A 57,671-nucleotide genomic window follows, 5' to 3' on the forward strand; every position below is an offset into this window, starting at 1 on the left:
GTGAGGCGTTGAGCTAACCAATACTAATTGCCCGTGAGGCTTGACCATATAACACCCAAGCAATTTGACTACTCGAAAGAGCATCAGATTGCGGTGTGTGAAGACGCAATGAACCGAAAGTTCGAGAGCAACACACAAACTATCGCATACCCAATTCGCTGGAACGTCGTAAGACGCGTCAGCTCAAGAATTTCTTGACGACCATAGAGCATTGGAACCACCTGATCCCATCCCGAACTCAGCAGTGAAACGATGCATCGCCGATGGTAGTGTGGGGTTTCCCCATGTGAGAGTAGGTCATCGTCAAGATTAAATTCCGAAACCCCAATTGCGAAAGCAGTTGGGGTTTTGTTTTAGTAGAAGTCACCAATTTTGCTGGCACGTTACAACGTAACGGGCTGGTCACAGAATTTCTTGACGACCATAGAGCATTGGAACCACCTGATCCCATCCCGAACTCAGCAGTGAAACGATGCATCGCCGATGGTAGTGTGGGGTTTCCCCATGTGAGAGTAGGTCATCGTCAAGATTGAATTCCGAAACCCCTGTCTGTTAACGCAGACAGGGGTTTTGTCGTTTCGGGCTCGCTAATATCCCGATAGGCCGCCTTCAAGAAACAAAAAAGCCAGCCCCTGAATATCAAGGGCTGGCTTTTTTGTATGCCGAGTATTTAGAATTGATAGCTCACTGTGGCGGTTTTCGATCAGTTGCCCACCTGGCGCACAAATTGATTGAGCACATCGCTCAAACGTCCGGCGGCAACGTTGTAGCGGTGGCTGCTGACTGCCGCTCCAACGTCACCCACCATCGGGTGCGGTAGCGCAGTTGCACGGGCAAGGTCTGCGGAAGGATGGCCAGCAGTTTGTCGGTGTCCTCCAACCGGAAGACACCGGACAGCCGCAAGTCGGCGATATCTGTTGCGCACGTCAGATAACCAAGGCGGTAGCGCCCGACCTCCTGCAGGAAATCGCCAAGACGCATGTTGCGGGTAACGATCAGACCGTCGACCCAGGCGCCGACATCCATGGCCTGCGGTGGTGCCAAACGTGCCCGCTGATGATCAATCACATAGTTCTGACCGGCCTGCACCTGAATCGGCATGCCATCGGCAGGCAGTGGTGAATGGATCGCGACCATGCCGCTGGTCACGCTGAGCCGCGTGCAGTCCGCTTCCTGGCGAAGGATGAAACGTGCGGCGACGCCCTCATACACACCGTGGTGACTGTGCACGCGTAGCGGTCGATCCAGTGAAGATCCTTCATCGGCCCCGCCGCACGTCACGATGATTTCGCCACGGGTCAGTTTGATCCGACGCTGGTGCGCGGTGTAGTCCAGATCCACTGAGCTGGCGGTGTTCAGTTCCAGTCGCGTGCCATCCGGCAGCTGGAAACCACGGCGTTCGCCTGTAGCGGTGGCGAAATCCGCGGTCCACTGTTGCCAGCCCGTCAGATCCCTGCCCAGCCATGCTGCCGATCCCATCAACAACGCACCCGACAACAGTTTCAAGGCCTGGCGCCTGCCCAGTCCTTGAGCGCTGTTTTCCAGCGTGTTGAAGGCGACGTGGGCACCGGGTACCGCATGCAGATTGTTGCTGAGTTCGGCGTGCAGCGACTGCACCCGTTGCCAGGCCAATTCGTGTTCCTGATGTTCTGCCCGCCAGACATCGCATTGCTGGCGCAGCCTGGAATTGCTCGCGTTGTTTCGCAAGCGCAGCAGCCAGTGGATGGCTTGTTTGACCACCTGTTGATGAGGTTCGCCACGCCGACCCAGTGCAGGATTATCCACAGGCATCATGTTGGGTACCGCAGCAGGTAGCAGTGATAGAGCGAATCAGCGACATAGCGCTCCACCGAACGTTGAGAGTGAGCCCTTCGGCTGCATTAGCCCGAACGTCACAAATGATAATTACTCGCATTGTTGTCAAGGGACGGGGAATTTGCAACTGCCGCTCGAACAACCGTCATCACACCAATGCTACTCAAGCGCTCTAGCACGCCGTTCGGCGGGTATCTGACGGAAATACCGGTCATTTCGTACATGCCCCTAAGATTTATCCCGCCTGTGCCGACAGACTGGTGAGACATGCGTGCACCAAAGTAGAGCGGCCATAGAGCCGCTTGAGCTGTACATGGAATGTTGCAACCCGGAACGCATCCCCACTTTCTGCATAGAAGCCCTATGAAATGAATCTCAAGTTCAGCCATAAAATCCTGTTGGCCGCCTCCGGCGTCGTGGTGCTGGCTTTTGCGTTGTTCACTTTGTACAACGACTATCTGCAGCGAAATACCATTCGGCAAAACCTCGAATCCTCTGTTCAACAAGCCGGCGACCTGACCGCCAGCAGCGTGCAGAACTGGATGAGCGGCCGCGTGCTGGTGCTGGAAAACCTCGCGCAAAACGTCGCTCATCAAGGCGCCAATGCCGATCTGCCGGGGCTGGTTGATCAGCCGGCCTTCACCTCCAACTTCCAGTTCACGTACGTCGGCCAGACTAATGGCGTGTTCACTCAGCGCCCAGACGCGAAGATGCCGGATGGCTACGATCCGCGTCAGCGTCCCTGGTACAAGCAAGCGGTTGTCGCTGACAAAACCATGCTGACCCCGCCTTACATGGCGGCCGTCGGTGGGTTGGTCGTGACCATCGCCATGCCGGTGAAAAAGAATGGCGAGTTGCTTGGCGTGGTCGGCGGTGACCTGAGCCTGGAAACCCTGGTGAAGATCATCAACTCGGTGGACTTCGGCGGCATTGGCCATGCGTTTCTGGTCAGTGCCGACGGCCAGGTGATCGTCAGCCCTGACAAAGACCAGGTCATGAAGAACCTGAAGGACATCTACCCCAACGCCGGCCTGCGCATCGAGAAGGGCAATCAGCAAGTCACCCTGAACAATCAGGAACGCATCCTCTCGTTCACCCCGGTCAACGGTTTGCCGAATGCTGCGTGGTACATCGGTCTGTCGATCGATAAGGACAAGGCCTACGCACCATTGAGCCAATTCCGCACCTCGGCGTTGATCGCGATGTTTATCGCTGTCACCGTCATTGCGGTGCTGCTGACCCTGCTGATCAACGTGCTGATGCGCCCGTTGACCACCATGGGTCGTGCGATGCAGGACATCGCCCAGGGCGAAGGCGACCTGACCCGTCGACTGTCCGTGGAAAGCAAAGATGAATTCGGCGAACTGGGCGGCTCCTTCAACCAGTTCGTGGAGCGAATTCACGCGTCGATTTCCGAAGTGTCCTCGGCAACCCGGCAGGTCCATGACCTGTCGCAACGGGTGATGGCTTCGTCCAACGCGTCGATCGTCGGTTCCGACGAACAAAGTGCGCGCACCAACAGCGTGGCGGCGGCGATTAACCAGTTGGGCGCCGCCACCCAGGAAATCGCCCGCAACGCCGCCGACGCTTCGCAGCATGCAAGCGGCGCGAGCGAGCAGGCCGATGATGGTCGTCAGGTGGTGGAAAAAACCATTCTGGCCATGACCGAGCTGTCACAGAAAATCAGCCTGTCGTGCACGCAGATCGAAACCCTGAACGCGAGCACCGACAACATCGGGCACATTCTCGATGTGATCAAAGGCATCTCCCAGCAGACCAACTTGTTGGCGCTCAACGCCGCCATCGAAGCGGCACGCGCCGGTGAAGCCGGACGTGGTTTTGCGGTGGTGGCGGACGAGGTACGCAACCTGGCGCATCGCACGCAGGAATCAGCCGAGGAGATTCACAAGATGATCACGTCGCTGCAGGTCGGCTCGCGTGAAGCGGTGACCACCATGAACGCCAGTCAGGTCTCCAGCGAAGAGAGCGTTGAAGTGGCGAACCAGGCGGGTCTGCGTCTGGTCAGCGTGACGAAGCGCATTGGCGAAATCGACGGGATGAACCAGTCGGTGGCGGCAGCGACCGAGGAGCAGACGGCGGTGGTGGAAACCCTCAACGTCGACGTTAACCAGATCAATCTGCTGAATCAGCAGAGTGTGGCCAACCTCAATGAAACGTTGAAGGATTGCGATGCATTGTCGTTGCAGGCGAATCGGTTGAAGCAGTTGGTTGATAGCTTCAAGATCTGATTCAGGTCAGATCTACCGCGTTATCGTTCTTCGCGGGCAAGCCTCGCTCCTACAGGTTACTCGATACCTTGTAGGAGCGAGGCTTGCCCGCGAAGAGGACTGGCGCATCACCGAAAAAAGTGTGTCCTACGCAAACAACTTCAACACATTATTCATCGCATCATCGGCAAACCCCTGCACAAAATCCTTGAACCCCGGCAGTGCCTCGGCGCCACCCTGAGCTGGCTCGGCGATGATGGTCCATGTCGCTCGGGACTTGCCTTCGCCCAGCACCTCAACCGTCATCGCCGCCCACAAATTGGCCACGCCCAAGGTGTTGTAGATCGTGGTCCAGGTCATGCTCCGCGCCTGGTCATCCCGCGAATTGAGTTGCTCGACCACCAGGTTGCCGTCCTTGAAGAATTTCTTGCGCAGCGATGACACGCCTTCGCCGGTCGTCTCGATGTGCGACAACGCCGGGATGAATTGATCGAAGCCGGCAAAGTTGCCGACCACCGCCCAGACTTTTTCGGCCTGCGCCGGCACGTCCACCGAAGACACGACGTGGCAGCCTTGCGGGTTTTTGATCAGGGTATCGGGTTGCAGGTTTTTCATGGTTTTGCTCCGCTTGAGTGATTCAGATGAAGTTGATTTCTTTGAGGTAGTCGCAGCCGCGACGCAGCAGCGCCGGGGATTTTTCCGGGTAGTGCGCGCCCATCTGCCGCACGCCGGCCTGAGCGTTGTCATGGCCGATCATCGAGATGTCGCCGATGTCTTCTTCGAAGCCGTTGAGGTAAAAACCGAGCACGCCGAACAGCGCGTTGTCGCTGTCGACCCGGCCCAATTGCTGCTGCCAGTCGGAGACGCTGACCATGGAGAATTCCCGACCCGCCTCACGGAAGGACGCGACGTAATCGTCCCAACTCAGCGGCTCGGGGTTGTGCAGGTTGAACACCGCTTTTTCCGCTGAATATCGGCTGGCGTGGAAGGCGATGAAACGGGCGAGAAAGTCCACCGGCATCAGGTCGAAATTCAACGCGAACTCCGGCACCTGGCCGAGCTGGATCGAGCCTTTGAGCATCAGCATCAAGCGGTTTTTGTGCGGCTGGCAGACGCCGCTCAAGCTGTTGAAGCTGATGTTGCCGGGCCGGTACAGATTGACCCGCACCCCGCGCTCCCGAGCCCTTTCCAGGATCCGTTCGCCGACCCACTTGGACAGGTTGTAGCCATTCTTGATGTAGATCGGCGGAGTCTGCGCGGCGGGCAGTTCGAGCACCCGGCCATCAGCGGAAATCGTGCTCGAAGCCGACAGCGTCGAGACGAAATTGAAGATTTTTTTACTGCGTCCTTCGCACAGGCGCAGGCACTCGAAGATTGGCTCGACGTTGTCCCGCGCCAGCGACTCGTAATCCAGCACGTGATTGACGTTGGCGGCGTTGTGCACCAGCGCGCCGTACTCGCGATCCAGGCGCTCATAAACATCCACCGCAAGCCCCAGCGAGGGCTGTGTGATGTCCGCCGCGTAAACCCGCACCCGGCTCAAATCCAGATGCTCCAGACGGTTTTCCCGCAACGCGTGGGCGAAGCGTTCCGCCGCCGATTGCCCGCTGCCATCGCGCACCAGACACGCCACTTCGCTGGCGCCCCACGCCAACAACGCCTCGACAATATGCACACCGACAAAACTGTTGGCGCCGGTGACGATCACCTTGTGTACATCACCCATGCGACTGACGGGCAGCGGCTCGATATCCAGCTCGCGGAAGGCATCCGACATGGCCTGTTCGCTCAGCACTTCTTCGGTGCCGGAGCCGCGCACCAGTGTCGCCAGTTTCGCGATGGTCGGCAGTTCGATGAAGCGGTTGATCGAGATGCTGCGACCGAACTCTTCACGCAGGCGCAACAGCATGCGCGACAGCAGGATCGAGTGGCCGCCCAAATTGAAGAAACTTTCGTCGGTGGAAATGTCGCTTGCTGGCAGCTCCAGCAGCTCGGCCCAGATCTCCAGCAGCAGCGCTTCATCGGCACTGGCCGGCAAGCGTCGCTCGGTGTTTTCGGCGATGCTGACGGGCAGCTCCAGCAGGGCCTTACGATCGACCTTGCCGTTGCTGGCAAACGGCATACTCGCCAGTTCGGTCCAGGCGGTGGGCTGCATGTAGTCCGGCAGAAACTGGGTGGCGTGTGCTTTCAGCGCTTCACGCGCCGCGCCGGGTAGCGCTTCCTGAGGCTGGGCGAGGAACGCCAGAATCCGCCGTTGGCTGTCGATGACCACGACCACCTGGCGGTACAGCTGACTGTCGCGCAGGCAACGTTCGATCTCCTCCGGCTCGACCCGAAAGCCGCGAATCTTTACCTGATTGTCCCGGCGTCCGCACAGCTCGATACCGGCGTCGGTCCACTTCGCCATGTCGCCGGTGCGGTAGGCCCGCAGGTGCTCACCGCTCGGCAGGCTCACGTTCAAATAGCGCTCGGCGGTCTGTTGCGGATTGTTCAGATAGCCCAGGCACACACCGGGCCCGACGATGTACAACTCGCCGACGGTCTGTTCGCCCACCGGCTGAAAATCCTCGTCGAGAATCAGCACCTGACTGTTGGCAATGGGCGCGCCGAGGGTGCGATTGCTGTCGCCGGCGCGCAGTTGCCGCGCGGTGATCAGCACCGTCGCTTCGGTCGGGCCATAGAGGTTGTAGAGGTTGCCCTGGCGGGTGAGCTGCTCGATGACATAGGGCTCGCACACATCACCACCGGTCATCACATGATCCAGCACCTGCAACTGCTCCAGCGGCAGAATGCTCAACAAGGCTGGTGGCAGAAACGCGTGGCTCAAGCGTTGGTGGCGGATCAGTTCCACCAGTTGCAGCGGATCACGGCGTTGATCGTCGCTGGGCACGATCAGCTCGGCGCCCTGCAACAGGGTCGGGAAAATATCGATCAGCGACGAGTCGAAACTCAACGACGAAAACTGCAGCGCCCGGCTCTGCTCCGTCAGTTGCACATAGTCGGCGTACCACGCGGTGAAGTGCGCTAGGTTGGCCTGGCTGAGCAACACGCCTTTGGGATGGCCGGTGGTGCCGGAGGTGTAGAGCGCCATGCACGGCGCGTCGAGGTCCGGGCGCTGGCGCATCAACGGTTGGTCGAGATCCACGCTGTCGATGTCGATCGCGCTGATGTCCAGGCTGAGCATCTCGGATGCAAGAGGATGCTCCCCGTCGTGCAACAGCAACACGGCACCGGCATTCGACAGAATGTAGTGCTGACGTTGCAGCGGATGGCTCGGCTCCAGCGGCAGATACACCGCGCCGCTGCCGAGAATCGCCAGAATCCCCGCATACAACGCGCTGCATTTCGGCAGGCAAATGCCGATCACCCAAGGCCCGTCGAGTTGTTCGAGCATTGGCTGCAAACGCTGCTGGATGGCGCGGCTGTGAGTATGCAGTTGGCGATAGCTGAGGGACGTGCCGGCAAGGTTCAGCGCCGGTCTTTCGGCGGACTGCATGAAGCGCTGCTCAAGCCGCTCGATCATCGGCACTTGCGCGAGTTGCAGCAACCGAGGATCAGCGGTGGAATTGAGCCGATGGACGAAGGCCAGGTGCTCCAGGAACCGCAGGCTTTCCAGCCGCTCGAAATGCACCGGGGTCGCTGGCTCGGCCAGTAGAAAATAGTCGGCGTCCCGCGAGAAACGACTGACCAACAGCGCTACATGATCTACCAGTTCCGCTACCGCCCGCACACGCAATGCCTGGCCGTTGCCCGAAGGTTCGTCGGCAATCGGCACGCGCGTGAGCAGCGTCGAACTGTGCAGGCATAGCAAGTCCAACGTCACAAGACCTGAAGTCGTCGGCTCGCCGATGCCCAGTTGCAGCGTCAGTCGCGATGTCGCGCCGAAGTCCTCATACGGCAGGCTTGTGTCGTCGATCAGCAAATCGAACGGTCCCGCCGCAGGCTGATCAACTGCCTCAAGCCGCATCAGTAAATGACCGTGTTGTTCGAGCTCCAGCGCCAGGTCGGTCAGGGCCTGGCTCTGCCCGATGAGCAGAATGTCGAGACGTCTCATGATGTGCTCCTCGTTAAACCAGGTAGTCGCTCAGGGCTTCTTGAACGCACGGCGAATCGAGCAGCGAACTGCTGCGGAAAAACCGCACGATGTTGGCGACCAACGGGTGATGGCGGTTGATCGGGAAGGCCAGTCCCGACACTTCGCGCTTGAGTGCGGCGCGCGCGGCTTCGCTGATCTGCAAGGAATCGATCAGGCGGAAGTCGAACGACTTCTGAATGTCGTTGGTCAGGTAATGGCCGATAAACACCGGCAGAATCTGCGCGATGCATTGGCGGTCTTCTTCACTTGCGGTGTGCCAGTAGATGCGCACCATTCGCGCCCAGAAGCCGGAGTGACGACCCTCGTCGAGCAGGTGGTCAGCCATCAAACCCTTGATCGATTGCTTGACCGTGTCGTCCTTGGCAAACGCCGCCACATCGCCGGTGACGGTGTTCTCGGCGATGGCTACGCAGATCAACTCCACGGCACTGCGCAGGTGTTCCGGTGCGAGTGCCACGGCGGCCGGAATCGCCCGGCTCAGTTCGATTTCATCCGGCAGGCTGATGGGCGTGATGCCCGTCATGGCGACGGTTTGCTGCATGAAATCCATCGCCACCAGTGCGTGATAATCCTCGTCCACCACCACGGTCATGGCGTCGTACCGGCAGGCGAACGGGAAGGCCACGGCAAAGCGGTTCTTGGCGATGCTGCGCGCGGTTTTGTCGACGATCTCGGTTTCGAAAATCACCACGTCGTTGATGAATTTGTAGAGCGTCTGCACCAGGGCGAAATCCCGTTGCTCCGGGCATTCGCGCAGAAAGGTTTCACTCAATACCAGCGGTTGGCGGCTGAGCGGGTAGATCAGCTTTTCGTCGTTCTCCAGCACGCGGCGCGGTCGGGTGCGGATGGTCGCGCGGCTTTCCCAGGCGTCGGCGAAGGATTGGTAGTCGGCGGCGTTCATGCGTTCACCTCCGCCAACGGCTCGCTCATGCTCAGGCGCAGGCCGTCCCACAGGGCAATGCGGCTTTCCACGGCGGCGAGGGCGCTGGCGTAGACGTCTTCTTCGCGTTGCGGATCGCCATTGACCAATCGCGCGAGGAGCTTTTCCGCTGCCGGGCCGTGGTCTTCGGAATCGACTTCGATGTGCCGTTCCAGGTAGTAACGGAAGGTCGGCGCTTGCTCGATACCGATGCCCCAATCGTCGAGAATCCGCTGGAACATCTGCGGAATCACGCTCTCGCGACCGTGCAAAAATGCCGCTGCAACACTGTGACCGGGTGCATGCAGCGCGGTGTGCAAGGTGTGGCGCACGAACTGCGCAGCGGCCGGGTCAACGTCCACGCTCTGCAATGCCACGTCATAACTCACGCCTTCTTGCTGCAGCGCCACGAAGCGTTCGATGACGGTCGTGCTGGCCCCCACTTCGCGCATCGCATCGAGGTACAACTCGAAATGGCTGTAATGGCCGTGGGCTGGACGATCATCGGACTCTTCACCAAGCACGATCTCGTTGATCAGGCGCGCCGCCTGCGGATCGCTCGGCGGCAGCCAGGGCAACTGAACGCAGGTCAGTTCCTGTTGCAGGCGCTTGGTCAGCGACATGAAATCCCATACCGCAAACACATGGGATTCCATGAAGCGTTGAAGTACCGAAAGCGAATGTATTTCAGAGAAAATCGGGTGCGCGCTAAGTTCTGCTTTCTTCTGATTAAGACGGTCTTTAGTCGATTTCATGGCGAGCCTATAAGTGGTCCGGAGTGAGGTGCGATCAATAAGTAACGAGTGCTTTAAGTAGTCTGATGGCGAGCAGATGCCTCAAATGAATTGATCGGTATTAGTTGCATATAAGTCTTATGGCTAAAGGGTTGCAGCCAGTAGCCAGTAGTGGCGGAGAAAAACTAATACACGAATAAAGTGCTGGGCAAGTTATTTTTATACTATTTTAAAGTTTAACTTTTTCGAGCGTGACAAGTTCCAATAAGACTTTTTGAGTAAGTTTTATTTGGGCGTAGTTGCTCCTTTCGGCTTATATAAGTCGAAATCGAAATAAAGAGTGAATGCCTCACTCGAAGCAACTTTCTAAGGGTGATCGTTAGTGTGATTTGAGGGGTGGAAGTTGGCCGGGACGCCGATGCTTCCTTTCCCGTGGCAAGACTCCTTCCTTAGGTTCTTGATGCGGGGACTGCGCCGCTCATGCGGTGCGTCGCCCGTTTGTTATTCGTTGGCAGCCCAAGAGTGAGCGTAAATCAAGGCAGCCGCTATCACCGACGCGTCATAGGGTCAGTGCAAGGGGCGGGTTTGGCAGAAAGGATGTGCAGGCGCGGCAAGCGCGGGCGAGCAGGTCGACCTGCTCGCGCCGTTGCCGGGGTGATTTATTTCGAGGTTTTTCTGCTTTGCGCTTCAGGGCTTTCGAGATAGCGGGTGATGACCTCGACACCTCGGTTGAGGTGATGTTCGAGCAGCTTCACCGAACGCTCGATGTCGCGGTCTTCCACCGCCCGCAGCAGCGCACGGTGATCTTCCTGGGACAGTTTGCCCAGGCCCATGGCTTCCAGGTTGAAGCGCAGGAAGCGTTCCTCTTCGTTCAGTCCGTCTTCGACCAGCCTCAAGAGCCGACGGTTAGGCGCCTTGCAATACATCGACATGTGGAACAGGCGGTTAAGCCGGCCGATTTCGGTGTAATCGTGTTCCGTTTCCAGTTCGTCGATGTAACGGGCGGCCTGCTCGAAGTCTTCGTTGGTGAGCAAAGGGATCGACAGGCGCAGGGCTTCGGACTCCAGAAGGATGCGCAATGCGTAAGTCTCGACGGCGTCGCCCTGAACCAGTGGCGCGACCACCGCACCTTTGTGGGCGACCACGTTAAGCAGTGCATGGGCTTCGAGCTGGCGCAAGGCTTCACGGACCGGCATGCGGCTGACACCGAACAGGTCGGCCAGGTCTTGTTGGCGAAGGGCCGTGCCGCAAGGAATGCGACCATCGAGAATGGCGGCACGCAGGGTCTCTTCGATGACCGAGCGGGCCAAATGCGCGGGAATCGGCCCGTTGACCTTGATACTGCTGAGAGGGTTGGGCTTCTGTGTCACTACAACGCACCCTGAATGACTGAGATAATTTGGATCCAAGAGGACACTAGTGACTGCCTGACAGGTTGTCAAACGCACACAGGGTCACACTTCAAGTTTAGTCGGCCCGCAGTGATCTCACCGTGCCATTGTCATTTAACAGGCTAACCTTCAACATCAATCGATTCCACCTGCCCACCCTGGATGCCTCGCATTGGCGGCACGTTTCGCGATCCCTCGGACCTTGCGCTGGTTGTGCTGCGCGTTGCTGCTGGCCGGTGTCATTTCGGGCGGCTTGCACGCCGACTGGGATTTTTCCCTGATCAGCCGTCGGGCGCAGGCGTTGTACGGGCCATTGGGCGAGGGTCAGCAGCGCATCGATGCCTGGCAGCAATTGTTGGCGACGCAGAAGCAACTCAGTGAGCTGGACCAGCTCAATGTGGTCAACCAATTCTTCAACAAACAGATGCGCTATGAAGAGGACATCGACCTGTGGCACGAGGTCGATTATTGGGAAACCCCGATCGAAGCCTTGTGGAAAGGCGCCGGTGATTGCGAAGACTTCGCCATCGCCAAGTATTTCAGCCTGCGCCGCCTCGGCGTTTCCAGTGACAAGTTGCGCATTACTTACGTTAAGGCCCTGAGCCTCAATCGCGCGCACATGGTGCTGACCTACTACGCCAGCCCCGACGCCATGCCGCTGGTGCTCGACAGCCTGATCGACGCGATCAAGCCCGCCAGCCAACGTACCGATCTGTTGCCCGTCTACGCTTTCAATGCCGAAGGCTTGTGGTTGCCGGGTGCCAAGGGCAACAAGAAAGTGGGCGATACCAAGCGGTTGTCCCGTTGGCAGGATGTGTTGAAGAAAATGCAGGCGGAAGGATTCCCGGTCGAAACGATTAACTAGGAGCACGCGCTCAGATGTCTTTGTTCAAACAGCTATTGATCGCTATTTGTCTGTTCCTGGTGGTCGCCTTCACCGGCAGCTTCATGGTCAGCCTCGAGAGCTCGCGCGCCCAATACGTCAACCAGTTGCGCTCCCACGCCCAGGACGCCGCGACGGCGTTGGCGCTGTCGTTGACGCCGAACATCGATGACCCGGCGATGGTCGAGCTGCTGGTCAGCTCGATCTTCGACAGCGGTTACTACGCGAGCATCCGCGTGGTCGATCTGTCGAACGACAAGACGCTGGTCGAACGCAACGGCATCCCGGCGGTCACCAATGTGCCGGACTGGTTCATCAAACTGATCGGCCTGGAACCTGCGGGTGGCGATGCGATTGTCAGCCGTGGCTGGGAGCAGGCCGCGCGGGTCGAAGTGGTCAGCCATCCGATGTTCGCGCTGGCCAAGCTTTGGCAGAGCGCACTGGGCAGTCTCGGCTGGTTGCTGCTTTGCGGCGCGGTGAGTGCGGCGCTCGGTGCGTTGCTGTTGCGCCGGCAATTGAAACCGCTGGACTACATGGTCCAGCAATCCCACGCCATTGCCCGCCGCGAATTCCTCAGCCTGCCGGACCTGCCGCGCACACCTGAATTGCGCCGGGTGGTGCAGGCCATGAACCAGATGGTCGAGAAGCTCAAGGCGTTGTTCCAGGAGCAGGCCGAACGCAGTGAAAAACTGCGCGCCGAGTCCTATCAGGACAACCTGACCGGGTTGGCCAACCGGCGCTATTTCGAGATGCAATTGAACGCGCGGGTGAGCAATCCGGAGCAGGCGAGTTCGGGTTATTTGCTGCTGTTACGGGTCAAGGACCTCGCCGGGCTGAATCAGCGCCTGGGCGGTCAACACACCGATGATTTGTTGATAGCGGTCGGCGAGCAACTGTCCCGCGAGTGCGCCAAATACCCCGAAACGCTGAACCTTGTCACACGGATCCGCGGTGGTGAATTTGCCGTGCTGGCGCCGGGACTGCTGCGCGCAGAAGCGCTGCAACTGGCGCAAAACCTCGACAGCGCCTTGGTCACCCTGCATGCGACCGGCGCCACCGACGTGGCCGCAGTGGCCTTCATCGGGCTGGCGCCGTTTGTGTATGGCGACGCCCCGCAAGCGGTGCTCGGGCTGGCGGATCAGGCACTGGCGCAGGCCGAAGGCCAGGGCGATTCCCGGTGGGTGTGCCTGGACCGCGCAACGTCGGCCCCTGTCGGCGATGATCATCATGCCTGGCACAGCTTGCTCGATCTGGCGCTGAGTCAGCAGCGCTTCGAGCTGTATTTCCAGCCGGTGGTGGCCAGCCAGGACACGACGCTGGTGCTGCATTACAAAGTGCTTTCACGCCTGATCGACGAGCAGGGCCAGGCGATCCCCGCCGGCCGGTTCTTGCCGTGGCTTGAGCGTTTCGGCTGGGCCGCGCGCCTGGACCGCCTGATGCTGGAGCGGGTGCTCGAGCAGATGGCCGACCATGAAGCGTCGTTGGCGCTGAACCTGTCCTCGGCGACGCTGGCCAATCCGCAGGCGCTGGGTCAACTCTTCGATATTTTGCGGGCTCATTCCAGTTTGGGGTCGCGGCTGACGCTGGAGATCGGCGAGGAACAACTGCCGGAGCAGACTGAGCTGGAAGAGCTGACACGGCGACTACGTGAACTCGGATTCTCGTTGAGCCTGCAACACTTTGGCGGGCGCTTCAGCATGATCGGCAACCTGGCACGGCTCGGGTTGGCGTATTTGAAGATCGACGGCGTTTACATCCGCGCGATTGATCAGGAGAGCGACAAGCGTTTGTTCATCGAGGCGATTCAGCGGGCGGCGCACAGCATCGACTTGCCGTTGATTGCCGAGCGGGTCGAGACGGACGGGGAGCTGGCGGTGATCCGCGAGATGGGGATTTACGGTGTGCAGGGGCAGTTGTTTGGTGAGCCCAAGCCTTGGGGTTAGAACCTTGGCCTGAGATGTCAGTCAGACCGCTTTCGCGAGCAAGCCCGCTCCCACAGGGTTTTGTGGTTGATTGCAACTTTGTGATCAGCCCTGATCCTTGTGGGAGCGGGCTTGCTCGCGATGGCGTCAGCACAGACAACGACAAAGGTTGGATCAGATCAACCCCGAATCATCCTCATCCACCAGATTACTCAACCCACCCAACGCTTCCCGGGCCTGTGACCGGTCCATCAGTTTGGCCTGTGCGGCGGCCGGCAGGTCGGTGACGCGAATCACGCCCTTATCGGTCAGCACCTGAATCAGGTCGTCGAGTACCCGGATCATGTCCAGGTCACTTTGCCTCAATTGCTTGAGTTGTTTGATTTGCTGAAGTTGTTTGTGGCTGGTCGCCATGACTTCGCTGGCAAACCAGGCTTGAAGATCGGGGTGGTCGGCCGGGAGTATTTCGGTCGACCCGGCATAGGCCTCGGTTTCCACGCGCATCAGTTGGCCGTCTGCATTGCGTTGCACGTAGAACATTGAGCATCCCTCATGAATGACCCGCATAGGTCTGTCAGCAGCATAGCCAACGGAGCGGTGCCTTGATGTCAGGCCGTGGCAAAACATGCTTATGAACTAAGTAACTAATTGATTTAAAAGATATATACGAAACAACTAAACGTCTGTTCGTTAATTGCCTGGGTAAATGGTCCGCTTATTGCTCCGTTGTTACTCGTGTTCGTGATGTTGTCAGCGACTGAATGAGCCTGCCATTCGGCGCCAAAATGAGCGGCCGTTCAGGCTTGAGTGGATAATCGCGCGCCGTCCGGTCGAGCCGTTTTTTCGGTGAATGCATGCATAGATCTGCAGCCAAAAAAACAGCGCCAAGTCAAAAAAATGGCGATTAAAAAATAATTTTGATCGCGATTAAGTATTACGCTAGTGTAGTTCAAAATATTGACGATATCATTTTAGTGGCTCACCTCGACGGACCGTCACGAGCTTCGTGTTCTATCTCAGTAAGCGCCTCGGGCAGTCTATGAATCGTACAGACGATATATCGAACCTGTTCAACAGGTTCGGGGCAAGTGCGGACAGCTATCTCGAATTCGATAGCCATTTTGACTACAAAGAAAAGCCGTTGGCGCTGGTGCCGACTACGCCTGCGTCCGTGGTGATTGAAGCCCCTCAGGCCGCTATTGAGGTGGTTGAAGCCGCACCGGTCGAGCGCGCGCTCCATGACGAGGCTGAACTGCCGCCCGTCAAAATCCCCCAGGTTGCTGCGCCGCTTCGCCATTTACTGGCCGAGGTCGCGCTGGCGCGTCAGGCAGAAGCGCAGGCACGCAACGAAGAGGCGCTGCGCCAGGTGCTGCCTCATGGCCGTCCGAGCAAAACCAAGGCGCATGTCATCGCGTTGATATCGGGCAAGGGCGGTGTTGGCAAAAGCACCCTGGCCTCGGCGCTGGCCACCCTGTTGCGGGTTGAGCACGGTCAGACGCTGGCCATCGACCTCGATCCGCAAAATGCCTTGCAGCATCACCTGGGTGCCGAGCCGGATGTAGCGGGCATGGCCAACGCCAGCCTGCAGGGTGAAAACTGGAATTCACTGCTGTTGGCCGGGCCGGCCGGCTCATTGTTGCTGCCTTATGGTGCGGTCACTGAAGATGAGCGCCGGACACTGGAACGCTATCTGGAAAACGATCGATTCTGGCTGGCCCGTCAGCTGGCGAACATGGCGCTGGGCGAAAACGACGTGGTGATTCTCGACACGCCACCGGGTCGTACGGCTTACCTGGACCAGGCCTTGATGGTGGCTGATCAGGTGCTGGTGGTGGTGACCGCCGACGCCGCGTGCTTCCTGACACTGGACCCGATGCAGCGCTTGCTCGACGAACGCAAGGCCCGGGGGCAGGCTCCGCAGTGCAATTACTTGATCAATCAGTTCGACGCCTCCCGAGCGTTTTGCCGGGATATGCAAGAGGTGCTCAAGCGCCGTCTCGGTAACGATCTGCTGGGGGCCGTGGCGCTGGATCACAGCATCGGTGAGGCGTTGGCGTACGGTCAAAACCCGTTGCTGGAACCGGGCTTTTCCCCAGCCTGCCGAGACATGCGAGTCCTGAGTGACACGCTCAAGGCGCAACTGAAATCGATGGATATCGCGGAGTCGTACGCTTCGTGATTACAGCCTCAGCTCCCGATACCGAAGCCCTGACGCGATCGCAGCGTTGGGCGCAGGCGCTGTCCGAACGCGTAGACAGTTTGCCCAAGGCATTGCGTCGAGCGTTGATCCTCGGCGTCACGCTGATGTGCGCGCTGATGGCTGTTTTTATCATCACGGTGCCGTTCGATCTGTATTCGCAGTGCCTCTTTGCGGCGGGTTGCTTCGCCACCGCGTTGGTGCTGCGCAAGATTCCGGGGCGCCTGACGGTGATGGTGCTGATCGGTTTGTCACTGACGGCATCCCTGCGCTACCTGTACTGGCGGCTGACGTCCACCCTCGGTTTCGAAGGCTGGCTGGACATGCTTTTTGGCTACGGCCTGGTCATGGCCGAGCTGTACGCGATGATCGTGCTGGTGTTCGGTTACATCCAGACCGCCTGGCCGCTGCGCCGCAAACCGATATTGATGAGCGGCCCGCCCAGTGAATGGCCGACGGTCGATGTGTTCATCCCGTCGTACAACGAAACACTGGATATCGTCAAAGTCACGATCTTCGCCGCTCAGGCCATCGACTGGCCACGCGACAAGTTGCGCGTGCATGTCCTCGATGACGGGCGCCGCGAGGACTTCCGCGAGTTCTGCGGGCAGATCGGCGTCAACTATATCGTTCGTGACAACAACCGCCACGCCAAGGCAGGCAACCTCAATGAAGCGTTGAAGGTCACCAGTGGCGAGTTCGTGGCGATTTTCGACGCCGACCACGTGCCCACGCGCTCTTTCCTGCAGGTGAGTATCGGCTGGTTCCTCAAGGACCCGAAGCTGGCGATGCTGCAAACGCCGCACTTCTTTTTCTCCCCTGACCCGTTCGAAAAAAACCTCGACACCTTCCGTTCCGTGCCGAACGAAGGCGAGCTTTTCTACGGCCTCGTACAGGACGGCAACGACCTGTGGAACGCGACGTTCTTCTGCGGTTCCTGTGCCGTCATCCGCCGTGAACCGTTGCTGGAAGTCGGTGGCGTGGCCGTCGAGACCGTGACCGAAGACGCCCACACGGCGCTCAAACTCAACCGTGCCGGCTACAACACTGCGTACCTGGCCATTCCTCAGGCGGCGGGCCTGGCGACGGAAAGCCTGTCGCGCCACATCAGCCAGCGGATTCGCTGGGCACGGGGCATGGCGCAGATTTTTCGCACCGATAACCCGCTGTTCGGCAAGGGCCTCAGCCTGGGCCAGCGTCTGTGCTACGTGAACGCGATGCTGCACTTTTTCTATGGTTTGCCGCGTCTGGCGTTCCTTACCGCGCCGCTGGCCTTTCTGATTTTCGACGCGCGGATCTACCACGCCTCGGCCTTGATGATCACCGCTTATGTGCTGCCGCACATCCTTCACGCCAGCCTGACCAACTCCAGCATTCAGGGGCGGTTCCGCCATTCGTTCTGGAACGAGGTCTACGAGACGGTACTGGCCTGGTACATCATGGGCCCGGTGCTGATGGCGCTGGTCAATCCCAAGTTCGGCGGCTTCAACGTGACCGACAAGGGCGGGATCATCGACAAGAAGTACTTCGAATGGAAGCTGGCGCGCCCCTACATCATCCTGCTGAGCTTGAACGTCGTCGGCATGATCATCGGTGTGGTGAAACTGATGGAGGGCGCGGACGATGCGGCGACCACGATCCTGATCAACCTGGCCTGGACGGTTTACAACATCATCATCACCAGCGCCTCGGTGGCGGTGGCCAGTGAAACCCGGCAGATGCGTTCCGAGCCGCGGGTTGCGGCGGCACTGCCGATGCGCCTGACCCGTGCCGACGGCAGCGTTATCGAAGGCACGACCCTGGACTTCTCGCAAAAAGGCCTGGGCTTCCGTTTGCCTGACGGGGTGACGGTTCCCCAGGGCGAGCGGGTACAGATCTCCCTGTTTCGCAATCAACACCTGAGCGTGTTCCCGGCGGTGATTGTGTTCAGTCGCGGCACCGTCTTGGGCGCGCAGTTCGATCAGTTGACGCTGCGCCAGCAAAGCGAACTGGTGCGCCTGACCTTCTCGCGCGCCGACACCTGGGCGTCGACCTGGGGCAGCGGTCAGGTCGACACGCCGTTGGTGGCGTTGCGTGACGTCAGTGCCATTGGCCTGCGCGGTATCTACGAACTCTTCAAGGCCACGGTCCTGGAAGCACGGGCCTGGCTGCGCAACCGTCGTCCACCCCCACCCCTCTTAGAAAACGTTCTGGACAAGTGATGAACTCGAAGTCTTTCGCTGTCGGTAACCTGCGCGGCGTTCGCCGTGTTCTGGCTCGTGCGACCTGCACCTTGCTGGCGTTGGGGAGTGGTGTCGCGGCGTTCGCCGAAACGGTGCCGGCGACCAGTGCCACGGCAGGTGCCGGTAACTACAGCCTGACGCTCAAGCAGCTGGGCCGGAACTATCCGATGACCCTGCGCGGCGTCGAGTCCGCCGACAGCGTCAACTTCGACGTGCGCGCCGATGCGATCGTGACCGGCGCACACCTGACGTTGCAATACACCTATTCTCCTGCGCTGTTGGCCGACCTTTCGCAGATCAACGTGATGGTCAACGATGAGGTGGCCGCCAGCCTGCCATTGCCCAAGGAAAACGCCGGGGCGATGCAAAAACAGGTGGTGGAGATTCCCGCTCACCTGATCACCGAGTTCAACCGTTTGAGCCTGCAGTTCGTCGGCCACTATTCGATGAGTTGCGAAGACCCGCAGCACTCCAGCCTGTGGGCCAGGATCAGCAACAACAGTCAGCTCGACATTCAAGTGTCGCCACTGACCTTGCCGGACGATCTGGCGATCCTGCCGTTGCCGTTTTTCGACCGTCGGGATGCGCGTCAGCTGAGCTTGCCGTTTGTGTTTGCCGCTGCGCCAGACAACAGCACCCTGGAAGCCGCCGGCGCACTGTCGTCGTGGTTCGGCGCCCAGGCCAGCTATCGCGGCGCGGTGTTTTCCTCGCGCTTCAACCAACTGCCGGCCAGCGGCAATGCCGTGGTGCTGCTCAGTGGTCCTGATGCACTGCAACTCGGTGGTTTGACGCTGCCGGCGGCGACAGGGCCGACCCTGACGCTGATGAGCAACCCCAATGATGCGAACGGCAAATTGCTGGTGATCACCGGTCGCGACGGGGCGGAACTCAAGCGCGCCGCGACGGCGTTGGTGCTGGGCAGTCAGGCGTTGTCGGGCAGCCGCGTGGTGATCGACCATCTCGACAACGTGCAGCCACGCAAGCCGTACGATGCACCGAACTGGTTGCCCACCGATCGTCCGGTCAAGCTGGGTGAGTTGATTGCGGCCAAGCAATTGAATGTCGCCGGCTACAACCCCGGCGAGATCACCGTGCCGCTGAATTTCCCGCCAGACCTGTTCACCTGGCGCGACGAAGGCGCACCGCTGGACCTCAAATACCGCTACACCCCGCAGGAGAAATCCTCCAACTCGTCGTTCATTGTCAGCTTCAACGACGGGCTGATTCAGTCTCGCAACCTGCCGTCTCAGGACAAACTCGACAGCGGTGTGCTCAGCGCGCTGAAGACCAACGACAGCCTGGCCCGCGAAGTTCGTGTGCGCCTGCCGTTGAACTCGGTCGCCCTGCAATCGCGTCTGCAACTGCGCTACATGTTCGATTACATCAAACAGGGCGAGTGCGGCGACATCATCATCGACAACATGCGCGGCAGCGTGGACCCGGAATCGACCCTGGACCTGCGCGGCTACGACCACTTCATGGCCATGCCTAACCTCGGCGTGTTCAAGGATGCAGGCTTCCCGTTCACCCGCCTGGCCGACCTGTCGCAAACCGCTGTGGTGCTGCCGGACAACGCCGGGGCTACTGACCTGGATGCCTACCTCACGGTGCTCGGACGGTTTGGCCAGTCCACCGGCTACCCGGCCACCGGCGTACAGGTAACGCAAGCGGCGCAGGTCGCTGCGGCTGCCGACAAGGATCTGCTGGTGTTGGCGTCCGGTGCCAACCAACCGCTGCTGACCCAGTGGGCCGACCGTCTGCCGGCGGCCGGGAATGACGGCCAGCAACGTTTCGAACTGTCCGATTTGCCCATGCGTGTACGGGACTGGTTCAGCCCCGACCCGGATGCCAACCAGCGCAAGGCACGGCTGGCCATGGCGTTTTCCGGCGGGCAGCGCAGCACGTACCTGACCGGTTTCGAGTCGCCGCTGAAGAGCGGTCGCAGCGTCGTGGTAATTGCCAGCGACCGGCCGGAAGGCCTCACCGAAGCGACCAAAGCCTTGGTCGGTGGCGAGGAGTACACCCAGTCGATCCAGGGCAGCCTGGTGGTGGTTCGCGGCAAATCCATCGAAGCGCTAGTGGCGGACGAGCAGTACTACGTCGGCGAACTCGGACCGTTCAAGTACGTGCAATGGATGTTGTCGCGGCATGTGGGCTGGATGTTTGCGCTGACCGGGCTGGCCATCGTGCTGCTCAGTGGTCTGGCGTACGTGTCGCTGCGTGCCCGCGCCAAACGACGTCTTGAGGTGTGATGAGCGTGCCCGCCTTCGCCCGTAAACGCCCGTGCCGTGCCGCCGTGATCGCGTTGTCGACGCTGCTGCTGGCATGGCTGCTGCCCGCCACCGCTCAGGCGCAACGTTGCGAGGCATCGACCTGGCCGTTGTGGCAGACGTTCGTCGAGCACTTTGTGCAACCCGACGGGCGTGTGCTGGACGCCAGCACGCCGCAACGTCACAGCTCGTCTGAAGGTCAGTCGTACGCCATGTTCTTCGCCCTGGTGGCGAATGACCGGGTCACCTTTGACAAGCTGTGGCGCTGGAGTCAGGACAACCTCGCCCAGGGCGATATCAAGAACAATCTGCCGGGTTGGTTCTGGGGCCTGGACGAGCAGGGCAACTGGCGCCTGCTGGACAGCAATTCTGCGTCAGACGCCGATCTCTGGTTCGCCTACGCGTTGCTCGAAGCCGGAAGACTTTGGCAGAGCGACGCCTACACCCAGGCGGCGCGCCAGATCCTGCACAACGTTGTCACCCAGGAGGTCGAGGACCTGCCAGGGCTGGGCAAAATGCTGATGCCGGGGAAATTCGGATTTATCAAACCCGACCTCGACAAACCTGAGCTGTGGCAGCTCAACCCCAGTTACCTGCCGATTCCGGTGCTGCGCCGATTCGCCGACATCGATCGCAACGGACCGTGGGCGGAAATCGCCACGAACACCGCGACCCTGATCAAGGCCGTCAGCTACAAAGGCTTCGTTGCCGATTGGGTCAGTTATCGCCGCACCGGGCCGGGCAAGGGCGAGTTCATCGTCGACCCGGTCAAGGGTGAATTGGGCAGTTACGATGCGATCCGCACGTACCTGTGGGCGGGCGTGATGCCGGTCAAGGACCCGCTGCGCAAACCGCTGCTCGGCAGCCTGGGCGGCATGCTCGCCGCCACGCTCGCCGACGGTGTGCCGCCAGAGAAAGTCCAGGTGCTCAGCGGTCAGCGCAGCGGTGCCGGCCCGTTCGGTTTTTCCGCCGCGCTGCTGCCGTATTTCAAAGCGCTGGGCAATGCGTCGCTGCAACAGCAACAGGCCTTGCGCGTGCAGCAACTGATGGCCCAGACCCTGACCCCCGAAGCGGTCCAGGCAAAGCAGCCACCCTATTACTTTTTTGTACTGAGCCTGTTTTCGCTGGGCTACATGGACAACCGCTACCACTTCCTCGATCACGGGAAGTTGCAACCGATGTGGGAGAAGCAATGCCAGCGCGCCGTCACGCCATAGCCTTCGGGGTTTTCGCCGCCCTGATCCACAGCAGCAGCTTTGCCGAGCTCAATGGCGCCGGCAAGGCGCTGCTGCAACAGGGGCAATACTGGCAGGCACAAGGTGACCAGGTCCGGGCCACCGAAGCCTGGAAAAAACTGCTGCTGATCGATTCGCAGCAAGCCGATGCGATTTACGGTCTGGGCTTGCTGGAGCTCAAGGCCAACCGTCCTGCGGGTGCCAATCGCTACCTGGACCAACTCAAGCAATCCCATCCCGGCGAATCGCAAACGTTGTTGCTGGAACAGGCCATCGCCTTGCAGAGCGGCAACAATCTCGATCAGTTGGAGCAGGCGCGCCTGCTGGCGACGGCGGGCGAACTGGACAAGGCCATGCCGATCTATCGGCAGATCTTCGCGGACAAGGCACCTCAAGGGGAGCTGGGCCTGGAGTTCTACAACTACCTCGGTTACTCGACCGGCGGCTGGACCGAGTCGCGCCAGGGCCTGGAGCGTTTGCTGCAACAAAGCCCGGACAACGCCAAGATCAAACTGGTGTTGGCCAAGCTGCTGCTGCGTAACGAAGCGACACGTACCGACGGTATTCGTCGCTTGGGTCAGCTGTCGACCCTGCCCGAACTGGGCGGTGAGGCTACCGAAAGTTGGCGCGAGGGGCTGGTGTGGCTGGGTTCGCCACGAGCGGCGGAGATCCCGTTGTTCGAGGAGTACCTCAAGGCCAATCCGGATGACGCCGAGATTCGCACGCAAATGAACAGCCGTGGCACGGCTGCCGTGGCTGCCCAGCAGAATCCGAACCTGGCACGCGGTTTCAAGGCGCTTCAGGACAACCAGTTGAATGTCGCCGAGCAAGCCTTTCTGGCGCGACTCAAAGAACAAGCGCAGGACGCCGACGCGTTGGGCGGCCTGGGGATCGTTCGTCAGCGTCAGGGCCGCTTGAGCGACGCCAATGAATTGCTCAAGCGTGCCGCCGGCCGTGGCGGCAACCCGCGCTGGCAAGCGGCGCTGGAGAGCAATCGTTACTGGGATCTGCTGGGCCAGGCTGACAAAGCCAAATCCGACCATGATCTGGTGCGGGCGCGCAGCCTGTTGCAACAGGCCATCGCCAGTAAGCCGCGACAAGTCGAAGGCTATGTCGCTTTGGGTGGTGTGCAAGCGGAGCAGAACCAGTTGGACAATGCCGAGGCGAGCTATCGTCAGGCACTGACCCTGGACAATGACAACCCTGCGGCCCTGCTGGGGCTGATCACCGTGCTGGCGCAAAACGGTCAGGCCAGCCAAGGGTTGCGAATGATCGAAGGGCTGAACCCGGCCCAGCAAAAACGCCTTGGCGATTTGCGGCCATTGCGTGCCGCCGTCGCGGTCGGCCAGGCGAAAAATGCCGAGCGCAGCGGCGACCTCAACGGCGCGATTGCCGCGCAACAGGAAGCCGTGCGCAACGACCCGCAGAATGTCTGGACGCGCTATGACCTGGCGCGTCTGTACGTGCAAGCGAAGGCCCCGGACAAAGCCCGGCAGACCATGGCGGAGCTTCTTAAGGCCGATCCGCAGCGCGTTGATGCGCTGTACGTCAGCGCATTGCTGTCGAGCCAGTTGGGTGAATGGTCGAACGCGCAAAGCACGCTCGAGCGCATCCCGGTGAGCCAGCGCAGCACGGCGATGCAACAACTGGCCAACGAGGTTCAAGTGCAATCCCTGGCCAGCCAGGCCTCTACCCTGGCCAAACAAGGTGACCGCAGCCAAGCCATCACGTTGCTGCGTCGTGCCGAACTGGCGGCCAACGGCAAACCCGAATCATTGGGCATGCTGGCCTCGGCGTACGTCGATGCCGGTGATACCGAACACGCGTTGTCGATGCTGCGCAACGCCATGGCACAAAGCAGCACACCGTCGGCGTCGCTGCGCCTGGCGTACGCCGGCGTGCTGCTGAAGACCGGTGACGACGTGCAGGTCAATCAGATCCTGCACGAGCTGCAAAGCCAGCCATTGGCGGCGGCGGATCAGCGCAGTTACGACCAATTGTTGTACCTCTACACCGTGCGTCAGGCCGATTTGTTGCGGGAAAAGGGCGACCTCGTGGCGGCCTACGACACGCTCGCGCCGGCCTTGGCTCAGCGTCCGAATGACCCCTTGGCGGTTGGCGCGCTGGCGCGCATGTACCTGGCCAACAACAACGCCAAAAAAGCCATCGAGCTGTATCAACCGCTGCTCGACCAGGCACCGAATGATCCGCAGCTGCAGATCGGCATGGCCCAGGCCTTGAATCAGTCCGGCGATTATCGCGGCGCCGAGAAAGCCATGGACAAGGCGCTGGAACTGGCACCGAACGATGCGCCGATCCTCGCCACCGCCGCCAGTCTGTATCGCGCCCAAGGCAAGAACGCCAAGGCCGCGCAGCTGTATGCGCGCGCCCTGGCACTGCAAGCGCCGAGCAAGGAAGACGCCAATCCGTTTGCCGGGACCGTGGCTGCCAACCCGTTCGTGGGCAAGGCCGGCCAGCGCAGTCAATCGCGGCTGGCCGAGGCTACGCTGTCGCAAATTCCGGCGCCTGCACAGGTGCAAGTTGCGCAGGCTGCGGATGAGGCCGAGCCGGCCCTATCGAATGCCCTGGCGAGCAATGGCAGCGCTGGCGCTTACGCTGTGCAACCCGCGCGGGCCCCAGCCAAGCCGACGGACCCGCAGGCAGAAGCCCGCCAGGCGATGCAAAGTGCGCTGGACCAGATTGATCAGGAACGCAGCCCGCGTGTCACTCAAGGCGTGACCATCCGCAGCAATGACAGCGAGTCGGGTTTGAGCAAAATCACCGACGTCGAAACGCCGCTGGAAATCAGTGTGCCGCTGGGTGATGACCGTCTGGCGCTGCGCGTTACGCCGGTGTCGCTGAACGCCGGTGGCATCAGTGATCCTGCCAAGTCGCGCTTCGGTGGTTTCAATGAGCAGCAGATGGCCGCGTTGCAAGCCCAGTTGGCGAACAACACGAACCCGGTCCAGACCGATTTTCTGCGTAATCAGATCAGCGGCCCGATCGGGCGTCAGAAGGACACGGGTGTCGGCCTGGCCGTGGCTTACGAGAACCCGTCGCTGGGGCTGAAAACCGATCTGGGCGCAAGCCCCATGGGTTTCCTCTACAGCACCGTGGTCGGTGGTATCAGCATTGATCGCTCGTTCACCGAAGGCAGCGATTTCCGCTACGGCCTGAGCCTGTCGCGGCGCCCGGTGACCGACAGCCTGGTGTCTTTCGCCGGTGCGCGAGACGCCCGCAGTGGCCTGGAATGGGGCGGCGTCACCGCCAATGGCGGGCGTTTGCAACTGAGCTATGACAATGGCGATTACGGCGTCTATGGCTACGGTGGCCTGCACAAACTGGTGGGCAACCACGTCGAATCCAACAGCCGTGCCGAGGCCGGCACCGGTGTCTATTGGTACTTGCTCAATGACGACAGCCGTCAGCTGACCGCCGGCCTGAGCCTCACCGGCATCAGCTACGACAAGAACCAGGGCAACTTCACCTATGGCAATGGCGGTTACTTCAGCCCGCAAAACTTCTTTTCCATCGGCGTGCCGATTGGCTGGTCGCAACGCACCGATCGCTTGAGTTACTCGATCAAGGGCTCGGTCGGCGTGCAGCACATCGAGCAGGATGCGACGCCGTACTTCCCGAACGACAACGACATGCAGAGCGTGCTGAGTCAGGTTTCGCAGCAGTACGCCACGGCCGGGATCATTGTGCCGACCCAGTACTCGGGACAGAACAAGACAGGCGTCGGTTACAACCTGAATGCGGCCGCCGAATACCGTTTTGGCGACAACGTCTTCCTGGGTGGCAGCTTCGGCCTGGACAACGCCCAGGACTACAAGCAATTCACCGGTGGTTTGTACCTGCGGTACATGTTTGAAGACTTCACCGGTCGCATGGCGATGCCGGTCAGCCCTTACCGTTCCCCTTATTCGAATTAAGCAGCAGGAGTTTGCACCGTGGCAGTATCGATTCTGGCAGGCATGACCATTTTGATGATTGGCGACAGCCACCTGGCAACGCCTGACTATCTGATTTCCTCCCTGCACGACAGCCTGGTTGCCCAGGGTGCGACCGTGCATACCTTGGGTATTTGCGGCGCCAACGCCGGTGACTGGCTCAAAGCCACGCCGGGCACCTGCGGTGGCGCCGAGCGTCGTGGCACGGAAAAAACCGTGGTGCTGGGCGGCAAAGCCGCGACCTTGCCGATTAGCCAGTTGCTGGCCACCGACAAACCGGACCTGGTGCTGATTGTCATGGGCGACACCATGGCCAGCTACACCAAACCGGCGTTCCCCAAAGCCTGGCTGTGGCAGCAGACCACTGCACTGACCAAGGAACTCTCGGCCAACGGCACCCGTTGTGCGTGGGTCGGCCCGAACTGGGGCACCGAAGGCGGCAAGTACGGCAAGACCTTTGCCCGGGTCGAGATGACCTCCAAGTTCCTCGCCGCCAACGTGGCGCCGTGCAGCTACATCGACTCGCTGCAGTTCTCCAAGCCGGGCCAATGGGCCACGGTGGACGGTCAGCATTTGACCGCGCCGGGCTACAAAACCTGGAGTGCTGACATCAGCAAGGCTCTGCTGGAAGCCCCAGCCGTCAAGGAAGCCAAGAAATGATCAAGCTGTTCGCGGCGCTCGCGGCCGTCCCGGTGTTGTCGATCAGTACCCTGGCCCACGCCGAAGTGGCGTTGTACCCCACCGGCCCGGCCGAAGATTCGGCGTTCATCCGCTTCGTCAACACCGGCACCGCGCCGCTGGACGTGATCGCTCAGGCCGGCCAACCGCCGCTGCGTCTTGAAGTGGCCGCACCGGTATCGTTGTTTTTCCCGGTGCAGGCCAGCAGTCCGATCAAGGGCAGCCTGGTCAGCGGTGCGCAAAAACTGGCCATGGATTTGAAAGTCGAGCCGGGTGAATTCGCGACCGTACTGGTGTTGCCGGACGGTGCTGGCATCAAGCAAGTGGCGGTGCGCGAGCAGCCGGACGACTTCAACGGCCTGAAAGCGTCGCTGGCGTTCTTCAACGTCGACGCTTCGTGCGCCGATGCCAGTCTGCGTCCTGCCGGGCGTACCGCCGACCTGTTCAAAGCGGTGCCGGTCGACAGCTTGCAACGTCGCTCGATCAACCCGGTGAGCCTGTCGGTGCAATTGGTGTGCGCCAACGCGAACGTCGGCGGGCCGCTGGATCTGGGGGAACTCAAGGCGGGTGAGCGCTACAGCGTGCTGCTGGTGCCGTCGGCCGCAGGACCGCGTCTGTTGAACGCCACGGACTCGTTGTCCCACTGATCGGATCTCTGTGCCGCCATGGTCTTCGCCTCATTAGAGTTCCTGACATTGTTTTTGCCAGCGTTTCTGCTGGTTTACGCATTGGGCCGACCGGCCTGGCGCAATGTCATCCTGTTGCTCGGCAGCTGGCTGTTCTACGGCTGGTTGAGTCCGTTGTTCCTGACGCTGCATATCGTGCTGACGATTGTGGCGTGGGTGGGCGGCCTGCTGGTGGCCCGCGCACCAGACGGCTCCCGTGGGCGAGTGCGGCTGTTGATCGCGTTGATCGTGTTCAACACGGCGGTGTTGTGCTGGTACAAATACGCCAACATCCTCGCCGGGACCTGGAGTGAGCTGATCACCTATTACGGGGCGATGCCGCTGGAATGGCAGCGGGTGGCGCTACCGGCGGGCCTGTCGTTCATCGTGCTGCAGGCGATTTCCTATCTGGTGGATGTGCATCGGCATACCGTGCCGGTGGAGCGCAGTTTCATCAATTACGCCACGTACATTTCCATGTTCGGCCACTCCATTGCCGGCCCGATCATTCGTTATGACTGGGTGCGCCGGGAGCTGACGCAACGGTATTTCAGTTGGCAGAATTTCTCCCTCGGTGCACGTCGATTCATGATCGGCATGTGCATGAAAGTGCTGGTGGCCGATACGCTGTCGCCGCTGGTGGATGTCGCGTTCCACCTGGAAAACCCGTCCTTTGTCGACGCCTGGATTGGTTGCCTGGCCTACTCGCTGCAACTGTTTTTCGACTTCGCCGGTTACAGCGCCATGGCCATCGGCCTAGGCCTGATGCTGGGCTTTCACTTCCCGGAAAACTTCAACCGGCCGTACCTGGCCAGCAGCATCCAGGACTTCTGGCGGCGCTGGCATTTGTCGCTGTCGAGTTGGCTGCGTGACTACCTGTACATCGCCTTGGGCGGCAACCGCAACGGTGCGTGGAAGACTTATCGCAACCTGTTCCTGACCATGGCCATCGCCGGTTTGTGGCACGGCGGCGACAGCTGGAATTACCTGCTGTGGGGTTCGGCGCACGGGGTCGCATTGTGCGTTGATCGCCTCTGGTCCCGTTCCCGATTGCCAAACATTCCGCCGTTGCTCTCGCACAGCCTGACGCTGTTGTTCGTGTTCCTCGCCTGGACGCTGTTCCGCGCGCCGGATTTCCATTCGGCGATGACAATGTATGCCGGGCAGTTTGGCCTGCATGGCTTTGCGTTGGGCGATGCGCTGGCGGTGACCCTGCGCCCGGTGCATGGGCTGGCAGCGCTGCTCGGCGTGGTGTGCATCCTCGCGCCGCTCCTGCAAAGCCGTGTCGAGCAGCGGTTCGCCCGCCACGCCTTGTTCGTTCCGGTCACGGCTCTGTGGCCGGTGGCGGGGTTCCTGCTTTCGTTTGCGTTGATCGCAAGCCGTGAAGCCGTACCCTTTCTGTACTTTCAGTTCTGATGACCGCGCCCATGACTTCTTCGTCTCCCGCACCGGCTCAACCCTGCGAACGTACCGCCCGCATCAGCAAGCTGTCGGGCGTCGTGTTCGTGGCTTTTCTGGCGCTGGGTTTCGCCTCTTGCGCCTGGCTGCTGGCGAGCGGCAAAGTCGAGTTCGTGCCGCCAAAACTCACGCGTCAGGCCGCACTGGAAGGCGACATCACCCACAAGATCGCCAAGCAGTTGTCGCAGGCGTCGGTGCCTGAGCAGGCGGCGAATCTGGAGCGCGGCGCAAGCTGGCTGGCGCTGCACGATACCGGCCCACGGGTGCGCTCGGGGTGTGCCGGCTGGTTGTTCCTGACCGATGAGATGCGCATCAACCGTCACGCCGGCGCCAATGCCGACACCAAGGCCGGCGTGGTGCGTGAACTTCAGCAACGCCTGGTCAAACGCGGCGTCACGTTGCTGGTGGCGGTGGTGCCGGACAAGAGCCGTATCGCCCAGGCGCAATTGTGCGACCTGCGTCGCCCGGCGATGTTGCAGGACCGCGCTGCGACGTGGGTCGAGGGGCTGAACAAGGTCGGTGTCGCTGCTGTGGACCTGGCGCCGAGCCTACAACCGTTGGGCGCTGACGCGTACCTGCGCACGGACACCCACTGGAGCGAAACAGGCGCTGCCGTTGCGGCCAAAGCCTTGGCCGAGCAGGTGCGGCGCATGGGCATCAGCGCGACGCCGCACAAAGATTTCGAGGCGCAGGTGCAAGAACCGGCACGCCGTCCGGGCGACCTGGTCAGGCTTGCCGGTCTGGAATGGCTGCCGGTGACCCTGCAACCGGCCCCGGAAACCGTGGCGGCCACCCGGATCAGCGAGAAAGCGGCCGCAGCGCAAAGTGGCGGCGATAACCTCGATGATCTGTTTGGCGATGACAACCTGCCGAACGTGGCGCTGATCGGAACCTCGTTCTCGCGCAACTCCAACTTCGCGGGATTCCTGCAGCAGGCGCTGGGTGCGCCGATCGGCAATTTCGCCAAGGACGGCGGCGAGTTTTCCGGTGGCGCCAACGGCTACTTCAACAACCCGGCGTTCAGGCAGACGCCGCCCAAGCTGATCATCTGGGAAATCCCCGAGCGGGATTTGCAGACGCCCTACAGTGAAGTGATCGATTGGGCGAAGTGAGGTGGGGCTGATGGCCTCTTCGCGAGCAAGCCCGCTCCCACAGTTAACCGAGTAGTCCTGACGGACACGGTCAAGGTGGGAGCGGGCTTGCTCGCGAAGGCTGCCTGACAGACAACACAATTCAAAAGCCATATCGTTATTCGCTAACGGTATTTAAATTTCAATTCTTATATCTATAAAGTCACTCCCCTGCGTACCTGCCGACCAATCGGCGCGCCGCACGAAACGAACCAACACGGGACCTCCGTGAGTTTCTGATCGACGCGCGCGCCCTTGAGCGTGCCGTGCGTGGGAGTGATTTATGTCTGTCGTCTCTGCAACTCAAAGCATCGCACCGCAAACCTTCGAGATTCGCCCGTTCAGCGGTGCTGTCGGAGCCGAAATCATCGGCCTGGACCTGTCCCGCCCGATCAATGATCAGGACTTCGTCCGCATCCATCGCGCGCACCTGGATCATCACGTCGTGGTGTTCCGCGACCAACGCATTACCCCCGAACAGCACATCGACTTCAGCCGCCGTTTTGGCGTGTTGCAGATCCACGTGCTCAAGCAGTTCCTGCTGACCGGGCACCCGGAAATCCTCATCGTTTCCAACATCATCGAAAACGGCCAATCCATCGGCCTCGGTGACGCCGGCAAGTTCTGGCACTCCGACCTGTCCTATAAAGAATTGCCGAGCCTGGGCTCGATGCTGCATGCCCAGGAATTGCCGTCCGAGGGCGGCGACACCTTGTTCGCCGACATGCACAAAGCCTGGGACAACTTGCCCGAGGCACTGCGTAAAGCGGTCGAAGGTCGCTCGGCGGCACACTCGTACACGGCGCGCTACAGCGAGACCAAATTCGAAGGCAACTGGCGTCCGACCCTGACGCCGGAGCAACTGGCCCAGGTTGCCGAAGTCGTCCATCCCATCGTGCGCACGCACCCGGAAAACCGCCGCAAGGCGTTGTTCGTCAGCGAAGGTTTCACCACCCGCATCGTTGGTTTGCCGGAGGACGAGAGCAAGCAACTGCTCGACGAGCTCTACGCCCACAGCGTGCTGCCGCACAACATCTACCGCCATCAGTGGCAGCCCCATGACCTGGTGTTCTGGGACAACCGTTCGCTGATCCACCTCGCCGCCGGATGCCCCAGCCATCTGCGCCGCAAGTTGTATCGCACCACCATTCAGGGCGACGCGCCTTTCTGATTTGTCGGAGATTGAATCATGTCCAAACGTCTTCCCTTTGCACCGCTGGCTGCGGCCATCGGCCTGGGTTTCAGCCTGATCGCCGGCAGCCTGGTGGCGCCGACTGTGGCTCACGCCGAAGGTGAAATCCGCATCGCCGAACAGTTCGGCATCGTTTACCTGTTGCTCAACGTGGTGCGCGATCAGAACCTGATCGAAAAGTACGGCAAGCAGGAAGGCATCGACATCAAGGTCGACTGGACTCAGCTGTCCGGCGGCGCGGCGGTCAACGATGCGTTGCTTTCCGGTTCGATTGATATCGCCGGTGCCGGCGTCGGTCCGCTGCTGACCATCTGGGACCGCACCCACGGCAAGCAGAACGTCAAAGCCGTGGCTTCTCTCGGCAACTTCCCGTACTACCTGGTGAGCAACAATCCGAAGGTCAAAACCATCGCCGACTTCACCGAGAAGGACCGCATCGCGGTGCCGGCCGTGGGCGTGTCGGTGCAGTCGCGCTTCCTGCAATACGCCGCCGCCAAGCAATGGGGCGACAAGGAATTCAATCGCCTCGACAAGTACACCATCGCCGTTCCGCACCCAGACGCCACGGCGGCGCTGATTGCCGGCGGCACCGAGTTGACCGGGCATTTCTCCAACCCGCCATTCCAGGATCAGGCGCTGGCCAACCCCAACGTCCATGTGGTGTTGAACACCTATGACCTGCTCGGCCCGAACTCGCCGACGGTGCTGTTCGCCACCGAGAAATTCCGCAACGAGAACCCGAAAACCTATAAGGCGTTCGTCGAGGCGCTGACCGAAGCGGCGCAATTTGCCCAGAACGATAAAGGCGCCGCCGCCGATACCTACATTCGCGTGACCAAGGCGAAAATCGATCGCGCCGCGCTGCTGAAAATCATCGATAACCCGCAGTTCGAATTCAGCGTCACGCCGAAAAATACCTACCCACTGGCCGAGTTCCTCTACCGCGTCGGCGCGATCAAAAACAAACCGGATTCATGGAAGGATTACTTCTTCCAGGACACCAAACCGCTGCAAGGGAGCTGACCGACATGAACGCCCCTTTGCAAGGCCACACGGTCAGCAAACCGAACGTCGCAGCCCAGGCGCTGCTGTCGGTCGACAACGTCAGCCTCGAATACCGCACGCCGCAGCGTGTGGTTCGAGCGACCCACCAAGTCAGTTTTGAAATCGACCCGGCGGACCGCTTTGTGCTGCTCGGTCCTTCCGGTTGCGGCAAATCCACGTTGCTCAAGGCGGTTGCCGGGTTCATTCAGCCCGTTGAAGGCGAGATTCGTCTGCAAGGGCAAACCGTCCATGCACCGGGGCCCGACCGGATCGTGGTGTTCCAGGAATTCGATCAGCTGCCGCCATGGAAAACCGTCAAACAGAACGTGATGTTTCCGCTGCTGGCGTCGAAAACCCTCAAGCGCCAAGAGGCCGAGGAACGGGCGCTGCACTATCTGGACAAGGTCGGGCTGGCGGCATTTGCCGATGCCTATCCGCACACCTTGTCTGGCGGCATGAAGGCTCGCGTTGCCATCGCGCGGGCATTGGCGATGCAGCCGAAAATCCTCCTGATGGACGAACCCTTCGCTGCCCTCGACGCCCTTACACGCCGCAAGATGCAGGAAGAATTGTTGCTGCTGTGGGAAGAGGTGCGTTTCACGTTGCTGTTCGTCACGCACTCCATCGAAGAAGCGCTGGTGGTGGGCAATCGCATCCTGCTGCTGTCGCCGCATCCCGGTCGGGTACGGGCGGAAGTCCACAGCCATCAGTACGATTTGCACAGTCTTGGCGGCGTGGCGTTTCAGGAGTCGGCGCGGAGGATTCATCGGTTGTTGTTCGATGAAGGCCAGTCACCGGAAACCGAGCGCGAGCTGGATTTTTCCGACATTCGCATCGCTTACTGAGCCATTGAGAGGAGTGCCCGATGAGCCAGTTATCATCTGCGCGTGAAGAGTTCGAAACCGTTTTGCAGCCGCTGACCAGCGTCCCGCTGGAGCGTGAGTTGCCCCTGGGTCAACGCCTGTGGCAACAGGGCTGGATTCGCAAAAGCCTGATCCTGATTCTGCTCGCGGTGCTGTGGGAAGTGGTTGCCCGCATTCAGAACAACGACTTGCTGCTGCCGAGTTTCCTGCAAACCGCCGTTGCGCTGTATGACGGCCTGCTCAGCGGCGAATTGCTAGGCAAGGTGTGGATTTCGCTGGTGGTGTTGCTGAAGGGGTATTTGATCGGCATCGTCCTGGCGTTTGCCCTGACCACTTTGGCGGTGTCGACACAGTTCGGTCGCGATCTGCTGAGTACGCTGACTCCGATGTTCAACCCGCTGCCGGCGATTGCACTGCTGCCGCTGGCGCTGCTGTGGTTTGGGTTGGGGCAGAACAGCCTGATTTTCGTGCTGGTGCATTCGGTGCTCTGGGCGTTGGCGTTGAACACCTATGCGGGGTTCCTGGGGGTCTCGGAAACCTTGCGCATGGCCGGGCGAAATTACGGTTTGAAGGGCATGCGTTTCGTGCTGTTCATCCTGATTCCGGCGGCGCTGCCGTCGATTCTCGCCGGGCTGAAAATCGGTTGGGCCTTTGCCTGGCGCACGCTGATCGCCGCTGAATTGGTGTTTGGCGCGACCAGTGGCAAGGGCGGTTTGGGCTGGTACATCTTTCAGAATCGTAATGAGCTGTACACCGACAAGGTGTTTGCCGGGTTGGCGGTGGTGATTCTGATTGGGTTGCTGGTGGAGAACCTGGTGTTTGATTCGTTGGAGCGGGTGACGGTGAAGCGTTGGGGGATGCAGCGTTAAGTTCTGTGGTGTCTGTACGGGCCCCATCGCGAGCAGGCTCACTCCCACAGGGGATCTCCAGTGGGATTAGATTTTGTGTACTACGGAAACCCCATGTAGGAGCGAGACCGGCTTGCCGGCGATGGGGCCCGATCTGCCAACACATCAATCTGGGGATGTTTGCTAGCATTGCGTCTGAATCAATCCAGATCAGGCAAGAGTGCTCAGCATGCAACTCCCGGACATGAATCTTCTGGTCGCCCTCGACGCCTTGCTCGACGAAGGCAGTGTGGTGGGCGCCGCGCGCCGCATGAACCTCAGCCCGGCGGCCATGAGCCGCACGCTCACACGAATCCGCGAAGCCATCGGCGATCCGATTCTGGTGCGTGCCGGCCGCGGTCTGGTGCCCACGCCCAAGGCATTGGCGTTGCGCGAACAGGTGCGGGAGGTGGTCGAACAGGCCGCGTTGCTGTTCCGTTCCGCCGATGACGTGGAGCTGGGCAGTTTGCGCCGACGCTTCAGCATTCGCGCCAACGATTTCTTTGTCGGTGTCTACGGCGGCAAGCTGTTCGACACTATGGAGCGTCAGGCGCCGCACTGCGAATTGCGCTTCGTTCCGGAGGGCGATGGGGATGACGAAGCGTTGCGTGAAGGGCGCATCGATCTGAGCGTCAGCAACAATCGGCCGCTGATGCCGGAAGTGAAGGTCCAGAACCTGTTCTCCACCCATTTTGTCGGCCTGGTGCGCGAAGACCATCCGCTGTTCGACGAAGAAATCACCGCCGAGCGTTTTGCTGGGTTTTCTCACATCAGTATGTCCCGGCGCGGGATTGCTCGCGGCCCGATCGATACCGCGCTCAATGCCTTGGGCCTGGAGCGGCGAGTGGCGGTGATCGCGCCGAGTTTCCATGCGGCGATGTTTGCCTTGCCTGATTCCGATCTGATTCTGCCGGTGCCCAAGGAAGCGCTGCTGAGCGTGCGGCGGCTGGGCTTGAAATTGCGCTCGTTCACCCTGCCGATCCCGTTGCCGACCCTCATGCTGACCCAGGCCTGGCACCCGCGTTTTGACAAAGACCCGGCGCATCGCTGGATGCGTGAAACCCTCAAGGCGTGTTGCGATGCGACATGGCTGGCCGCGCAACCCACGTCAGACTGAACACGGACCCCTGTAGGAGCCGGCTTGCTGACGATAGCGATTTTTCATTCAACATCTTCATCGACTGATACACCGCTATCGCCAGCAAGCCGGCTCCTACAGGGTTTTGTATTGCTGCGTGGAGCGCACTTATAACCTGCCGATAAGTTGATTTTCGTCAGGTCTCGCGCTTCTTAAAATGCTCCGACATTCACATCCCGGAGCTTGCAGTAATGACTTCCCTCACGGCCCCGGCACCTCTCGCCGTGGCCAGCCCAACGGTCGCCGTGACGCCACCGGTCTTCGGTCCGCGAATCATCATCGGCTTGGTGGGTGTTTTGCTGGCGGTGCTGGTGTCGGGCCTCAACGAGATGGTGACCAAGGTCGCCCTCGCCGATATTCGCGGCGCATTGGCCATCGGCTATGACGAAGGTACCTGGCTGGTCGCCAGTTACACCGCGACCTCGGTGGCCGCGATGGCGTTCGCGCCGTGGTGCTCGGTGACGTTCTCGTTGCGGCGCTTCACGCTCTGCGCGATCAGCGTGTTCACGTTGTTGGGCGTGCTGTGTCCGTTCACCCCGAACTACGAAAGCCTGCTGCTCATGCGCACCTTGCAAGGTCTGGCGGGCGGTGCCTTGCCGCCGATGTTGATGACCGTCGCCCTGCGTTTTTTACCGGCCAACGTGAAGCTCTACGGTCTTGCCGGGTATGCCCTTACGGCCACCTTCGGTCCGGGGCTCGGCACGCCGCTGGCCGGGTTGTGGACCGAGCATGTCGGCTGGCAATGGACGTTCTGGCAAATCATCGCGCCGTGCCTGCTCGCCATGGCAGCGGTGGCCTACGGCTTGCCCCAGGATCCGCTGCGCCTTGAGCGTTTCAAGCAGTTCAACTGGCGCGGACTGCTGCTGGGTTTTCCGGCGATCTGCATGCTGGTGATCGGCATCCTGCAGGGCAATCGGCTGGACTGGTTCGAGTCGACCCTGATCTGCGGATTGCTCGGCGGAGGGCTGGTGTTGCTGGTGCTGTTCCTGATCAACGAATGGTCGCAGCCGACGCCTTTTTTCAAGATGCAGATGCTCGGCATCCGCAACCTGTCGTTCGCCTTGCTGACCCTGGCGGGTGTGTTGGTGATTTTGCTGGCGGTGATCATCATTCCGTCCAGTTACCTCGCGCAGGTCCAGGGTTATCGTCCGGTGCAGACTGCACCGGTCATGTTGCTGGCGGCGCTGCCACAGTTGCTCGCACTGCCGTTGGTGGCGGCGTTGTGCAACTTGCGCTGGGTCGATTGTCGTTGGGTGTTGGGGATCGGCCTGAGCATGCTGGCGCTGTCGTGCATCGGTGGCTCACAACTGACGTCAGCGTGGATTCGCGACGATTTCTACGTGCTGCAACTGCTGCAAATCTTCGGTCAGCCGATGGCGGTGTTGCCGCTGTTGATGCTCTCGACCGGCAGCATCAGCCCGATGGAAGGGCCGTTCGCTTCCGCCTGGTTCAACACCGTCAAAGGCCTGTCGGCGGTGATCGCGACTGGCGTAATCGACGCGCTGACCACATCGCGGCTGCATTTTCATTCGACCATGCTGGTGGACCGTCTCGGCAACTCGCCGTTGGTCGACAGCGACAGCGCGGGCCTTGCCCACCGGCTGCATGAGCAAGCCGTGGTGCTGACCGCCTCGGACCTTTATCTGTGCATGGGCGGCGTCGCCTTGGCGCTGATCCTGTTGATTTTCTGGCTGCCGACGCGGATCTATCCGCCGCGTGCGCCGACATGAATGCTTCACTGAAACAGAAGGTTTTTATGACGACTCAATCCAAGCAAAAAATCGCCGTCGCAATGGCCTCCGTGGTGGCGGTCGGTGTGCTGGTGTATCTGCTGGCGCCGGGAATTTTTGGCAAGCGTACGCAACAAAACACCAATGACGCCTTTGTCTCTGCCGACTTCACGCTGGTCGTGCCCCGCGTCGCCGGGTTCATCAAGGAAGTGCTGGTGGAAGACAATCAGCAGGTCAAGGCCGGGCAGTTGCTGGCGCTGATCGATGACCGCGACCTGCGGGCTGCCGCTCAAGCCGCCGACGCCGAAACGCTGGTGGCGCGGGCGCAACTGCAAAACGCTCGGGCGACCCTTGAGCGCCAGACATCAGTGATTGCGCAGGCGCAAGCCACGGTGGTGTCGGCGAAGGCTGAAATGGCGTTCGCCGAGCATGAATTGAACCGCTACAACCACCTTGCCGGCGTTGGCGCGGGTACGGTTCAGAATGCTCAGCAAGCGCGTACGCGCATTGATCAAGCCAGCGCCCGGTTAGCCAATGCCACAGCGGTACTGTCGGCGGAGCGCAAGCAAGTGGAGATCCTCACGGCCCAACGTGACGCCGCCGACGGTGGATTGAAACGGGCGCAAGCGGCACTGGAAATGGCCAGCTACGAGCTGTCCTATACGCGCATCGTCGCGCCGCAGGACGGTATGGTGGGCGAGCGTGCGGTGCGTGTCGGTGCGTATGTCACGCCGGGTAGCAAGCTGCTGGCTGTGGTACCACTGGCGCAAGCGTATGTGGTCGCCAATTTCCAGGAAACCCAACTGACCGAGGTGCAGCCGGGGCAGGGTGTGCAGGTGCGCGTCGACAGCCTTGGCGGCGAAGCGTTGCGCGGTCGTGTCGAGAGCATTGCTCCGGCCACCGGGGTGACTTTCGCGTCGATCAAACCGGACAACGCGACCGGCAATTTCACCAAGGTTGTGCAGCGGATTCCGGTGAAAATCGTCCTCGATCCGGGGCAGCCATTGGCTGAGCGGTTGCGGGTGGGGATGTCGGTGGAGGCGAGTATTGATACGGCTGAAACCGGGAAGCATGAGGTTGCGCAACGATGAAGATGTTTGTTAACCGGGCTGGCCTCATCGCGAGCAGGCTCGCTCCCACAGGGGATCTCCTTTTGAGCAGTGATTGTGTGCATGACTCAACCTCAATGTGGGAGCGAGCCTGCTCGCGAAGAGGCCGTCAGCTTCAACTCACCCTTTGCGCCTTGCTCGTCATGAGCCTCACCGCCTGCACCGTCGGCCCTGACTTCCAGAAGCCTCAAGCCCGGCAAGTTACCGAATGGTCGAAACCGTCGAAAGCCGCCGCCAGTGAAGTGAAAACCGCTGACATGGACGAACGCTGGTGGGAAGTTTTCCAGGACCCGAAACTCTCGGCCCTGACCCAACGCGCTCTGACCGACAACCTCGACCTGAAACTCGCCAGCAGCCGTTTGCAGCAAAGCCGCGCTGCGCGCCAGGTGATCACCGCCGAACGCTATCCCAACACCGCCGCCACCGGCAGCTACGGGCGCAAACGCAACAGCGGTGAAGGCCTGAGCGATCCGTCGGGGCACCACGGTGACTCGGCGTTCAACCTGTGGGACGCAGGTTTCTCGGCCTCCTGGGAACTGGATTTCTGGGGGCGTGTGCGACGCGAAACCGAAGCGGCTGATGCCACCCTCGAAGTCGCGGAAAACGACCAGCGCGGTGTGCTGCTGTCGGTGCTCGCCGAAACCGCCCAGGACTACATTCAACTGCGCGGCGTGCAAAGCACACGAGCCGTCATCGAGCAGAACCTCGACGTCGCCCGCCACAGCCTGAAACTGTCGCAACTGCGCCTGGCCGACGGTGTCGCCACCGACCTGGATGTCGCCGAAGCCGCCGCGCAAGTCGCGGCCATCGAATCGCGCTTGCCGGCACTGGAGCAGCGCCAGTCGCAACTGATCAACGCGCTGAGCCTGTTGATGGGCGAGCCGCCGCAAGCGCTGCACGCTGAGTTATCCACAGACGCGCCGGTGCCACAAACCCCGCGTCAGGTCGCCATCGGCCTGCCGTCGCAACTTGCAGAGCGCCGCCCGGACATCCGCCAGGCCGAAGCCCGCTTGCATGCCGCCACCGCAAACATTGGTGTGGCCAAGGGCGATTTTTATCCGCGCATCACCCTGTCAGGCAACCTCGGTTCGCAGGCCATGCAACTGAGCGACTTCGGCTCATGGGGCTCACGTGCTTTCGGCATCGGCCCGCAATTCAGCCTTCCGCTGTTCGACGGCGGTCGCCTGCGCGGTGTGCTGAATTTGCGTGAAGCGCAACAACAGGAAGCCGCCATCGCCTACCAACAAACCGTGCTGCGCGCCTGGCACGAAATCGACGATCAACTGACCGCCTACAACGCCAGCCAACTGCGCCGCGACAGCCTCGCCGAAGCCGTACGCCAAAACCAGATCGCCCTGCGCACCGCGCAACAGCAGTACGTGGAAGGCGTGGTGGATTTCGTCAACGTACTCACCGTGCAAGGTGAATTGCTGGCGACTCAGCAGCAATGGGTCGAAAGTTCGACCGGAGTGTCGCTGGCGATGGTCGGGTTGTACAAGGCGTTGGGTGGGGGATGGGAGTCGGTGTATCCGGTGGTAGAGGGCGCTACCAGTAATCCGGTTTGATCGCGGGTGCTTTGTGGGTGGGGACTCGGGGCGGGAACTGGTGCGAGTGCAACTCTTCTGAGGAGACGACTCGACGCATCCAGTGGGAATGTTCTATCAGCGAGCCGGGTGGAGAGCGTTTGAATCCGGTCCGGCATGGAAGAACCACGCCCACGGTCACTTGCGGGAAGTCCTCTCGGATAGCGCGTAACGCGGGAGTCATGTCGGTATCTCCGGATACCAGAACGAATTGCTGTATGCGTTCAGTAATGTGAATGTTGGCCTGCCTGGCGGCCGTGCGGTACATGCTGATTGCGATATGGACGTCGGTTTCTTTCTCTTCGAGTTTCCATATCGCGACTTTATCCTGGCGTGAGGCGGCGATTTTTTTGTCGATAAAACGTGGCGCTGCGGCCCTCTCAAGTTGGTGACGGCCATAATGAACAGTCACATTGCTGGCTCTCAGGGCGCGAACGTAGGTGTCTTGAGCCTCTTTTGAAATCCTGCCACGAGTAGCCAGCTCAGGTTTGACGGAAGAGGTGAAGTAATCGATTGAGGTGAGGACGCTTTGAGGATTCTCGATATTGGCAATATGCGTCAGTAACCGCGGCAGGTTTAGCCATTTGTATGGCGTGCCGGCCAGCAATCCGTAGAACACGTTGTAGCCGTCAACAAAGAACGCAGTGCGCACAAATTCAATCCTCAGAAACGAAAAAACCGGCCGAAGCCGGTTTTTTCACCCCAACGGCCAGAGAACTGAATCTCTGCGTACGGGGTTGAGTAGTGGGTTGATCCTAAATGGGGTCCGCGATATGCGTCAACCATTGTCTGACCGAACTCTACTTCGCTGGATGTTTCTCCACCGCCGGCAACTCAGTTTTGTGTATTTGCCTGGCAAATGGTCAAGGTGCTTCGGGCTTCAACTATTAACAATTGTTGCGACTTTAAGGTTCCGGTGACAGCGAGTGTGTAGGGATGTGAATGTCTATGACTACTTTCATTTTTGGCCGAGTGGAAGTTCCCCATTTCATGTGGGATTTAATTCCATGTACTCATCGCATGGGTGATCAGCCCACTCCACGGGAAATAGTTATCAATTTGAAACCAGACATTTCCTACCAATAAACCCCACCCACTTGACGCTCACCCACGCTGTCATAGACTCCGCTCATCCGTCAGGGAGTTACGGTTATGCGACGAGTTCGTGTGTGGGTTATCGGATTGACCATTTTAACGTGTACTGCTCAGGCGCAAACGCCCGTGCCAGACGATCCGCTGTTGGACAGCAGCACCGTCGGCAGCAGCGGTTCGGCAGCCAGCACCGAGGCCCGTGGTGTGTTGCGGGCCAGGGATCAGGCGATGCTTGCCAGTGAGTTGTCCGGGCGGATTGTCGAGTTGCCGTTCAGTGAGGGCGAGTCGTTCAAGAAGGGCGATACGCTGGCGCGTTTCGATTGTTCGGCCTATCAGGCGCAGCTCAATGCGGCGCAGGCTGCGAGCCGTGGGGCCGGTGAGGAGTTGGCTCACAACAAACAACTGGCGGCGTTGAATTCGGTCGGGCGCTTCGAAGTGGCGCGGGCCGAGGCAAGGCTCAGCGAGACGCAGGCGCAATCTCAGGTGTATCAGGTTCAGGTCAAACGCTGCAGCGTGGTTGCGCCGTTTGATGGTCAGGTGGTGGAGCGCAAGGTTCAGCGTTTTGAAAGCGTTGCCGCCGGCGCGCCGTTGCTCGATGTGGTCGACAACCGCACCCTGGAAATCCATTTGCTGGTGCCGTCGCGCTGGATGGGCAAACTCAAGCCCGGCCAGACGTTCAGTTTTGTCCCCGATGAAACCGGCCGGCCACTGGATGCCACGGTCAAACGACTGGGGGCGCGAATTGACGAGGGCAGCCAGACCTTGCTGTTGGTCGCGACGTTGCCCAACGCCTCTGGTTTGTTGGCCGGCATGAGCGGCACGGCGCGTTTCGCGGAGCTCAAGTGAACGCTCCGGTCAGCGGCGGCGCGGAGCAGGTCTTCGCCCGCTTTCTCGATCTTGAGCGCCAGACCCGCGCCGCACGCACTCCGTCGCAACTGGCCTACAGCCTGGTCAATGACGCTCAGGCGTTGTTCGGTTTTCGTCATGCCGCGTTGTTGATTGCCGGCAAGGTGCACGCGGTGACGGGCGTGAGTACCGTCGACCCGAACGCGCCGTTCGTGGCGTTCGTCGAGCAGGCCGTGGCGCAGTTGTTCAAGCGTGATGTGCTGAAGCAGGCGCGGGTGATTGCGCCCGATCTGCTCAGCGAATCGATTCAGGCGGACTGGCAAAGTCTGTCCGCCGCCCAGGTGTTCTGGTTGCCGCTGATCGATCACCAAAGCGAAGTGTTCGGCGGACTGTGGCTGGCCAGGGATTTACCGTGGAACCCGGCGGAACAAGTGCTGCTGTCGCAACTCGGCGACACTTACAGTCACGCCTGGCTGGCGCTGCAACCGCACAAGCCCTGGCGACTGCGCTGGACCCGAAAACGTCAGGTCGCGTTGATCGTGCTGCTGGTGCTCGGAATGTTGATCCCGGTGCGCCAATCGGTGCTGGCGCCGGCCGAAGTAGTGCCATTGGGCGGGCGCGTCGTGGCTGCGCCGCTGGACGGCGTGATCGCCGAGTTCCTGGTCAAACCCAACCAGACCGTGAAAACCGGCGACCCATTGCTGCGCTTCGAAGGCACCACCCTCAAGGCTCAGGCTGATGTGGCCGAACGCGCGTTGGGCGTTGCCGAAGCTGAATTGAAAGCCAATTCCCAGCGCTCGTTTGCCGATGCCGAGTCCAGTTCGAAGATTGACTTGCTGGCGGCGCGCGTCGAACAAAAACGCGCCGAACGGGACTACGCCCGTGAATTGCTCAAGCGCAGCGAAGTGCGGGCCGAGCGCGACGGTATCGCGGTGTTCGCCGACGCCGAGCGCTGGACCGGCAAACCGGTGCAGACCGGCGAACGGCTGATGGAAATCGCCGACCCGAGCCAGGCCGAACTGCGTATCGAGCTGGCGGTGAGCGATGCGATTTCCCTGGAGCCGGGTGCGCAAGTCGCGCTGTTCCTCGACAGTGATCCGTTGCAACGGCATTCGGCCCGGCTCGAGCGCGCCGCATACGAAGCACAACCCACCGCCGGCGGGCAGTTGGCCTATCGGCTCGATGCCAGTTTCGATCAGGCGCCGCCACGCATCGGCTTGCGAGGGACGGCGAAAATCTTCGGCGATCGCGCGCCACTGGCGCTGTACCTGTTACGTAAACCACTGGCCGGTTTGCGCCAGAGTGTGGGGCTGTAGATGAGCCTGCCGAGCCTGCGCGCGGATTTGCAACTGACACCCGCTTCACCGGCGCTGGACGGCTCGCCGCGCTGGACGTTGGCCGACCCGGTGCGCGGTCGCTATTTCAAACTCGGGGTGGCGGCGATGCGCTTGCTGCGACATTGGTCCCTGGGCGATCCCGAAAAAATACTGCACGCCGCCAATCGCGAGCCGGGTTTGCCGTTGGCCGGCAGCGATCTGGAGCAACTGCTGAGCTTTCTGCGCAGCCACGATCTGATCAGTGCCCTCGACCCGCAGCAGCGTGAAAGTTACAACTTGAAAGCCGCCGCCCAGCATCAGTCGTGGTGGCAGGTCTTGTTGCATCAGTACCTGTTTTTCCGGATTCCTCTTTGGCGGCCGGATGCTTTTCTCAATCGCGCCTGGCCCTGGCTGTCACGATTCGGTCCGCAAACACTGCGCTTCGGATTGCCGGCAACACTGATCCTGGGGGTATTTCTGGTGTCCCGGGATTGGCAGCGATTCATCGCGACTTTCCCCCATTTGTTCAGCCTGGGTGGCGCACTGGCCTTCGGCGTGGCGTTGTTCTTTGCCAAGCTGTGCCACGAATTCGGCCACGCGTTCATGGCCAAGCGCGCAGGTTGTCGGGTGCAAAGCATGGGTGTGGCGTTCATGGTGCTGCTGCCGATGTTTTACACCGATGTCAGCGATGCCTGGCGGGTCAATGATCGACGTGCCCGCTTGCTGATCGGGGCCGGTGGCGTGTTGGCCGAACTGCTGCTGGCGAGCATCGCGCTGCTCGCCTGGTCGTTGTTGCCCGACGGACCGGCGCGCACGGCGGCGTTCATGCTCGCCAGTGCCACCTGGATTACCACGCTGGTGATCAACCTCAACCCGTTCATGCGGTTCGACGGCTACTTTTTGCTCAGTGATTTCTGGGACGTGGAGAACCTGCAAGGGCGAGCCTTTGCCCTGTGCCGCTGGCATCTGCGCGAGACCTTGTTCGGCTACGGCGCACCGGCTCCGGAGCCCTGGTCGGCGACGATGCGGCGGCGTTTGCTGGTCTGGGGTTATGGAACGTGGTTGTGGCGCGCGGTGCTGTTTTTCGGGATTGCGCTGGCGGTGTACCACTTGTTCTTCAAGCTCCTGGGGATTTTCCTGATGCTGGTGGAGCTGGTGTGGTTCATCTTTCTGCCTATCGTGCGCGAGTGGCGCGAGTGGTGGAGCCAGCGTGAGCACGCCCATGTGTCGCGGGTGTTGTTGAGTGCGTTGGGGCTGGCCGCGTTTGTGTTGTTTCTGGCGCTACCCTGGCGCAGTGCCGTGGAACTGCCGTCGATGCTCGAGGCCGGGCGCGTCAGTACCTTGCATGCGCCGGTGGCGGCGCGGGTCAAGCAGGTAAACGTCAGTGACGGTCAGGTGGTGGCTCAGGGCGATGTGCTGATCGAATTGGTGTCACCGGATCTGGATTCGCGCCAGGCCATCGTCCGTCGCGAAATCCAGATCCAGCAATTGCAGATGCGCCGCCAGGCAAGTCGCAGCGAAACCGCCGCCGATGCGGGCATTGTCGAGCAGCGCCTGGCGGAGGCCGTGGCCGAATACCGTGGGTTGGCTGCGCAACGGGAGCGGCTGCTGATTCGGGCGCCGCAGGCGGGCAAGGTGCGAGATCTGTTGCCGCAGTTGTCCGCCGGCCGCTGGTTGTCGCCCAAAGATCCGTTGGCGCGGGTGGTGGAGGACGGCGCACGGCTGCGTGGTTATCTGGCCGAGGCTGAGTTGTGGCGTGTTGCCCCGGGCGCCAGTGGGCGGTTTATCGCCGATGATCCGATGCACCCGGCGATCGCCGTGCAATTGACCGAAATCGACACCAACGGTGCGACCTATGTCGATCAGGAGGCATTGACCTCCGATCACCACGGGCCGATTGCCGTGCGCCGGGATGCCTCGCAACGGGCCGAGCCGGTACAGGGACAATACGGCGCGCGGCTGAACACCCTCGAGGCCACCCCGACGCCGCTTCAACCTTTGCGTGGCGTGGTGGTGTTGCAGGGGAGCGGCGAGTCTTTGCTGGGCGTTGCCTGGCGGCGGATGGCCGCGTTGGGTGTCAGGGAAAGCGGTTTCTAGGGAGAGCAGCGATGGCGAACACGGATGCTGTGGTGGCCGACGGTTTGGTGGTGCGGCCGTCGCGCGTTAACGATGGACCTTTTCTGCACAGGCTTTACCAATCGGCACGACCGGATCTGCAATGGATCGACGGCGAGCGAGAGGTGGTTGAGCAGGTCGTCGCCCAGCAATTCCAGGTACAGGAACAAGGGCTGGGGGAGCACTTCCCCAATGCGATGCACTACGTGATCGAAAAACTCGACACGGCCATCGGTGCGTTGACCACTGATTTTGGTCCCAATGAAATCCGCGTGCTGTACCTGGCGTTCATCCCGCAGGCTCGTGGCCAGGGTTACGGTCGGGCGGTGCTGCAAGGGGTGCAGAAAGCAGCGCAGCAGATTCGCTGCCCGGTGGCCACGGTGGTCTGGGCCAACAATGCCCATGCGCGCCAGCATTACCTGGCGCTGGGGTTTCAGGTTGAAGAGCGTAATCCGGCGGCGGAGCGGTTGGTGTGGTATCCGAATGGCTGAGCGCACCGCCGAACCTCAATGTGGGAGCGGGCTTGCTCGCGAAGGCGGTGTGTCAGTCGACAAAACGCTGCCAGACACACCGCTTTCGCGAGCAAGTCGAATCGTCGCACCGCCGCTCCCACATTTTGATCCCGGTGTGTTCAGTTGAATGCGATGTAGAAGTAACCCACGCCCGGATCCCTGCCCATGGCGGGCACCCGTGAGACAAAAATATCCTCCACGTAGCCAAGTTCCGGTAACTCCAGCGCACACAACCCATCTACAAACTCTGTGGGTTGCAGGCTGTTGAACTCGACCACGAACGGCATGCGTTCGCTTTTCGGCATCCGCGATCGGGGTGATTCTTCAAGGCTGTCGAAATGGATCGGCAGCTCACTGCCATCCGGCAACCGCAGCGTCCCCGTCTTTCCCAGAAGCGCCTGAAAGTGTTGGTGTTGAACCTGTTGCAGCATGGCGTCACTCCCAAAATGAAAGTGACCGGGGGCCTTGAATCCCCCGGCCGGATTTCAACCGCGCGAAGGGAACAGCCCTTCCAGGGCAATGCTGAAGTTCAGCACCAGGAACGGGTTCATCGTTTCCATGGGCAGGCCGTTGCCGGCGGACGAGATTTCCCCGGTGACCGTCGTGGCCACACCCTTGAGCGGCACGGCCGCCGCACCTTGCTGATCGGAGTAGATGCTCGCCGAGCCCGGCCCGCCGCCGGAAGCGCCGATGTACGAGTTGGTCGCGGTGGGGGTGGTGACCGGGTTGCTCGCCGGGCTGGCCAGTTGCAGGGTGGTAGTGGCCGTCAGCCCGGACAGGGCGTGGGTGTGATTGGGCAGGTTGGTGATGGTCGCGGTGACGTTCTCGGTCCCGGAGAACTCGCCGATGACGCGTGGGGTCAGGTTCAGCCCGTTACCCATGCACACCGGCATTCGGCCTTGCAGGTTGGGCAGCATGAAGTTGGAGACGCCATTGCCTCCGAAGTTGACGCCCAGCAGCGCGAACATTGCGTTGTATTGCTGGATTGCGAGCGTCTGGCCATTACACAAGGCCCAGCCGCTGGGCGCGTAGTTAAAGGCGAAAGGCTGGATAGTGCCGATGAATACTTCCATAGTTCCTCATCCCTCAGGTTAGTTGTCTGGCGCGCCACAAGCGTGGTCCGGACATCCGGCCCCATCGTTGCGATCAGCCGACTCCATTCATTTCCCTGGCTGAGTCACGCCAAACCAGAGCGTAGTTGATGCGCCTCACGGCCGAATGTCGCTGGTCGCAAAACCGGCATCGACGACGAACCGGCGCCGTCCTAAAGTGATCAACAGGCAGGGTGGTCGAGGGCTGTTTCAGGGGGGGTAATGGAGGCGCGCAGAGAAACACCGTTTGGCGGCACCCATGAGCCGCACGCCGCACCCGGCATCTGGGCGATTGTTCAGCGCTGGTTGCGCTGGGCGCAGGAGCACTGGCTGTTGCCGATCCTGGCGTTGGCGGCGCTGGTGCGTTTCTACGACCTGACGGCGGCCGCCATTTGGGGCGATGAAGGTTCCAGCCTGCTGCTGAGTCAGTATTCAGTGGCCGACATCTGGGTCCATGCGGCCCATGATGTGCACCCTCCGCTGTATTTCCTGCTGCTGCATGGCTGGGTCGGGTTGTTCGGCGACGGCATTTTTTCGATCCGCTGCCTCAGCGCCTTGCCCGGCATCGTCACTGTGTGGCTCGGCGTCTGGCTGATGGATTTGCTCGCCACTCGCCGTGCAGCGTTGCTGGCCGGTTTCCTGCTAGCACTGTTGCCCACGGCGGTGCGCTACAGCCAGGAAGTGCGCATGTATTCGCTGTTGGGGTTGTGGCTGATCGGCGCGACGATTGCCCTGGCCTACTGGATCAGGCGCCCGCATCGCAGACGGTACCTGGTGGCGTATGCGCTGTTGATGACTGCTGCGTTCTACACCCACTACTTCACGGCCCTGTGCGTGCTCTGCCACTGGCTGTATCTGGGGCTGATCCGCGTCCAGCCGGGGCATCGATTGCGCCATGTCCAACGCCCCGGCTGGTGGCTGGCGAATGTCGCGATCGTGTTGTTGTACCTGCCGTGGGCGCCGAGCCTGATCGATCTGCTCCAGCACCTGGATCAACTCAAGGCCAACGGCGATGTGGGCTGGGAAACGCCTGTCACGTTCGGCTCGTTGCCTTCGATGTTCTGGTCGTTCCTGATCCAGGACGATGGCGAAAACCTGCCGACGCTGATGTTCATCGCGATGCCGCTGGCGTTACTGGCCATTGTGGGGGTGGCGCTGGCGCGAGACCGCAGTGTCTTTCGTGGCAGCGCGCTGCTGGTGATCTACACGGCGTTGCCGTTGCTGCTGGTGTTCGGGGTTTCGTTTATCACGCCGGTGTTCATCGAGCGCTACCTGACGGCGTATGCCCTGGGGCTGCCGATGATTGTCGCGCTGGCGGTTGATCGTCTGTATTCAGGCTTTCGGGTGCTGGCCGTGACGGTGCTGGTGCTGTTTGTCGGTGTTGAACTGGTGGGTCTGAAGAACAACGCCACGGTGGACACCAATGATCAAATCAACGTCATGGTCGACTACGTGAACCAGCACTTCGTGACCGGTGACCGGATCGTTACCAGCGACATGCTCTGGTACCTCAGTTACGTCTATTACAACCGCACCGAGGCCAAGCCCCTGCTGTTCACTCCGCCGCTGGCCAATGGCGCTTCGAGCCGGCCGAACGCCTATGGCTTTGGCACATTGGTGACTCAGGACACGTACCTCGACAGTCTCGACCGCTTGCCCAAGGGCAGTGGCCGAGTCTGGCTGATTGGCACCGTCGATGTTCCGGACGAATTCGCGCCGTTACCCTCAGGCTGGCAGCGCTCGGGCGAAACACAGGCGGGAGGCGCCACTGCGCGATTGTTCGTACTGCATTGAGCCGGTGGAATGCTTAAACGATTCACCTCACAAGCAGTAATAAAAAACGCGTTTTAGTCAGCGCCGTAACTTCGATTTGATATCAAAACACCACTACTTCTAAGGCCATTCATGGTCTACGCTCCGTCATACATAAAGGACTTATGACTAGGGTGAAGGGATTGCAGCAGTTCCATTTTATTTCCGGCTTGCCGCGCTCGGGCTCGACCCTGCTTTCTGCAATCCTTTTGCAGAACCCGCGTTTCCATGCCGGCATGACCAGCCCCGTCGGCTCACTCTTTTCCGGTGTCCTCGAACAATGCAGCGCCGGCAGCGAGTTCGGCGCGGTGATCGATACCGACCTGCGTCGCCGTTTGCTTCGCGGCCTGTTTGACTCCTTCTACGCCGACAAGGCCGACAAACCGGTGGTGTTCGACACCAACCGCTTGTGGAGTTCGCGCCTGCCGGCCATCAGCGATCTGTTCCCGCAAGCCAAGGTCATTGCCTGTGTGCGCAACGTTGCCTGGGTCATGGACAGCATCGAGCGTCTTTATCGCGCCAACCCTTTTGAAAACACCAAGCTGTTCGGCGATGCGGTCGAACGCAACACGGTTTACAGCCGCTGCGAAACCCTCGCCCAACGCAATCGCCTGGTCGGTTTTGCCTGGGCGGCGCTCAAGGAAGCCTATTACGGTGAACACGCCGACTCGCTGCTGATCGTCGATTACGACCTGCTGACCCAGGCGCCTGACCGGGTGATGCGGCTGGTCTACGACTTCATTGGCGAACCCTGGTTCGAGCACGATTTCGACCACCTGGCCTACGATGCGCCGGAGTTCGATCAAGCCCTCGGCGTGTCCGGCCTGCACAAGGTCAAACCCAAAGTCGAGTTGCAATCGCGGCGCACGATTCTGCCGCCGGATTTGTTCAAGCAGTACGCAGAATTGTCCTTCTGGCTCGATGGCTCTGCCAGCGCCGCCAATGTCATTCGTATGAAAGCCGATGCTGCGATCAGTTGATCGCGGCGTTTTCGTTTACGCAGAAAAAACGTTCGAGTCCGGGTGAGTAACATGTGGTGGAGCAACGGCAAGTCACGGATTACCAAAGGCGCACGAGCGCTGGCCTCTCCAATGATCATGTCCCTGGAACCGCGAATGCTGTTCGACGGCGCGGTCGCGGCCACGGTGGCCGATACCGCCCAGGCTGACAGCCACACCACGGCCGACGCGGCCAAGCCGCCCGTTGCGGAGAAACCGGCCGCCAGCCAGGACACCCACGGCCAGGCCGATGCCACGCCCGCCGTGGCGCCCGTTGCCGTGCCGGGACAGAGCGTGGTGTTCGTCGATTCCCGGGTCAAGGATGCCGACAGCCTGCTCAAAGGTGTGGCGCCCGGTACTCAGGTGGTTCAACTCGATGCCACCAAGGACGGCTTGCAGCAGATTGCCGATTACCTGGACACCCATCAGGGCATCAGCTCGGTGCAGATCATCGCCCACGGCAATGCGGGCGATCTGTGGCTGGGGAACAGTTACCTGTCTGCCGACAACGTCGCGGCCCGCAGCGCGGTGCTGGCGGAAATCGGCAAGGACATGAACGTCGGCGGCGACATCCTGATCTACGGCTGCTACACCGCCGAGGGTGAACGGGGTTTGAACTTCGTCGATTCCCTGGCGCAATTGACCGGCCGTGATGTGGCGGCGTCCAGCAACCGTACCGGCGTGGGTGGCGACTGGGATCTGGAGATCGCCACCGGCAATATCGAAAGCGCCAACGTGCTGTCGAAAATGGCCATGAGCGACTATCAGTGGGGCCTGGCGAGCTGGACGGCCACCAACAATGCCAACACCGGCGTTGGCTCATTGCGTGCCGCCATCGCTTCGGCGCAGAACGGCGATACCGTCACTTTCAGCACCGGCATGACGGTGCAGTTGACCTCCGAACTGCTGATCAACAAGAACATCATCGTTGATGGCGACTTGAACAACGACGGTGTGGCGGATGTGACTCTCGACGGTCAGTACAGGACCCGGGTGATTGAAATTGCGGCGGGCAAAACCGTGACGCTCGATGGTCTGGTGATCACCCGTGGCCTGGTGTCGGGCACGGGCGGCAACGGTGGCTACGGCGCCACGGGCGCGATGGCCGGGGGGATTTTCAACGCAGGGGTCCTGACGCTGAACAACGTGACCGTGACCTCAAACGCCGCTTCTGGCGGCGGTGGCGGCGGCGGTGTCACGGGGGCGTTTTACGGCGGTGGCGGCGGCGGCGGTGGCGGTCTGGGCGGCCAGGGTGGCGGGCACGGCGGTTCGGCCGGGCCGGGCACCGGCACGTTGGGCGGCCAGGCGGGCAGCGGTGGCGTTGGTGGTTACGGCGGCGGTTACGACGCGACCCACATGGGCGGTCGCGGCGGTACCAGCACTGGCGGGGCTGGCGGCGTGGGCGTTTCCTACTACAGCAACGGCGGTAACGGTGCGACGGCCACCAATGGCACGATTTCCATTGGCGGCGGTGGCGGCGGCGCCGGTTGGGACAAGGTCGGTGGCGCCGGCGGCAACGCGGCGGGCGGGATCTACAACGCAAGCTCCGGCGTTATCACCATCATCGGCACGTCGAACATTACCAACAACATCGGTGCCGGTGGTGGCGGCGGCGGTGGTGGTGGCCAAGGCAGCAACGCCTCCAACGGCGGCATCGGCGGCCGGGGCGTCGGTGCGATCTGGAACAAGGGCACATTGCTGATCACCGCCGCCAACTTCGCGGCCCTGGCCGGTAATGCCGCGGGCAGCGGTGCCGGTGGTTCTGCGCAGGGCGGGGGGACAATCGGCACCTCGCCGACCGCCGTGGCGGCAATCTACAACGACGGCGGCATACTCAACACCGCCTACGCACCGCCGCCGACCGCAACCATTGTGGTCGCCGATACCACGTTGAGCATCGGCGAAACGAGCCTGGTGACCATCACCTTCTCCGAAGCGGTGACCGGTTTCACCAACGCGGACCTGACCATCGCCAACGGCACCTTGAGCGCAGTGAGCAGCAGCGACGGCGGTATCACCTGGACGGCAACGTTCACGCCAACCGCCAGTATTTCCGACACGACCAACGTCATCACCCTCGACAATACCGGGGTGATCAACGGCCTGGGTACTGCTGGCGTCGGCACCACCAATTCCAATAACTACGTCGTCGATACCGCTCGCCCGACCGCCACCGTCGTATTTACCGACACGGCGCTCAAAGCCGGCGAAACCTCGCTGGTGACCATCACCTTCAACGAAGCGGTGACCGGTTTAACCAACGCCGACCTGACGATTGCCAACGGCACCTTGACGGCGGTGAGCAGCAGCGATGGCGGCATCACCTGGACGGCCACGTTCACTCCGACGGCCAGCATTACTGACTCGACCAACCTGATTACCCTGGACAACACCGGTGTCAGCGACCTGGCGGGCAACGCCGGCAGCGGCACTACCGACTCGAACAACTACGCCATTGATACCGTGCGGCCGACCGTGACCATCGTCGTGGCCGACACAGCGCTGAGCATCGGCGAAACCTCGCTGGTGACGTTCACTTTCAGCGAAGCGGTCAGCGGTTTCACCAACGCCGACCTGACCATCGCCAACGGCACATTGACGGCGGTGAGCAGCAGCGATGGCGGCATTACCTGGACCGCGACCTTCACACCGACCGCCAGCATCAATGACACGACCAACCTGATCGTCCTGAACAACACCGGCATCAGCGATCTGTCGGGCAACGCCGGCAGCGGCACCACCGATTCCAACAATTACGCCATTGATACCGTGCGTCCTACCGCGACCATCGTGGTGGCCGACAATGCACTGAAAATCGGCGAAACCTCGCTGGTGACCATCACCTTCGCCGAGGCGGTGAGCGGTTTCAGCAACGCCGACCTGACCATCGCCAACGGTACGCTGACGACAGTGAGCAGCAGCGACGGCGGCATCACCTGGACGGCGACCTTCACCCCGACCAGCGCCATCACCGACAGCACCAACCTGATCACCCTGGACAACACGGGTGTCAGCGACCTGTCGGGCAACGCCGGCAGCGGCACCACCGACTCCAACAACTACGCCATCGACACCGTGCGGCCAACGGCAACCATCGTCGTGGCGGACACTGCGCTGAGGATCGGTGAAACCTCGCTGGTGACCATCACCTTCAGTGAAGCGGTCAGTGGTTTGACCAACGCGGACCTGACGATTGCCAACGGCACCTTGAGCGCCGTCAGCAGCAGCGATGGCGGCATCACCTGGACTGCGACCTTCACGCCGAGCGCCAGCATCAACGACACGACCAACCTGATCACCCTGGACAACACCGGCATCAGCGACCTGTCGGGCAACGCCGGCAGCGGCACGACCGATTCCAATAATTACGCCATCGACACCGTGCGTCCGACCGCCACGATTGTACTGGCCGATACTTCACTGACCGCCGGCGAAACCTCGCTGGTGACCATCACCTTCAGCGAAGCGGTCAGCGGTTTCACCAATGCGGACCTGAGCATCGCCAACGGCACCTTGAGCGCGGTGAGCAGCAGCGACGGCGGCATCACCTGGACCGCGACCTTCACGCCAACGGTGGGTGTGAACGATGCGACCAACGTCATCACCCTGAACAATACCGGTGTGGCCGACCTCTCCGGCAACACAGGCAGCGGGACTACCAACTCCGGTAACTACACGATTGATACCGTGGCACCGACAGCCACCATTGTCGTCGCCGACACCGCACTGAGAATCGGCGAAACCTCGCTGGTGACCATCACGTTCTCCGAGGCCGTGACCGGTTTCAGCAACGCCGACCTGACGATTGCCAACGGTACCTTGAGCGCGGTGAGTAGCAGCGACGGCGGCATTACCTGGACCGCCACCTTCACGCCAACCGTCAGCATCACCGATGCGACCAACCTGATCATCCTGGACAATAGCGGCGTGCAGGGGGGCAGCAGCGGCAACGTGGGCATCGGCACCAGCAATTCGAACAACTACGCCATCGACACCGTGCGTCCGACAGCAACCGTCGTCATGGCGGACACTGCGCTGAGGATCGGTGAAACCTCACTGGTGACCATCACCTTCAGCGAGGCGGTCACTGGTTTCACCAACGCGGACCTTACGATTGCCAATGGCACCTTGAGCGCGGTCAGCAGCAGCGATGGCGGCATCACCTGGACGGCGACCTTCACGCCGAGTGCCAGCATCAACGACACGACCAACCTGATCACCCTGGACAACACCGGCATCAGCGACCTGTCGGGCAACGCCGGCAGCGGCACCACCGATTCCAATAATTACGCCATCGACACAGTCCGGCCTACCGCGACCATCGTCGTGGCCGACCCAACCCTGACCGCCGGCGAAACCTCGCTGGTGACCATCACCTTCAGCGAGGCGGTCAGCGGTTTCACCAATGCAGACCTGAGCATCGCCAACGGCACCTTGAGCGCGGTGAGCAGCAGCGACGGCGGCATCACCTGGACCGCGACCTTCACGCCAACAGTGGGTGTGAACGATGCGACCAACGTTATCACCCTGAACAATACCGGTGTGGCCGACCTCTCCGGCAACACAGGCAGCGGCACCACCAACTCTGGTAACTACACGATTGATACCGTGATTCCGACGGCCACCATTATCATTGCCGACAACGCGCTGAAAATCGGCGAAACGTCGCTGGTGACCATCACGTTCTCCGAGGCCGTGACCGGTTTCAGCAACGCCGACCTGACGATTGCCAACGGTACCTTGAGCGCGGTGAGCAGCAGCGATGGCGGCATTACCTGGACGGCAACCTTCACCCCGACCAGCGCCATCACCGACAGTACCAACCTGATCACGCTGGACAACAGCGGTGTACAAAACGGCTCGGGCAATACCGGCATCGGCAGCACCGACTCCAACAACTACGCCATCGACACCGTGCGCCCGACGGCGACGATCATTGTGACGGACCCCACGCTGGCGGTGGGTCAAACCTCGCTGGTGACGATCACCTTCAGCGAGGCGGTCACTGGCTTCACCAACGCCGACCTGACGATTGCCAACGGCACCTTGAGCGCGGTCAGCAGCAGCGACGGCGGCATCACCTGGACGGCCACTTTCACGCCGAGCGCGAGCATCAACGATGCGACCAACCTCATTACGCTGAACAACACGGGGATCGCGGATCTGGCCGGTAACTCGGGCTCAGGCACCACCGATTCCAACAACTACACCATCGACACAGCCCGGCCCACCGCGACCATTGTGGTCGCCGACAGCACCCTCAGCGCGGGCGAAACCACGCTGGTGACTATCACGTTCAGCGAAGCCGTGAACGGTTTCGACAACAGTGACCTGAGCATCCCCAACGGAACGTTGAGCGCCGTGAGCAGCAGCGATGGCGGCATCACCTGGACCGCCACGTTCACACCGACGGTTGGCATCAAGGACACCAGCAACCTCATCACCCTGAACAACACCGGGGTGACCGACATCGCCGGTAACACGGGTAGCGGAACCACCAACTCGGCGAACTTCACGATCGACACTGTGCTGCCGACAGCCACCATTGTGGTCTCCGACACGGCGCTGAAGGCGGGTGAAACCGCGACGGTGACCATCACCTTCAGCGAAGCGGTGAGCGGTTTCTCCAACGCCGACCTGACGATTGCAAATGGCACGCTCAGCAACGTGTCTTCGGGCGATGGCGGTGTCACCTGGACGGCAACGTTCACCCCGACGTCGAGCATCACCGACACCAGCAACCTGATTACCCTCGACAACACCGGCGTGGCCAACGCCTCGGGCAACAGCGGTGTAGGCACCACCGACTCCAACAATTTCGCCATCGACACCGCGCTGCCGACCGCCACCATTGTGGTTGCCGACAACCGCCTGGGCATTGGCGAAACCACCACGGTGACCATCACCTTCAGTGAAGCGGTGAGTGGATTCGATCTGTCGGACATCAGCGTGGCCAACGCTGTGCTGTCGAACCTGACCAGCAGCGACGGCGGTATCACCTGGACCGCGACCCTGACGCCGACCGCCGGCATTAACGATGCGACCAACCTGATCTTGCTCGACACCGGCACCTTGCAGGACCTCGCGGGAAATGCCGGCGCGAGCATCGCTATTTCCAACAACTATGCCCTGGACGTAACCCGGCCAACGGTGAGCATCGTGGTCGCCAACCCGAGCATGGCTGCCGGCCAGAGCACGGTGGTGACGTTCACCTTCAGCGAGGCCGTGAGTGATTTCGACCTGTCGGACCTGAGCGTGACCAACGGCGACTTGTCCAACCTGAGCAGCAGCGACGGCGGCAAGACCTGGACCGCGACCTTCACGCCAACTGCCAATGTCAGTGACCCGAGCAACTTTATCGCCCTCGACACAAGCAATGTCACCGACCTGGCGGGTAACGCGGGGGCCACGGTGTCGGTCTCCAACAACTACGCGATAGGCGTCGTGGCGCCGACGCCGGCGCCGGCTACGGTGCAGGTGACCCCGGATCCGGAGTTCCTCAGCAGCGACCCGGTGATCGTGACCGATCAACCGAACGTGCCACTGCAACCAATCATCTTCGCCCCGCCCTCTGGTGATCTGGGCTCGCCGCTGACGTTTGCTCCGTTATTCGAGAGCCGGGTGATCGGCAACGGCATCCGGCCGTTGGGCGACATCTTCATGAACAACGGCGCGCTGGCGCAGAGTTTCATTGCGCAGGTGTTCAGCAGCAGCGACAGCGGCGGTGAAGGTGCAGGCCATGGCTTCCTTGGTTTCGGTGGTGGCGATGGCGGGGTTTTCAGCACCAGCACGTTGTCGAGTCTGTTCAATCAGGAGTCCGGTAACGAGCGAGACTCGCTGAATTCCTTTGGCAGCCATTCGATCAAGGCCGGTGATGTTTCACAGGGGCTGCGCGGCGTGTTTGGCGCGCCGAGCCTCGTCCAGCAATTGCAACAGCTCAAAGACACCGAGCAACGGCAGGTCAACGACCTGGCCGCTGCTTTGAAACAGGCCGGCATCAGCGAAATGCAGGCCTGAAATACTTAAAGCAGTGCGTCACCCAGGGGCAGTCAAGGATGAAGAGAAGTCAGCAGTTGTTTGTCGCCAGCCTGCTCGCGCTGGCGATCAGTGGATGTGCCGTCAAAAGTGAACCGATCGAACGCAGCGTCAGCGAACAGCGCGCCCGAAGCGATCTGCAAAGCATGTACAAGGGGCAGGAACCGCTCAGCGGTCCGCTGACTCTGCATCAGGCCATGGCCCGCGCGGTGAAGTACAACCTCGAAGGCCGGCTCAAGATCATGGAAGAGGCATTGGCCAAGCGCCAACTCGACCTCGCCAGTTTCGACATGTTGCCGCGCATGGCGCTGGACGCTGGTTATGTCGGCCGCAACAACGTCAGCGCCTCCAGCAGCCAGAGCGTGCGGACCGGCACCCAGTCGTTGGAACCGTCGACTTCACAGGACCGCGATCGTGAAGTGGCAGACCTGACCATGGTCTGGAACGTGCTCGATTTCGGCGTCAGTTACATCAGCGCCAAGCAACAGGGCGACCAGCGGCTGATCGTTCAGGAACGCCGGCGCAAAGTGATCAACACCATCGTTCAGGACGTGCGCTCGGCCTATTGGCGAGCCATGGCCGCCGAGCGCTTGCTCAAGCAGATCGACAGCCTCATGTCCCGGGTCGAGACCGCGCGCGGCAACAGCCAGAGCATGAGCCAGCAGCGCATCGGCGATCCGATCCAGGCGCTGGGATATCAACGCTCGCTGATCGAAGCCACGCGCCAACTCGAAGAGCAGCGCCGCGCCCTGTCGCTGGCGAAAACCGAACTGGCGACCCTGATCAATCTGCCGCTGGGCACCGAATTGACCCTGGCGACCCAGGACGACTACGTCATCCCGGAACTCAAGGTCGACCTCGCCAGCCTGGAGCAGGAAGCCCTGACCAGCCGCCCGGAACTGCGTGAGCAGGATTACCAGAGCCGCATCAGCGCCGCCGAAACCCGCAAAGCCATGCTGCGTCTGCTGCCGGGGCTGGAGTTCTCCGCTGGCGGGCATTACGACAGCAACTCCTTCCTGGTGGAGCAGGGTTGGGCCGACTACGGCGTGAAGGTGACCTGGAACCTGTTCAACGTGATCTCGGCGCCGGCGGCGATCAACGTCGCCAAGGCCGGTGAAGAAGTGGCCACGGCGCGCCGTCAGGCCATGTCGATTGCGGTGCTGGCGCAGCTCTATGTGGCCAACGCCAACTACCGCGAGGCGCTGCGGCAATTCAAGACCAATCAACAACTGTCGGACATTGACGGGCAGATTGTCGGCCAACTGCGCAATCGCTATCAGGCGGCGGGGCTGGGCGAACTGGACTTGATTCAGGGCGAGTTGAACACCTTGCAGGCCGATCTGCGCCGCGACCTGTCGTACGCCGATCTGCGCAACGCGTACGGGCAGATTTTTGCCAGCGCGGGGCTCGATCCGCTGCCGGACCAGGTGCAGTCCACCGAAGTCCAGTCCATCGCCACCGCGTTGGCCAATCGCGAATCAGCGTGGGCGGCGGGCGACATCACGGTGCCGG

At 61.1% G+C, this 57,671-nt stretch carries 38 protein-coding genes, 2 rRNA genes and 1 pseudogene (1 of these 41 running past the window's edge); 30 read left to right on the forward strand and 11 right to left on the reverse strand.

Features of this window, described 5'->3' with window-relative positions:
* Nucleotides 1–193: 193 nt before the first annotated feature.
* Nucleotides 194–309 (forward strand): 5S ribosomal RNA (rrf, locus tag IB245_RS03575).
* Between the two features lie 104 nt (nt 310–413).
* Nucleotides 414–529, forward strand: a 5S ribosomal RNA gene (gene rrf, locus IB245_RS03580).
* Between the two features lie 215 nt (nt 530–744).
* Here rrf (IB245_RS03580) and IB245_RS03585 read toward each other — a convergent pair.
* Both IB245_RS03585 and IB245_RS29285 read right to left on the reverse strand, forming a co-directional pair.
* Entirely contained in the window at nt 745–1,791 is a 1,047-nt protein-coding gene (locus IB245_RS03585; RefSeq protein ID WP_192227007.1) for a FecR domain-containing protein, read from the reverse strand.
* Nucleotides 1,791–1,874, reverse strand: a pseudogene (locus IB245_RS29285) (RNA polymerase subunit sigma); the annotation flags it as partial. The pseudogene IB245_RS29285 and the gene IB245_RS03585, both read right to left, overlap by 1 nt.
* A 309-nt stretch (nt 1,875–2,183) precedes the next feature.
* Between IB245_RS29285 and IB245_RS03590 the strand changes: the two are divergent.
* On the forward strand, nt 2,184–4,064 hold the full coding sequence (locus IB245_RS03590) for a methyl-accepting chemotaxis protein (RefSeq protein WP_008024479.1): 1,881 nt from the start codon (nt 2,184–2,186) through the stop codon (nt 4,062–4,064).
* Between the two features lie 126 nt (nt 4,065–4,190).
* Here IB245_RS03590 and IB245_RS03595 read toward each other — a convergent pair whose 3' ends face one another.
* The 5 genes from IB245_RS03595 to IB245_RS03615 all read right to left on the reverse strand — a co-directional run bounded on the left by IB245_RS03595 (nt 4,191) and on the right by IB245_RS03615 (nt 11,162).
* The gene (locus IB245_RS03595) at nt 4,191–4,658 is read right to left on the reverse strand and encodes an SRPBCC family protein (RefSeq protein ID WP_192226597.1); all 468 of its coding nucleotides are present in this window, start codon (nt 4,656–4,658) and stop codon (nt 4,191–4,193) included.
* A 22-nt stretch (nt 4,659–4,680) separates the two neighbouring features.
* Nucleotides 4,681–8,097: a non-ribosomal peptide synthetase gene (locus IB245_RS03600; protein ID WP_192226599.1), complete on the reverse strand. Its 3,417-nt coding sequence runs from the start codon at nt 8,095–8,097 to the stop codon at nt 4,681–4,683.
* A gap of 13 nt (nt 8,098–8,110) precedes the next feature.
* Nucleotides 8,111–9,040 (reverse strand): diiron oxygenase, encoded by a 930-nt coding sequence (locus tag IB245_RS03605; protein ID WP_192226601.1) that lies wholly within the window; start codon nt 9,038–9,040, stop codon nt 8,111–8,113.
* Nucleotides 9,037–9,813 (reverse strand): DUF3050 domain-containing protein, encoded by a 777-nt coding sequence (locus IB245_RS03610; RefSeq protein WP_192226603.1) that lies wholly within the window; start codon nt 9,811–9,813, stop codon nt 9,037–9,039. The genes IB245_RS03605 and IB245_RS03610 overlap by 4 nt, the downstream gene beginning before the upstream one ends.
* Nucleotides 9,814–10,451: 638 nt before the next feature.
* The gene (locus IB245_RS03615) at nt 10,452–11,162 is read right to left on the reverse strand and encodes a GntR family transcriptional regulator (protein ID WP_008039600.1); all 711 of its coding nucleotides are present in this window, start codon (nt 11,160–11,162) and stop codon (nt 10,452–10,454) included.
* A 193-nt stretch (nt 11,163–11,355) separates the two neighbouring features.
* Here IB245_RS03615 and lapG point away from each other — a divergent pair, with 193 nt between their 5' ends.
* Both lapG and lapD read left to right on the forward strand, forming a co-directional pair.
* Complete coding sequence (lapG, locus tag IB245_RS03620) at nt 11,356–12,048, forward strand: cysteine protease LapG (protein WP_192226605.1); 693 nt, start codon at nt 11,356–11,358, stop codon at nt 12,046–12,048.
* Nucleotides 12,049–12,062: 14 nt separating this feature from the next.
* A complete protein-coding gene (gene lapD / locus IB245_RS03625; RefSeq protein ID WP_192226607.1) occupies nt 12,063–14,009 on the forward strand; it encodes a cyclic di-GMP receptor LapD in 1,947 nt (648 codons plus the stop codon).
* Nucleotides 14,010–14,162: 153 nt separating this feature from the next.
* Here lapD and IB245_RS03630 read toward each other — a convergent pair whose 3' ends face one another.
* A complete protein-coding gene (locus tag IB245_RS03630) occupies nt 14,163–14,528 on the reverse strand; it encodes a tryptophan synthase subunit beta (RefSeq protein WP_192226609.1) in 366 nt (121 codons plus the stop codon).
* A 499-nt stretch (nt 14,529–15,027) separates the two neighbouring features.
* Between IB245_RS03630 and bcsQ the strand changes: the two genes are divergently transcribed.
* From bcsQ to IB245_RS03715, 17 genes are all read left to right on the forward strand, one after another.
* Nucleotides 15,028–16,167 carry a cellulose biosynthesis protein BcsQ gene (gene bcsQ, locus IB245_RS03635; protein WP_192226611.1) on the forward strand — a complete coding sequence of 380 codons (1,140 nt, stop codon included), beginning with the start codon at nt 15,028–15,030 and terminating at the stop codon, nt 16,165–16,167.
* Nucleotides 16,164–18,386, forward strand: a complete 2,223-nt coding sequence (gene bcsA, locus IB245_RS03640) for a UDP-forming cellulose synthase catalytic subunit (RefSeq protein WP_008039607.1) — start codon at nt 16,164–16,166, stop codon at nt 18,384–18,386. Before bcsQ ends, bcsA begins: the two co-directional genes overlap by 4 nt.
* Complete coding sequence (gene bcsB / locus IB245_RS03645) at nt 18,386–20,659, forward strand: cellulose biosynthesis cyclic di-GMP-binding regulatory protein BcsB (RefSeq protein ID WP_192226613.1); 2,274 nt, start codon at nt 18,386–18,388, stop codon at nt 20,657–20,659. The genes bcsA and bcsB overlap by 1 nt, the downstream gene beginning before the upstream one ends.
* Nucleotides 20,659–21,894 carry a cellulose synthase complex periplasmic endoglucanase BcsZ gene (gene bcsZ, locus IB245_RS03650; protein WP_192226615.1) on the forward strand — a complete coding sequence of 412 codons (1,236 nt, stop codon included), beginning with the start codon at nt 20,659–20,661 and terminating at the stop codon, nt 21,892–21,894. The genes bcsB and bcsZ overlap by 1 nt, the downstream gene beginning before the upstream one ends.
* Nucleotides 21,870–25,847, forward strand: a complete 3,978-nt coding sequence (locus tag IB245_RS03655; protein ID WP_192226616.1) for a cellulose biosynthesis protein BcsC — start codon at nt 21,870–21,872, stop codon at nt 25,845–25,847. The genes bcsZ and IB245_RS03655 overlap by 25 nt, the downstream gene beginning before the upstream one ends.
* Nucleotides 25,848–25,901: 54 nt before the next feature.
* A complete protein-coding gene (locus IB245_RS03660) occupies nt 25,902–26,525 on the forward strand; it encodes an SGNH/GDSL hydrolase family protein (protein WP_225609804.1) in 624 nt (207 codons plus the stop codon).
* Complete coding sequence (locus tag IB245_RS03665; protein WP_192226620.1) at nt 26,522–27,190, forward strand: alginate O-acetyltransferase AlgF; 669 nt, start codon at nt 26,522–26,524, stop codon at nt 27,188–27,190. The genes IB245_RS03660 and IB245_RS03665 overlap by 4 nt, the downstream gene beginning before the upstream one ends.
* A gap of 18 nt (nt 27,191–27,208) precedes the next feature.
* Nucleotides 27,209–28,624, forward strand: a complete 1,416-nt coding sequence (locus IB245_RS03670) for an MBOAT family O-acyltransferase (protein ID WP_192226622.1) — start codon at nt 27,209–27,211, stop codon at nt 28,622–28,624.
* Nucleotides 28,625–28,635: 11 nt separating this feature from the next.
* Complete coding sequence (locus IB245_RS03675) at nt 28,636–29,778, forward strand: alginate O-acetyltransferase AlgX-related protein (protein WP_192226624.1); 1,143 nt, start codon at nt 28,636–28,638, stop codon at nt 29,776–29,778.
* Between the two features lie 301 nt (nt 29,779–30,079).
* On the forward strand, nt 30,080–30,967 hold the full coding sequence (locus tag IB245_RS03680) for a TauD/TfdA dioxygenase family protein (protein ID WP_192226626.1): 888 nt from the start codon (nt 30,080–30,082) through the stop codon (nt 30,965–30,967).
* Between the two features lie 18 nt (nt 30,968–30,985).
* Complete coding sequence (locus tag IB245_RS03685) at nt 30,986–32,011, forward strand: ABC transporter substrate-binding protein (protein WP_008024498.1); 1,026 nt, start codon at nt 30,986–30,988, stop codon at nt 32,009–32,011.
* 5 nt (nt 32,012–32,016) lie between these two features.
* A complete protein-coding gene (locus IB245_RS03690; protein ID WP_008024500.1) occupies nt 32,017–32,877 on the forward strand; it encodes an ABC transporter ATP-binding protein in 861 nt (286 codons plus the stop codon).
* A gap of 20 nt (nt 32,878–32,897) precedes the next feature.
* Nucleotides 32,898–33,764 carry an ABC transporter permease gene (locus IB245_RS03695; RefSeq protein WP_192226628.1) on the forward strand — a complete coding sequence of 289 codons (867 nt, stop codon included), beginning with the start codon at nt 32,898–32,900 and terminating at the stop codon, nt 33,762–33,764.
* 208 nt (nt 33,765–33,972) lie between these two features.
* Nucleotides 33,973–34,899, forward strand: coding sequence for a LysR family transcriptional regulator (locus IB245_RS03700; protein WP_192226630.1), 927 nt, complete (start codon nt 33,973–33,975; stop codon nt 34,897–34,899).
* 212 nt (nt 34,900–35,111) lie between these two features.
* A complete protein-coding gene (locus IB245_RS03705; protein ID WP_192226632.1) occupies nt 35,112–36,650 on the forward strand; it encodes an MFS transporter in 1,539 nt (512 codons plus the stop codon).
* 26 nt (nt 36,651–36,676) lie between these two features.
* Nucleotides 36,677–37,741, forward strand: coding sequence for an HlyD family secretion protein (locus tag IB245_RS03710; protein ID WP_192226634.1), 1,065 nt, complete (start codon nt 36,677–36,679; stop codon nt 37,739–37,741).
* Complete coding sequence (locus IB245_RS03715; protein ID WP_192226636.1) at nt 37,738–39,324, forward strand: efflux transporter outer membrane subunit; 1,587 nt, start codon at nt 37,738–37,740, stop codon at nt 39,322–39,324. The genes IB245_RS03710 and IB245_RS03715 overlap by 4 nt, the downstream gene beginning before the upstream one ends.
* Here IB245_RS03715 and IB245_RS03720 read toward each other — a convergent pair.
* Nucleotides 39,305–39,994, reverse strand: a complete 690-nt coding sequence (locus IB245_RS03720) for an NYN domain-containing protein (RefSeq protein ID WP_192226638.1) — start codon at nt 39,992–39,994, stop codon at nt 39,305–39,307. The two genes, IB245_RS03715 and IB245_RS03720, sit on opposite strands and share 20 nt — an antisense overlap.
* A 500-nt stretch (nt 39,995–40,494) precedes the next feature.
* On the opposite strand from IB245_RS03720, the gene IB245_RS03725 reads away from it, so the two are divergent.
* Genes IB245_RS03725 through IB245_RS03740 form a run of 4 tightly spaced genes read left to right on the forward strand, consistent with a single transcriptional unit; the run spans nt 40,495 to nt 45,202 of the window.
* Nucleotides 40,495–41,280 carry an efflux RND transporter periplasmic adaptor subunit gene (locus tag IB245_RS03725; RefSeq protein WP_008039635.1) on the forward strand — a complete coding sequence of 262 codons (786 nt, stop codon included), beginning with the start codon at nt 40,495–40,497 and terminating at the stop codon, nt 41,278–41,280.
* Nucleotides 41,277–42,596 (forward strand): efflux RND transporter periplasmic adaptor subunit, encoded by a 1,320-nt coding sequence (locus IB245_RS03730; protein ID WP_192226640.1) that lies wholly within the window; start codon nt 41,277–41,279, stop codon nt 42,594–42,596. Before IB245_RS03725 ends, IB245_RS03730 begins: the two co-directional genes overlap by 4 nt.
* The gene (locus IB245_RS03735) at nt 42,597–44,693 is read left to right on the forward strand and encodes an efflux RND transporter periplasmic adaptor subunit (protein WP_192226642.1); all 2,097 of its coding nucleotides are present in this window, start codon (nt 42,597–42,599) and stop codon (nt 44,691–44,693) included.
* An 11-nt stretch (nt 44,694–44,704) separates the two neighbouring features.
* Nucleotides 44,705–45,202, forward strand: a complete 498-nt coding sequence (locus tag IB245_RS03740; RefSeq protein WP_192226644.1) for a GNAT family N-acetyltransferase — start codon at nt 44,705–44,707, stop codon at nt 45,200–45,202.
* Nucleotides 45,203–45,342: 140 nt separating this feature from the next.
* Here IB245_RS03740 and IB245_RS03745 read toward each other — a convergent pair whose 3' ends face one another.
* Complete coding sequence (locus IB245_RS03745) at nt 45,343–45,654, reverse strand: DUF6916 family protein (protein WP_192226646.1); 312 nt, start codon at nt 45,652–45,654, stop codon at nt 45,343–45,345.
* A gap of 54 nt (nt 45,655–45,708) precedes the next feature.
* Nucleotides 45,709–46,296, reverse strand: coding sequence for a phage tail protein (locus IB245_RS03750; RefSeq protein ID WP_192226648.1), 588 nt, complete (start codon nt 46,294–46,296; stop codon nt 45,709–45,711).
* A 240-nt stretch (nt 46,297–46,536) separates the two neighbouring features.
* On the opposite strand from IB245_RS03750, the gene IB245_RS03755 reads away from it, so the two are divergent.
* The 4 genes from IB245_RS03755 to IB245_RS03770 form a co-directional block, all read left to right on the forward strand.
* Entirely contained in the window at nt 46,537–48,108 is a 1,572-nt protein-coding gene (locus IB245_RS03755; protein WP_192226650.1) for a glycosyltransferase family 39 protein, read from the forward strand.
* Between the two features lie 152 nt (nt 48,109–48,260).
* Nucleotides 48,261–49,106, forward strand: coding sequence for a sulfotransferase family protein (locus IB245_RS03760; RefSeq protein WP_404943250.1), 846 nt, complete (start codon nt 48,261–48,263; stop codon nt 49,104–49,106).
* 51 nt (nt 49,107–49,157) lie between these two features.
* Nucleotides 49,158–56,141, forward strand: a complete 6,984-nt coding sequence (locus IB245_RS03765; protein WP_192226654.1) for an Ig-like domain-containing protein — start codon at nt 49,158–49,160, stop codon at nt 56,139–56,141.
* Between the two features lie 38 nt (nt 56,142–56,179).
* Nucleotides 56,180–57,671 carry the 5' portion of a TolC family protein gene (locus IB245_RS03770; RefSeq protein WP_008034717.1) on the forward strand. 23 nt of this gene lie beyond the right edge of the window, so only the first 1,492 of its 1,515 coding nucleotides appear in the window; it begins with the start codon at nt 56,180–56,182; the stop codon falls past the right edge of the window.

The organism is Pseudomonas sp. PDM02, from assembly GCF_014852285.1.
GTDB lineage: Bacteria > Pseudomonadota > Gammaproteobacteria > Pseudomonadales > Pseudomonadaceae > Aquipseudomonas > Aquipseudomonas migulae.

What these genes read in the sequence shown, in the direction of transcription:
- IB245_RS03725 (WP_008039635.1), top strand. Translation starts at nt 40,495, where the DNA reads ATGCGACGAGTTCGTGTGTGGGTTATCGGATTGACCATTTTAACGTGT.
- IB245_RS03590 (WP_008024479.1), top strand. Translation starts at nt 2,184, where the DNA reads ATGAATCTCAAGTTCAGCCATAAAATCCTGTTGGCCGCCTCCGGCGTC.
- IB245_RS03600 (WP_192226599.1), bottom strand. Translation starts at nt 8,097, where the DNA reads ATGAGACGTCTCGACATTCTGCTCATCGGGCAGAGCCAGGCCCTGACC.
- IB245_RS03710 (WP_192226634.1), top strand. Translation starts at nt 36,677, where the DNA reads ATGACGACTCAATCCAAGCAAAAAATCGCCGTCGCAATGGCCTCCGTG.
- IB245_RS03675 (WP_192226624.1), top strand. Translation starts at nt 28,636, where the DNA reads ATGACTTCTTCGTCTCCCGCACCGGCTCAACCCTGCGAACGTACCGCC.
- IB245_RS03700 (WP_192226630.1), top strand. Translation starts at nt 33,973, where the DNA reads ATGCAACTCCCGGACATGAATCTTCTGGTCGCCCTCGACGCCTTGCTC.
- IB245_RS03765 (WP_192226654.1), top strand. Translation starts at nt 49,158, where the DNA reads ATGTGGTGGAGCAACGGCAAGTCACGGATTACCAAAGGCGCACGAGCG.
- IB245_RS03735 (WP_192226642.1), top strand. Translation starts at nt 42,597, where the DNA reads ATGAGCCTGCCGAGCCTGCGCGCGGATTTGCAACTGACACCCGCTTCA.
- IB245_RS03750 (WP_192226648.1), bottom strand. Translation starts at nt 46,296, where the DNA reads ATGGAAGTATTCATCGGCACTATCCAGCCTTTCGCCTTTAACTACGCG.
- bcsB (WP_192226613.1), top strand. Translation starts at nt 18,386, where the DNA reads ATGAACTCGAAGTCTTTCGCTGTCGGTAACCTGCGCGGCGTTCGCCGT.
- IB245_RS03670 (WP_192226622.1), top strand. Translation starts at nt 27,209, where the DNA reads ATGGTCTTCGCCTCATTAGAGTTCCTGACATTGTTTTTGCCAGCGTTT.
- IB245_RS03745 (WP_192226646.1), bottom strand. Translation starts at nt 45,654, where the DNA reads ATGCTGCAACAGGTTCAACACCAACACTTTCAGGCGCTTCTGGGAAAG.
- bcsQ (WP_192226611.1), top strand. Translation starts at nt 15,028, where the DNA reads ATGAATCGTACAGACGATATATCGAACCTGTTCAACAGGTTCGGGGCA.
- IB245_RS03660 (WP_225609804.1), top strand. Translation starts at nt 25,902, where the DNA reads ATGATTGGCGACAGCCACCTGGCAACGCCTGACTATCTGATTTCCTCC.
- IB245_RS03695 (WP_192226628.1), top strand. Translation starts at nt 32,898, where the DNA reads ATGAGCCAGTTATCATCTGCGCGTGAAGAGTTCGAAACCGTTTTGCAG.
- IB245_RS03740 (WP_192226644.1), top strand. Translation starts at nt 44,705, where the DNA reads ATGGCGAACACGGATGCTGTGGTGGCCGACGGTTTGGTGGTGCGGCCG.
- IB245_RS03655 (WP_192226616.1), top strand. Translation starts at nt 21,870, where the DNA reads ATGCCAGCGCGCCGTCACGCCATAGCCTTCGGGGTTTTCGCCGCCCTG.
- IB245_RS03610 (WP_192226603.1), bottom strand. Translation starts at nt 9,813, where the DNA reads ATGAAATCGACTAAAGACCGTCTTAATCAGAAGAAAGCAGAACTTAGC.
- IB245_RS03705 (WP_192226632.1), top strand. Translation starts at nt 35,112, where the DNA reads ATGACTTCCCTCACGGCCCCGGCACCTCTCGCCGTGGCCAGCCCAACG.
- IB245_RS03690 (WP_008024500.1), top strand. Translation starts at nt 32,017, where the DNA reads ATGAACGCCCCTTTGCAAGGCCACACGGTCAGCAAACCGAACGTCGCA.
- bcsZ (WP_192226615.1), top strand. Translation starts at nt 20,659, where the DNA reads ATGAGCGTGCCCGCCTTCGCCCGTAAACGCCCGTGCCGTGCCGCCGTG.
- IB245_RS03595 (WP_192226597.1), bottom strand. Translation starts at nt 4,658, where the DNA reads ATGAAAAACCTGCAACCCGATACCCTGATCAAAAACCCGCAAGGCTGC.
- IB245_RS03680 (WP_192226626.1), top strand. Translation starts at nt 30,080, where the DNA reads ATGTCTGTCGTCTCTGCAACTCAAAGCATCGCACCGCAAACCTTCGAG.
- lapD (WP_192226607.1), top strand. Translation starts at nt 12,063, where the DNA reads ATGTCTTTGTTCAAACAGCTATTGATCGCTATTTGTCTGTTCCTGGTG.
- IB245_RS03715 (WP_192226636.1), top strand. Translation starts at nt 37,738, where the DNA reads ATGAAGATGTTTGTTAACCGGGCTGGCCTCATCGCGAGCAGGCTCGCT.
- IB245_RS03585 (WP_192227007.1), bottom strand. Translation starts at nt 1,791, where the DNA reads ATGCCTGTGGATAATCCTGCACTGGGTCGGCGTGGCGAACCTCATCAA.
- IB245_RS03665 (WP_192226620.1), top strand. Translation starts at nt 26,522, where the DNA reads ATGATCAAGCTGTTCGCGGCGCTCGCGGCCGTCCCGGTGTTGTCGATC.
- IB245_RS03630 (WP_192226609.1), bottom strand. Translation starts at nt 14,528, where the DNA reads ATGTTCTACGTGCAACGCAATGCAGACGGCCAACTGATGCGCGTGGAA.
- IB245_RS03605 (WP_192226601.1), bottom strand. Translation starts at nt 9,040, where the DNA reads ATGAACGCCGCCGACTACCAATCCTTCGCCGACGCCTGGGAAAGCCGC.
- IB245_RS03685 (WP_008024498.1), top strand. Translation starts at nt 30,986, where the DNA reads ATGTCCAAACGTCTTCCCTTTGCACCGCTGGCTGCGGCCATCGGCCTG.
- IB245_RS03755 (WP_192226650.1), top strand. Translation starts at nt 46,537, where the DNA reads ATGGAGGCGCGCAGAGAAACACCGTTTGGCGGCACCCATGAGCCGCAC.